At 42.7% G+C, this 57671-nt stretch carries 59 protein-coding genes and 1 tRNA gene (2 of these 60 running past the window's edge); 37 read left to right on the forward strand and 23 right to left on the reverse strand.

The features are described 5' to 3' along the window. The 8 genes from M1F03_RS04655 to M1F03_RS04690 form a co-directional block, all read left to right on the forward strand. Nucleotides 1-32, forward strand: partial view of a hypothetical protein gene (locus M1F03_RS04655; RefSeq protein WP_000542402.1) — the 3' portion only. It extends 481 nt beyond the left edge of the window; the window shows 32 of its 513 coding nt (coding positions 482-513); its start codon lies off the left edge, out of view; its stop codon occupies nt 30-32. After that, nucleotides 32-679 carry a hypothetical protein gene (locus M1F03_RS04660; RefSeq protein ID WP_004239680.1) on the forward strand — a complete coding sequence of 216 codons (648 nt, stop codon included), beginning with the start codon at nt 32-34 and terminating at the stop codon, nt 677-679. Before M1F03_RS04655 ends, M1F03_RS04660 begins: the two co-directional genes overlap by 1 nt. 152 nt (nt 680-831) lie before the next feature. Then, nucleotides 832-1806 carry an ArdC family protein gene (locus M1F03_RS04665; protein ID WP_012368428.1) on the forward strand — a complete coding sequence of 325 codons (975 nt, stop codon included), beginning with the start codon at nt 832-834 and terminating at the stop codon, nt 1804-1806. 9 nt (nt 1807-1815) lie between these two features. Beyond that, nucleotides 1816-2115, forward strand: a complete 300-nt coding sequence (locus M1F03_RS04670) for a TA system toxin CbtA family protein (protein ID WP_001038587.1) — start codon at nt 1816-1818, stop codon at nt 2113-2115. Nucleotides 2116-2199: 84 nt separating this feature from the next. Beyond that, entirely contained in the window at nt 2200-3201 is a 1002-nt protein-coding gene (locus M1F03_RS04675; protein ID WP_004245726.1) for a DUF1281 domain-containing protein, read from the forward strand. A 143-nt stretch (nt 3202-3344) separates the two neighbouring features. Beyond that, nucleotides 3345-3671, forward strand: a complete 327-nt coding sequence (locus tag M1F03_RS04680) for a hypothetical protein (RefSeq protein WP_012368427.1) — start codon at nt 3345-3347, stop codon at nt 3669-3671. 118 nt (nt 3672-3789) lie between these two features. Further along, nucleotides 3790-5439, forward strand: coding sequence for a TraI domain-containing protein (locus M1F03_RS04685; RefSeq protein ID WP_223302950.1), 1650 nt, complete (start codon nt 3790-3792; stop codon nt 5437-5439). A 15-nt stretch (nt 5440-5454) separates the two neighbouring features. After that, on the forward strand, nt 5455-6525 hold the full coding sequence (locus M1F03_RS04690) for a tyrosine-type recombinase/integrase (protein WP_000654298.1): 1071 nt from the start codon (nt 5455-5457) through the stop codon (nt 6523-6525). A gap of 233 nt (nt 6526-6758) precedes the next feature. Here M1F03_RS04690 and M1F03_RS04695 read toward each other — a convergent pair. The 4 genes from M1F03_RS04695 to mutY form a co-directional block, all read right to left on the reverse strand. After that, nucleotides 6759-6834 (reverse strand) — tRNA-Phe (locus M1F03_RS04695). A gap of 189 nt (nt 6835-7023) precedes the next feature. Beyond that, nucleotides 7024-8097 (reverse strand): membrane-bound lytic murein transglycosylase MltC, encoded by a 1074-nt coding sequence (gene mltC / locus M1F03_RS04700; protein ID WP_251465223.1) that lies wholly within the window; start codon nt 8095-8097, stop codon nt 7024-7026. Between the two features lie 54 nt (nt 8098-8151). Next, a complete protein-coding gene (locus M1F03_RS04705) occupies nt 8152-8421 on the reverse strand; it encodes an oxidative damage protection protein (protein ID WP_154624074.1) in 270 nt (89 codons plus the stop codon). Then, complete coding sequence (gene mutY, locus M1F03_RS04710; RefSeq protein ID WP_251465224.1) at nt 8421-9485, reverse strand: A/G-specific adenine glycosylase; 1065 nt, start codon at nt 9483-9485, stop codon at nt 8421-8423. Before mutY ends, M1F03_RS04705 begins: the two co-directional genes overlap by 1 nt. A 406-nt stretch (nt 9486-9891) precedes the next feature. Between mutY and trmB the strand changes: the two genes are divergently transcribed. The 5 genes from trmB to M1F03_RS04735 all read left to right on the forward strand — a co-directional run bounded on the left by trmB (nt 9892) and on the right by M1F03_RS04735 (nt 13901). Next, a complete protein-coding gene (gene trmB / locus M1F03_RS04715) occupies nt 9892-10611 on the forward strand; it encodes a tRNA (guanosine(46)-N7)-methyltransferase TrmB (protein WP_154624076.1) in 720 nt (239 codons plus the stop codon). Further along, entirely contained in the window at nt 10611-10940 is a 330-nt protein-coding gene (locus M1F03_RS04720; protein WP_163860759.1) for a YggL family protein, read from the forward strand. The genes trmB and M1F03_RS04720 overlap by 1 nt, the downstream gene beginning before the upstream one ends. 111 nt (nt 10941-11051) lie before the next feature. Next, nucleotides 11052-11978: a glutaminase B gene (glsB, locus tag M1F03_RS04725; RefSeq protein WP_196713847.1), complete on the forward strand. Its 927-nt coding sequence runs from the start codon at nt 11052-11054 to the stop codon at nt 11976-11978. Nucleotides 11979-12015: 37 nt separating this feature from the next. Further along, nucleotides 12016-12741 (forward strand): DUF2884 family protein, encoded by a 726-nt coding sequence (locus M1F03_RS04730; protein ID WP_154624078.1) that lies wholly within the window; start codon nt 12016-12018, stop codon nt 12739-12741. A 209-nt stretch (nt 12742-12950) separates the two neighbouring features. After that, complete coding sequence (locus tag M1F03_RS04735; protein ID WP_154624079.1) at nt 12951-13901, forward strand: siderophore ABC transporter substrate-binding protein; 951 nt, start codon at nt 12951-12953, stop codon at nt 13899-13901. A gap of 49 nt (nt 13902-13950) precedes the next feature. Here the strand turns inward: M1F03_RS04735 and hemW are convergent, their stop codons facing one another. The 9 genes from hemW to rsmE form a co-directional block, all read right to left on the reverse strand. Then, nucleotides 13951-15090 carry a radical SAM family heme chaperone HemW gene (gene hemW / locus M1F03_RS04740; protein WP_154624080.1) on the reverse strand — a complete coding sequence of 380 codons (1140 nt, stop codon included), beginning with the start codon at nt 15088-15090 and terminating at the stop codon, nt 13951-13953. After that, a complete protein-coding gene (locus tag M1F03_RS04745; RefSeq protein WP_154624081.1) occupies nt 15083-15676 on the reverse strand; it encodes an XTP/dITP diphosphatase in 594 nt (197 codons plus the stop codon). Before M1F03_RS04745 ends, hemW begins: the two co-directional genes overlap by 8 nt. 16 nt (nt 15677-15692) lie before the next feature. Then, nucleotides 15693-16277 carry a YggT family protein gene (locus M1F03_RS04750; protein ID WP_154624082.1) on the reverse strand — a complete coding sequence of 195 codons (585 nt, stop codon included), beginning with the start codon at nt 16275-16277 and terminating at the stop codon, nt 15693-15695. Between the two features lie 18 nt (nt 16278-16295). After that, nucleotides 16296-17117, reverse strand: coding sequence for a pyrroline-5-carboxylate reductase (gene proC, locus M1F03_RS04755; protein WP_154624083.1), 822 nt, complete (start codon nt 17115-17117; stop codon nt 16296-16298). Between the two features lie 10 nt (nt 17118-17127). Then, entirely contained in the window at nt 17128-17823 is a 696-nt protein-coding gene (locus M1F03_RS04760; RefSeq protein WP_154624084.1) for a YggS family pyridoxal phosphate-dependent enzyme, read from the reverse strand. 123 nt (nt 17824-17946) lie between these two features. Continuing rightward, nucleotides 17947-18366 carry a Holliday junction resolvase RuvX gene (ruvX, locus tag M1F03_RS04765; RefSeq protein ID WP_154624085.1) on the reverse strand — a complete coding sequence of 140 codons (420 nt, stop codon included), beginning with the start codon at nt 18364-18366 and terminating at the stop codon, nt 17947-17949. Next, nucleotides 18366-18929: a YqgE/AlgH family protein gene (locus tag M1F03_RS04770; protein ID WP_154624086.1), complete on the reverse strand. Its 564-nt coding sequence runs from the start codon at nt 18927-18929 to the stop codon at nt 18366-18368. The genes ruvX and M1F03_RS04770 overlap by 1 nt, the downstream gene beginning before the upstream one ends. A gap of 79 nt (nt 18930-19008) precedes the next feature. Next, the gene (gshB, locus tag M1F03_RS04775; protein WP_154624087.1) at nt 19009-19956 is read right to left on the reverse strand and encodes a glutathione synthase; all 948 of its coding nucleotides are present in this window, start codon (nt 19954-19956) and stop codon (nt 19009-19011) included. A 9-nt stretch (nt 19957-19965) separates the two neighbouring features. Next, nucleotides 19966-20697 (reverse strand): 16S rRNA (uracil(1498)-N(3))-methyltransferase, encoded by a 732-nt coding sequence (gene rsmE, locus M1F03_RS04780; protein WP_154624088.1) that lies wholly within the window; start codon nt 20695-20697, stop codon nt 19966-19968. Between the two features lie 280 nt (nt 20698-20977). Here rsmE and M1F03_RS04785 point away from each other — a divergent pair, with 280 nt between their 5' ends. Continuing rightward, entirely contained in the window at nt 20978-21793 is an 816-nt protein-coding gene (locus tag M1F03_RS04785) for an A24 family peptidase (RefSeq protein WP_318840089.1), read from the forward strand. A 28-nt stretch (nt 21794-21821) separates the two neighbouring features. Here M1F03_RS04785 and M1F03_RS04790 read toward each other — a convergent pair whose 3' ends face one another. Together M1F03_RS04790 and M1F03_RS04795 are read right to left on the reverse strand one after the other, a co-directional pair. Continuing rightward, the gene (locus M1F03_RS04790) at nt 21822-22466 is read right to left on the reverse strand and encodes a DsbA family protein (RefSeq protein ID WP_247046755.1); all 645 of its coding nucleotides are present in this window, start codon (nt 22464-22466) and stop codon (nt 21822-21824) included. A gap of 68 nt (nt 22467-22534) precedes the next feature. Continuing rightward, on the reverse strand, nt 22535-23407 hold the full coding sequence (locus M1F03_RS04795) for an MBL fold metallo-hydrolase (protein ID WP_251465226.1): 873 nt from the start codon (nt 23405-23407) through the stop codon (nt 22535-22537). 122 nt (nt 23408-23529) lie between these two features. Between M1F03_RS04795 and M1F03_RS04800 the strand changes: the two genes are divergently transcribed. Continuing rightward, nucleotides 23530-24450, forward strand: coding sequence for a LysR family transcriptional regulator (locus tag M1F03_RS04800; RefSeq protein WP_154623970.1), 921 nt, complete (start codon nt 23530-23532; stop codon nt 24448-24450). Here the strand turns inward: M1F03_RS04800 and M1F03_RS04805 are convergent. Further along, nucleotides 24424-25359: a LysR family transcriptional regulator gene (locus M1F03_RS04805; RefSeq protein WP_154623969.1), complete on the reverse strand. Its 936-nt coding sequence runs from the start codon at nt 25357-25359 to the stop codon at nt 24424-24426. The genes M1F03_RS04800 and M1F03_RS04805 overlap by 27 nt on opposite strands. A gap of 117 nt (nt 25360-25476) precedes the next feature. Between M1F03_RS04805 and lysA the strand changes: the two genes are divergently transcribed. Then, the gene (lysA, locus tag M1F03_RS04810) at nt 25477-26736 is read left to right on the forward strand and encodes a diaminopimelate decarboxylase (protein WP_251465227.1); all 1260 of its coding nucleotides are present in this window, start codon (nt 25477-25479) and stop codon (nt 26734-26736) included. A gap of 377 nt (nt 26737-27113) precedes the next feature. On the opposite strand, the gene M1F03_RS04815 is transcribed toward lysA, so the two are convergent. Both M1F03_RS04815 and fadE read right to left on the reverse strand, forming a co-directional pair. Further along, nucleotides 27114-27467, reverse strand: a complete 354-nt coding sequence (locus M1F03_RS04815) for a ribonuclease G (protein ID WP_154623967.1) — start codon at nt 27465-27467, stop codon at nt 27114-27116. Between the two features lie 251 nt (nt 27468-27718). Beyond that, the gene (fadE, locus tag M1F03_RS04820; RefSeq protein WP_154623966.1) at nt 27719-30184 is read right to left on the reverse strand and encodes an acyl-CoA dehydrogenase FadE; all 2466 of its coding nucleotides are present in this window, start codon (nt 30182-30184) and stop codon (nt 27719-27721) included. A gap of 347 nt (nt 30185-30531) precedes the next feature. On the opposite strand from fadE, the gene lpcA reads away from it, so the two are divergent. Next, nucleotides 30532-31110, forward strand: a complete 579-nt coding sequence (gene lpcA, locus M1F03_RS04825; RefSeq protein ID WP_154623965.1) for a D-sedoheptulose 7-phosphate isomerase — start codon at nt 30532-30534, stop codon at nt 31108-31110. A 25-nt stretch (nt 31111-31135) separates the two neighbouring features. Further along, nucleotides 31136-31903, forward strand: a complete 768-nt coding sequence (locus M1F03_RS04830; protein WP_154623964.1) for a class II glutamine amidotransferase — start codon at nt 31136-31138, stop codon at nt 31901-31903. Here the strand turns inward: M1F03_RS04830 and M1F03_RS04835 are convergent. Then, nucleotides 31874-32611 (reverse strand): L,D-transpeptidase family protein, encoded by a 738-nt coding sequence (locus M1F03_RS04835; RefSeq protein WP_163860763.1) that lies wholly within the window; start codon nt 32609-32611, stop codon nt 31874-31876. The genes M1F03_RS04830 and M1F03_RS04835 overlap by 30 nt on opposite strands. 417 nt (nt 32612-33028) lie before the next feature. Here M1F03_RS04835 and M1F03_RS04840 point away from each other — a divergent pair, with 417 nt between their 5' ends. The 8 genes from M1F03_RS04840 (at nt 33029) to nqrM (ending at nt 40330) form a co-directional block, all read left to right on the forward strand. Beyond that, the gene (locus tag M1F03_RS04840) at nt 33029-34372 is read left to right on the forward strand and encodes a Na(+)-translocating NADH-quinone reductase subunit A (RefSeq protein WP_251465228.1); all 1344 of its coding nucleotides are present in this window, start codon (nt 33029-33031) and stop codon (nt 34370-34372) included. 4 nt (nt 34373-34376) lie between these two features. Beyond that, entirely contained in the window at nt 34377-35615 is a 1239-nt protein-coding gene (locus M1F03_RS04845) for an NADH:ubiquinone reductase (Na(+)-transporting) subunit B (RefSeq protein ID WP_154623961.1), read from the forward strand. Continuing rightward, nucleotides 35608-36402 carry a Na(+)-translocating NADH-quinone reductase subunit C gene (locus M1F03_RS04850; RefSeq protein ID WP_163860764.1) on the forward strand — a complete coding sequence of 265 codons (795 nt, stop codon included), beginning with the start codon at nt 35608-35610 and terminating at the stop codon, nt 36400-36402. Before M1F03_RS04845 ends, M1F03_RS04850 begins: the two co-directional genes overlap by 8 nt. After that, on the forward strand, nt 36395-37024 hold the full coding sequence (locus M1F03_RS04855; protein ID WP_154623959.1) for an NADH:ubiquinone reductase (Na(+)-transporting) subunit D: 630 nt from the start codon (nt 36395-36397) through the stop codon (nt 37022-37024). The genes M1F03_RS04850 and M1F03_RS04855 overlap by 8 nt, the downstream gene beginning before the upstream one ends. Nucleotides 37025-37028: 4 nt before the next feature. After that, on the forward strand, nt 37029-37625 hold the full coding sequence (gene nqrE / locus M1F03_RS04860) for an NADH:ubiquinone reductase (Na(+)-transporting) subunit E (RefSeq protein ID WP_154623958.1): 597 nt from the start codon (nt 37029-37031) through the stop codon (nt 37623-37625). Nucleotides 37626-37640: 15 nt separating this feature from the next. Further along, complete coding sequence (gene nqrF, locus M1F03_RS04865) at nt 37641-38867, forward strand: NADH:ubiquinone reductase (Na(+)-transporting) subunit F (protein WP_154623957.1); 1227 nt, start codon at nt 37641-37643, stop codon at nt 38865-38867. Nucleotides 38868-39054: 187 nt separating this feature from the next. Beyond that, entirely contained in the window at nt 39055-40086 is a 1032-nt protein-coding gene (locus M1F03_RS04870) for an FAD:protein FMN transferase (protein ID WP_318840091.1), read from the forward strand. A gap of 16 nt (nt 40087-40102) precedes the next feature. Continuing rightward, the gene (nqrM, locus tag M1F03_RS04875) at nt 40103-40330 is read left to right on the forward strand and encodes a (Na+)-NQR maturation NqrM (protein WP_004923200.1); all 228 of its coding nucleotides are present in this window, start codon (nt 40103-40105) and stop codon (nt 40328-40330) included. A 127-nt stretch (nt 40331-40457) separates the two neighbouring features. On the opposite strand, the gene M1F03_RS04880 is transcribed toward nqrM, so the two are convergent. The 3 genes from M1F03_RS04880 to M1F03_RS04890 form a co-directional block, all read right to left on the reverse strand. Next, nucleotides 40458-41369, reverse strand: coding sequence for a glycerophosphodiester phosphodiesterase family protein (locus M1F03_RS04880; RefSeq protein ID WP_247046751.1), 912 nt, complete (start codon nt 41367-41369; stop codon nt 40458-40460). A gap of 23 nt (nt 41370-41392) precedes the next feature. After that, complete coding sequence (locus M1F03_RS04885; RefSeq protein ID WP_251465229.1) at nt 41393-41923, reverse strand: RNA polymerase sigma factor; 531 nt, start codon at nt 41921-41923, stop codon at nt 41393-41395. Nucleotides 41924-42001: 78 nt separating this feature from the next. Continuing rightward, nucleotides 42002-44308, reverse strand: coding sequence for a TonB-dependent hemoglobin/transferrin/lactoferrin family receptor (locus tag M1F03_RS04890; RefSeq protein ID WP_251465231.1), 2307 nt, complete (start codon nt 44306-44308; stop codon nt 42002-42004). A gap of 172 nt (nt 44309-44480) precedes the next feature. Between M1F03_RS04890 and dinB the strand changes: the two genes are divergently transcribed. Further along, nucleotides 44481-45536 carry a DNA polymerase IV gene (dinB, locus tag M1F03_RS04895; RefSeq protein WP_251465233.1) on the forward strand — a complete coding sequence of 352 codons (1056 nt, stop codon included), beginning with the start codon at nt 44481-44483 and terminating at the stop codon, nt 45534-45536. Between the two features lie 45 nt (nt 45537-45581). Here the strand turns inward: dinB and pepD are convergent, their stop codons facing one another. After that, nucleotides 45582-47042: a beta-Ala-His dipeptidase gene (gene pepD, locus M1F03_RS04900; protein ID WP_247046749.1), complete on the reverse strand. Its 1461-nt coding sequence runs from the start codon at nt 47040-47042 to the stop codon at nt 45582-45584. Nucleotides 47043-47304: 262 nt separating this feature from the next. On the opposite strand from pepD, the gene gpt reads away from it, so the two are divergent. From gpt to recA, 10 genes are all read left to right on the forward strand, one after another. Then, nucleotides 47305-47769: a xanthine phosphoribosyltransferase gene (gene gpt / locus M1F03_RS04905; RefSeq protein WP_154625101.1), complete on the forward strand. Its 465-nt coding sequence runs from the start codon at nt 47305-47307 to the stop codon at nt 47767-47769. A gap of 180 nt (nt 47770-47949) precedes the next feature. Then, nucleotides 47950-49200, forward strand: coding sequence for an esterase FrsA (frsA, locus tag M1F03_RS04910; RefSeq protein ID WP_154625102.1), 1251 nt, complete (start codon nt 47950-47952; stop codon nt 49198-49200). A 70-nt stretch (nt 49201-49270) separates the two neighbouring features. Further along, nucleotides 49271-49672 (forward strand): sigma factor-binding protein Crl, encoded by a 402-nt coding sequence (crl, locus tag M1F03_RS04915; protein WP_154625103.1) that lies wholly within the window; start codon nt 49271-49273, stop codon nt 49670-49672. Nucleotides 49673-49788: 116 nt separating this feature from the next. Then, complete coding sequence (proB, locus tag M1F03_RS04920; RefSeq protein WP_154625122.1) at nt 49789-50892, forward strand: glutamate 5-kinase; 1104 nt, start codon at nt 49789-49791, stop codon at nt 50890-50892. Nucleotides 50893-50894: 2 nt separating this feature from the next. Beyond that, entirely contained in the window at nt 50895-52148 is a 1254-nt protein-coding gene (proA, locus tag M1F03_RS04925) for a glutamate-5-semialdehyde dehydrogenase (protein WP_163860770.1), read from the forward strand. Between the two features lie 138 nt (nt 52149-52286). Next, nucleotides 52287-52787: a shikimate kinase AroL gene (gene aroL, locus M1F03_RS04930; protein WP_251463678.1), complete on the forward strand. Its 501-nt coding sequence runs from the start codon at nt 52287-52289 to the stop codon at nt 52785-52787. A 108-nt stretch (nt 52788-52895) separates the two neighbouring features. Beyond that, nucleotides 52896-55040 carry a bifunctional acyl-ACP--phospholipid O-acyltransferase/long-chain-fatty-acid--ACP ligase gene (gene aas / locus M1F03_RS04935; protein WP_154625106.1) on the forward strand — a complete coding sequence of 715 codons (2145 nt, stop codon included), beginning with the start codon at nt 52896-52898 and terminating at the stop codon, nt 55038-55040. A 4-nt stretch (nt 55041-55044) separates the two neighbouring features. Further along, a complete protein-coding gene (gene lplT / locus M1F03_RS04940; RefSeq protein WP_154625107.1) occupies nt 55045-56235 on the forward strand; it encodes a lysophospholipid transporter LplT in 1191 nt (396 codons plus the stop codon). 21 nt (nt 56236-56256) lie between these two features. After that, complete coding sequence (pncC, locus tag M1F03_RS04945) at nt 56257-56772, forward strand: nicotinamide-nucleotide amidase (protein ID WP_154625108.1); 516 nt, start codon at nt 56257-56259, stop codon at nt 56770-56772. A 94-nt stretch (nt 56773-56866) separates the two neighbouring features. Next, a protein-coding gene (gene recA, locus M1F03_RS04950) for a recombinase RecA (RefSeq protein WP_154625109.1) crosses the window boundary here: on the forward strand, nt 56867-57671 show its 5' portion. Its footprint extends 263 nt past the window's final position; only the first 805 of its 1068 coding nucleotides appear in the window; it begins with the start codon at nt 56867-56869; the stop codon falls past the right edge of the window.

Genomic DNA, 57671 nt, shown 5'->3' on the forward strand with positions numbered 1-57671 from the left:
CGGAAGGGATAGGTTTACCGGAGGCAGGATAATGGCCAGAGCCTGTACGATACGGGAACTGATAGCGGATTTATCCCGCTGCAATCCGGAGGCATTCGTCTTGTGTGAGATGTGGTTCCCCGATGATGTTACCTATGTTGATGAAACGGCTTGTCCGGCAGAGACACGGGCAACATTAACGCATGTTGCACATCATTTTGATGCGGAGCTGGGGATCAACTGGGACACGCTGGCGTGTGCGTTATCGTGTGTCAGAGATGCTGAGCAGAAGGGACTCGATATTTACTTTTATGCCAGTGAAAAGCGTGGTACAGACAAAAGCCGGATACCCGCCTCACGTTACGCAGAAGCGGACAGCGACGGCGATATTGAAGTCGGGTATTTCCGTAAGGTTAATGCGCTGTTTAAGTGGGTGCATGACCATATCGGGGCTTTTGAGAACTGTGAAAAGGTGCTGGTGACAGAGGCCCATCTGCGGGCTTTACAGCAGGACTTGCAGGCACTGACACCGGAAAACTGTCAGACACGGTTCCCGACCACTGAGGGCTTTTTCTTTGGTTCAACGGCTTATGATGAGGCGTACTGGGCTGATGTGGAAGGCGTCAGACGCTGGCTGTCAGAGATAACGGAGACGTTTGACTTTGACGCAGAGTCACTGTTTTTTGTGGCCTGGTGGTAATCAGGTAAGGTGTTTCCCCGGGAAGCACTGAACACATTTTAATCAGTGTTTCCACTGGAAACGCCGGTTGAAAATTAACCATATTGTTTTTTCACCTGATGGTGTATCTCACCGTCAGGACGGGATACACCTTTTTTATTGAGGGTATTCCGATGAAAAAATCTGACCGTAAACGCCGTCCGGCAGCGGATAAGCCGGTTCGCGATATTTATCAGGAAGTGACTGACCGTATTGTGGCCGCGCTGGAAAAAGGCACCCGTCCGTGGAAACGACCATGGCGGCCGTCGGAAGGGACAGGCACCGGTTTTCCGGTGAACGCCCTGACCGGTCATTCCTACCAGGGGATAAATGTGCTGCTGTTATGGTTGTCGGCGGCGGAGCAGGGCTTTGGTTACGATATCTGGCTGACTTACCGTCAGGCACAGCAACTGGGTGGCCATGTCCGTAAAGGCGAAATGGCGACGAATACTGTGATATTCAAACCGGTGAAGGTGCCGGCAAAAGACCGTCACGGTGAGCTGCTGCGGGATGAACACGGTGAGGTGGTGATGACGGAGGTGCCGATGATAAAGGCGAATCCGTTATTTAACATAGCCCAGTGTGATGACCTGCCGGCGCATTTTTACGAAAACCGGCGACTACCCGGAGAGGAGACAGCAGGGATAACCCTGCCGGCCACGCACCGGGTGCTGGATATCCTGAATGCCAGCGGCGTGAAGGTGACCAGTGCGGCGCAGAACCGGGCGTATTACAGTCCGTCACAGGACCGGATTGTGATGCCGCTGTCGTCACAGTTTGACCGGAATGCCGATTACCAGGCCACCTTACTGCATGAGTTGGTGCACAGTACCGGTCATCCGTCCAGGCTGGCCCGTGAAGGCATCACCTCATCGTCCCTGAAGTTTGGTGACCCGCTGTACAGTTTTGAGGAGCTGGTTGCGGAAATGGGCAGCGCTTTTCTTTGTGCGCAGTTAAGCGTCGAGGGAGAAGTGAACCATGAAAGCTATCTTGACAGCTGGCTGCGGGTACTGAAATCGGACAAAAAAGCGTTGTTCCGGGCCGCCGGGCAGGCCCGCCAGGCCTGTGAGTTTTTACTGAATGTGGCCGCATCCCGACAGGCCGCGTAGGAGACTGCGATGAACAAAATGACCATTATCCGCTTTCAGTTACTGGTACATCAGTTACTGCAAGTGCATTACGGCATTACGCTGAGTGATACCGGATTGTCCGATGATGCTGAGGTGTCCCGGATGATTGAACTCGGGATATCGCCGGTATCGGTGGTCAACCGTCTGGTGGATAAGTACCACCTGGATAAACTGAATGCATCCTGTTATCTGCCGGCATCCCCGTATGTCAGTGACAGCGATGCCTTACTTGCACAGGCTCAGCTGAGCGGTGCCATTAACCCGGATGTCATGCCGGATAATCCTTAACGATTAACGACTGACATCTTTCCCGTGAGGGCTTGTTCCTCACGGGATAAGCCCTCTTTTTTATTCTGAAAAGAGGACATCATCATGCCAAACTGGTGCTCGAACCGACTTGACATCACCTTACACAACGCGGCGGATATGCCGGCTCTTAAACACTGGATATATGCGGATGATGGGATACCCGCCTGGCAGACGGCGATAGCACAAAGTCTGCATTTGTTGCTGGCCGGCTGCGCGGGGATACTGAAACCGGTCAGACCGCTGTCTTTTCCGCCGTTACCGGAACTGACTTCATACGGTGCAACCGGGCCTGTTTCCCCGGGAAACACGGCTTTCACGCACTGGGTTGACCTGCTGATGACTGCACCGGATTTGACACCGTCATGTTGTCAGCAAATCCATCAGTGGTATCAGATGTGGTTATCTGAAGGCGGGGCGTACCATTCCTGGGACTCGCTGACGGCGACGCAGAAAGCGAGACTGTCCCCGTTGTTATCGGGAAGCAGTTTTGACTGGCTTAACCGGTTTACCGGAGAGGATGAGAGCCGGGTGGCGACAGCCTGGGAGGATATTCAGTACCTTCGCAGTACCGGAGAAGCCATACCGATGGATATGCGGACTCTGTTACCGACCAGCCTTGCGGCTGAATTACACGGTTTTAACGGCTGTTTATGGAAAACACCGGAGGTCATCTGGCGGCAGGCGCGCTGGCAGGCGTTTGCCCCCGGTAACAGTACATATCACCTTTATCAGTGCCGTTATGGTGTGAAATGGCCGAACGGCAGTGGTTTTCACTGTATTGATGGCGGGTATGCGACGGAGTTATCCGCAGAGTTTGATACTCCGTGGGGGCCGCCGTCAGCAGCGGTTTTGTGTGCTCTGTCTGCGCGTTTCCGCTGTCAGGTCCGTCATGTCTATGCCGAAGAAGGCTGTGGTTTCTGCGGATACAGCGAGTATGACCATGGCCGGTTAACCGACCATGAATCTGATGAGATTGAGTTCAGTGATGAAGAGAATGAGGACGGTTTCCAGGATGTGACGGGACCGGACTATATTCTTGATTCATTGCCACATTACGGAGGGTGAGGTTTCCGTACTGATTTAACTGACTGAAAACCCGGTAGTGATACCGGGTTTTTTTATTTTTTTCGGAAAACTAATTTCGGCTTTTGTTTTATTCCCGCATTGTTATCGTGATGCCGTCATTGAATGAGATGGGGGAGAGTGTGATGAGATGTGAATTTGGGCAGGGTGTGAGGGAGTGGGCTCAGGATTTTTGGAATGAAATTCTGTTTCCTTTTTTTGTCACAGCCGGACTTTTGTTGCCACTGATTCTGGTTGTGGGCGTTTTCCTGGTCTGGGATGAACAGCGCCAGGCTGAGTGGGGGCGTTATTACCTGACGGAATGTCAGTTGGTGGAAAGAAACAGAAATGCGGGCTTCTGGTCAGGTCGGGAAAATATTCTGCAATGCGGAATGACCCGGGAGCATGTGAATGCGGACGCGTATGAAAAGGCCATCCGTGCCTGGCAGCAGAAACAGACAGAGACAGAATAATAAAACATTATTCATGTAATCTTCTGTTTTGTTGCCGGAATTATTTTTGTGGATGAGTTAACGTAATGAAAATAAGGTGCATTTATTATTTATTCTTATCCTGATATTAAAATAATTTATGTTTTATTTAATGTTGCGTTGTTGTTTTTACCGAATTAAAGAGGCAGTAACACCGATGTTACCGTGGTTTCGTAAATCGCTTTCCCGGAAAGCGGAAGAGAAAACATTGCGTGTTTCCCCGGGAAACACGCAGGAAAGGCCATTATTTATCCGTGACAGTGACGGCTTTTATTTACCGCAGGCAGCTGACGTATTGCTGACCACACCGCAGCGGCAAAACTGGTTACAGCAAATCAGCCGGGTGGTAGCGTTACCGGATAACCAGTACCGGGCACTTTGCCTGTCTCCTTTGCAGACGCTGGCAGAACGACTTCAGTGTGTGCCGGCATCAAAAACCGGGAAATATGCCGGCGAAGGGGGATTGCTGGATTTAACGCTGAATACGACAGCCTGGTGTATGCGGATGTCCCAGAAAGAGATGCTGCCCCGCGGGCTTCCGTCGGAAGAGCAGAGCCGTCAGTTCAGCGCCTGGAATGTGTGTGTTTTTTATACCGGACTGTTTTACTGGTTACCGTTAACGGCACAGTTTGAGGGACAACTGAACAGCCTGTCGGCGTGGCAGCCGGGGATGAGTGCGCCCACCGTACCGTATCGTTTTCGCTTTCATGAGCCGGTGCCGGATATGACGCATTTTCGCCGGACGACGGGGGCCATGATGGCTTTCCGGCTATTACCGGAGAAGGTAATCCACTGGTTGTCGGGTACACCAAAGGCGCTTCAGGCGTTGTCTGACGTGGTGACCGAGCCGGTAAACGGTGATAATGATTTACAGCGTGTGCTGAATGAGGCTCTGGCTGCGTTCCCCGCCGGTGCATTGCCGGCATTTTCTTCCGTTGTTTCTATGTCAGCGCCTGATGCTTCGTCTTCAGTGCTATCAGGGCAGCCGGAGAATGATATCGCGTCATTGGCGCCTGCTGAATTGGCGCAAAAGCCACAACCTGAAACTCCGTCTGTAACATCTGTATTGCCTCCGGAGTCTGTTACTTCAGAAAAAACAGAGAACGGAATTCACTGCGATATACCGCTAATGGTAGTTGCAGAAGCAGAAGGTGCGGTTGTCCATGGGGCACTTGATTCTGCTGATGAAAAAACTGTCTCAGATATGTCTCCTCCGTTATCTGAGGATATGAAATATGCACTTGAATTATCAGGTTTAATGCCGGAAATCTTATCTGATACTCAGACGGGCAATCGTGATGAGAAGGATGAACAGCGCGAAAACTGTCTGAGTATAAAAAATGAAGGAGAGGCTTTCTGGGCGTGGTTTAAGTCCGGATTATTGGGCGGAAAACTGGCAATAAATACGCCGGATGCGAAGGTTCACTGTGTCATGGAGTATTTGTTTTGCCAGAGTCCGGCTGTTTTTTATCAGTACATACAGGAGGCGGGTAAAAATCCGGATGATATCGGCCATATTATTTCTTCTTTTGAATCCCTTAAATTGCACCGGATTATTCGTCATGATACCCGACAAACAGGGCATTTCAGGGCTCGAATTTATGGTGAAAAACTGAATCCGCTGAGTGATAACAAAACATTAATTACGTTATCCCATAAAAAAATCAATGGTTACATGATTAAAGGACGTCAGATTTTTGGCATGAATATGCCGGAGGAATCATTGTTTATTCGTATTGTCGGAAGTTAAAAGCAGGAGGTGTTTATGAAAGATAATCACAGTTCTGATGAACATCAGCAGAAAGTGGATGTATGGGAGCAAATGCTGAGTAATTACTTTTACAATAAAGTATTACGGCCGGATACGGAGAAAACATACCGTAAGATGGTACGTCTTTTTCTGCGTTATTGCGGAGTTTGTGAAAATGCGTTACCGCTACCGGATGAAGTGACACATGAGCATGTGCTGAGATGGCGAAGAAATGAGCTGAATATTCAGAAAGTCCGGGAACGGACATGGAACACAAAAACCAGGCATATGCAGTCTCTGTATAATTATTGGATCAAAAAAGGGATTGTTTCACTTAAAGAAAACCCGTTCTCAGAAACACAAATTGAACCGGGTGAAAAACAGAAAAAAGTCTATACACAATCACAACTGAGAACGATTTATCGTATTCTGGAACAATTTCAGCAACAGGAAAATATGCTGCCACCTGATCAGGCTCACTTTCAGGCATGTGCGGTTTATCCCACTCGATTCTGGTTTGCTGTGCTGGAAACGCTGAGGCTGACGGCTATTCGTTTTAACCAGCTGATTAACCTGCATATTGGCGATCTGGATTTTGAGGAGTGTACGATCACATTGCGCAGTGAAAGCAGTAAAAATCACCGGGAATATCAGATTGCTTTTGTTCAGCCACTACGTTGTTTACTGGCGCCCTTGGTTGAGGAAATGCGTTGTCACGGGGCGGATAAAAACGATATTTTGTTTGATGTTCATCGTCTTTATCATAAACGACTATCCCGCTCTGAAACTCCACTCAGTCAGACGATACGTTCTTTTTTCCGTCGTTTATCAAAGGAATGTGGATTTCATGTCAGTCCCCATCGTTTCAGACATACACTGGCGACGACATTAATGAAACATCCTGAACGTAATATGCAATTGACGAAACAGATGTTAGGACACCGTAGTCTCTCTTCAACTATGGAATATATTGCTCTGGATGCATACAGTACAGTCAGGATCTTGGAGAATGAGTTAGGTGAGTTTTTAACAATGGGATTAGGTGGTGAACTTACAAGGCTAGCATCAAAAAGACAGAGGATGTGATATAAATAAAAAACATTTACACAAAGTTGACTATTTTATCAACTTTGTGTATAAGCTGGATTTGATTGAGAAGGGTGTTCTAGGAAAACACCCTTACTTGATAAATCATTGTCAACCACGTGAGAAGTCATGAACGTGATTACAACTGAAATTCAAGTTTTAACCGAGCGTTGGAGATCTCACTTCCAGCGACCGTGCTAGGGAAACGGTTACACCATTTCCGAAAGGAAAGATGGTGCCCGGACTCGGAATCGAACCAAGGACACGGGGATTTTCAATCCCCTGCTCTACCGACTGAGCTATCCGGGCAACGAGGCGTATTAAACCTGATTTCACTGTGGGAGTCAAGGTGAATTCAAAAAACTTTCTATCAGATGCGCTTTTTTTCAACATGTTAGCCAACGATTGAACAATTAGCATAATAAAAAGACAATGAAATAAAAAACACTCGAAAGCGCTAGGCTTAAACGAGTGTTTTCTGTTCATACAATGACAAGGTTAGCGACGATAATTTTTTTGCGCTTTATTAACTTTGATTAAATAGTTACGCGATTCGGCTGCTGGGTGTTTTGTTGACAACGTTTCATAGACTTCACCAGGTTCCAATTGATTAATTTTTTGTGCAGCGGCCTTTTTATCGCTATGGAAGACTCTTAGTACGCTACCTGCACCGCCATTATAGGCCGTGATGACAGCATAACGGCGTGAGGTTGCATTTTGAATGTCGCCTAAATAACTGTTTTGTAAAATTGCCAAGTAAGCTGTACCGGTATCGATATTTTTTTCTGGATCGAAGAGGTAACTACGGCTTGGTACACCTGATTTACCTTGGGAACGGAAAACATCTTTTCCTGCCGTGTTTGGCATAATCTGCATTAGACCTAAGGCATCAGAACGGCTGACTGCATAGGGGTTAAAGCTCGATTCGATTTGCATAATGGCTAAAATAAGCGATTCATCGACACCATATTTAGCCGAAGCCTTTTTGATAAATGGCAGGTATTTATGGGCACGTTTATCAAGGTGGTTAGGGACGAGTTGCATCGTGACAGACCAGACAATATTCATTCCTGACTGCCGGCGCTGCATTTTATTATTAATTAGATAATCAGCGTATTTAGTTGCACGCCATTCCCAGCGAATGGGTTCGCCAGTATTATCTAATACCTGGCCAAATAAGAACGGCTCTTTACTGTGAGGAATATCGTTAATATCTGAGTATAGGTCAATGGAGTTTGGATCATCACCCATTAATAAGGTTGTGATGATGGCTTTTTTCAGATGTTCTGAAGGCTCTACGGCGGAAATGGTTTCAACTGTGATAGTCCCTTCATCAAAGTTTATGTGGCTCCGAGTACGATACTCATCTGTATATTTCACATAGTCTTTAGGACCGGCAATAAGAACTTCTTTGATCCCCCAAATATTTTCGATATTGTGGGCAAATTGCCCCATAAGAATATCGAACCCATTGGTGTCTTTCACATAGTTAGGATTAAAATCAGATTCTTTCTTGCTGGAGCAGGAGATGAGTAGAGGCACCAGCAGTGTTAGGGCTAACAGTTTTTTCATACATTCCACAGTATTCAAGCTAATGGTCTACCGAATAACAGGTAGACCGATTGATTATTTTTCAGGTGTATAGCCGTCGATATGGATATCGTGTCCTTCAAATAGGAACTTTATCATCTCTTGTTCCAGCATTTTACGATCATCAGGGTTCATCGTATTCAATTTTTTTTCGTTGATCAGCATGGTTTGTTTGGCCATCCATTGACCCCAAGCTTCTTTGGAAATTTCATTAAAAATACGTTTTCCTAGCTCACCCGGATATAGCTGAAAATCTTGTCCTTCAGCATCACGTTGTAAAAAAGTACAAAAAATTGTTCTACTCATTATTGTTTCCTCAGAATATCAGGCGGCACGGCAAGCTGTTGAAGTAAGCTTTCAACCGGCGCAGCTAGGCCGATTGTTGCACCGAGATTTAAGTTATACCAAAGTCCTTTGCCTTCATCCATGGCTGAAGTAAATGCCTGAATATTAACTTTAACAGGAATAATATCCAGATGAAAATGGCTGAAAGTGTGGCGAAACGCAATTAATTGTTCTGGAGTGTCATGTTTGATCCCCGTTTGCGCCAGCCATTCATGCATTTGTTGCTGTGTTTCGAATTGCGGGAAAGCAAATAAGCCTCCCCAGATACCTGACGGTGGACGTTGTTCCAACCAAACCTGTTCTCCGTGTTGCAGAATGAGGAACCAAGCCGTTTTTTCAGGAATTTTTTGTTTCGGTTTTTTACCCGGATAGTTTTGCCATGAATGGTTGGCGTATGCGACGCAGCCTAACTGTAGTGGGCATAATTCACATTTAGGCTTACTACGGGTACATACCATGGCGCCTAAATCCATCATGGCTTGGTTAAAGAATTGCACGCCTTCGTTGGGGGTGACTTTAGCGCTGATTTCCCATAGGCGATTTTCCACTTCTTTTTTTCCCGGCCATCCTGCAATAGCATAGCAACGAGCAAGCACTCGTTTAACATTACCATCAAGAATTGGGTAGTGCTGTTGTTGTGATAGCGACAAGATAGCGCCTGCTGTTGAACGGCCAACTCCGGGAAGAGCGACAACGTCATCAAATGAAGTTGGGAATTGACCATGAAAACGTTCAGCAATCACTTTTGCGGCTTTATGTAAATTTCGTGCACGAGCATAGTAACCAAGACCCGTCCAAAGGTGTAATACCTCATCGAGGGGGGCATTTGCGAGCGCGATGACATCAGGAAAACGGCTGATAAACTTTTCAAAATAGGGGATAACCGTACTTACTTGGGTTTGTTGCAGCATGACTTCGGAAAGCCAGACATGATAGGACGTCTTTTCTTTTTGCCATGGCAAAGTTTTACGTCCATATTTGTGATACCAGTTAAGCACGGCGAGCGAAAATTGTTGAGCTTCCATTGAGTATATTGTTTTTATCGGTAGTTCTATTAAAAGTCAGTGATGCTCAGGATTGCAACATAGACCGAACACACTGTAAACCGCTTATTGTGTGCTAGAGTGTAAAGTTATCCAATTTTCACCTGTAACTTTGGTGGAGTTTTGATAAACTCCCTGCTCTTTAATATATACTCGCTATGCTGCACGGATGTTGGACTTTGTTTGGCTACCTTGTTGAGCTAGCTTAGTGGTGTCGCTATCTGCGCACTTTGAGATATCGGTGTTAGCCTCTCAGTGGACTGAGGGAATTAGAGTATGCAATCTATTTTATTCGTTGTGCTACTGATACATGGAAGAGAGTAGACAGATACAGTCATGTTTCGCTTATTTACTTGATTAGGCAATTAATTCGTAGAATTTTTATATTATGATCAATAACGTCATCTCCCCAGAATATAATGAAGAAGGGCGGGTTATGCGCCGCGTTCGCAGCTTTGTTCGTCGCCAAGGGCGTTTGACGCAACGCCAAGAAGATGCGCTACAAAGTGAATGGGCGGCAATGGGTATCGATTTTGTCGCACAGCCTTTAGATCTTGCAGCGGTTTTTAATAATCAAAACCCTGTTGTGCTAGAGATAGGTTTTGGGATGGGAGCCTCTTTGGTCACTATGGCTTCACAAAACCCTGAAAAAAACTTTCTTGGAATTGAAGTTCATGCGCCGGGGGTTGGAGCATGTCTTGCTTCAGCAAAAGAAGAGAATGTGACTAATTTGCGTGTGATGTGCCATGACGCAATTGAAGTTTTGGACCGTATGATCCCAGATGAGAGTTTATCGATGGTTCAGTTATTTTTCCCAGATCCATGGCACAAGGCGAAACATAATAAACGTCGTATCGTTCAGGGGCCTTTTGCTGATAAGATCCGCACAAAACTTGCTGTAGGTGGGGTTTTTCATATGGCAACGGATTGGGAGCCTTATGCAGAGCATATGTTGGAAGTGATGACTCATGCGCAAGGGTATAAAAACTTATCAGCATCTGGTGATTATGTTCCTCGTCCAGCAACACGACCAGAAACAAAATTTGAAAAGCGTGGCCAGCGATTAGGGCACGGTGTATGGGATTTAATGTTTGAGAGGACAAAATAATGGCTAAGCAACAACGTAGTCGTCGTTTACGCAAAAAATTACGTATTGATGAATTCCAAGAGTTAGGGTTTATCGTAAAATGGAGTTTTGAAGAAGGCACTCCAATTGAAGAAGTAGATCGTGCTGTTGATGCACTGATTGCGGAAGCGATTGAACCGAATGGCTTAGCATTCGAAGCGAGTGGCTATATGAGCTGGGAAGGTATTGTTTGCTTGCAAAAAATTGGTAAGTGTACCGAAGAACACCGTGCAATCGTGGAAAATTGGCTGAAATCAAAAGGCATGAAAGACATCGTTGTGTCTGAATTATTTGATGTTTGGTGGGAATAAGTTCTTAACTAGGTAATCAATTTATTTGGTTTCCTCGTTTTACGAACTCTAACGGTTGTTACGACCAAAGGCATCCTTAATGGATGCCTTTGTTTTCTGGAGTAAAGCGCAGTGAGTCGTCTGTTTTCTAATCAACTATTGAATGATATTTTAGATCAAGTGCGACCATTGATTGGTCAAGGTGCAGTTGCCGATTACATTCCTGCATTAGCGAAAGTCTCTCCTCATCAATTGGGGATTGCGGTGCACACCGCAGAAGGTGAGACTTTTATGGCAGGAGATGCTCAAACTCGTTTTTCGATCCAATCGATTTCCAAAGTGCTTAGTTTGACTTTGGCGATGACGCGCTATGAAGAAGATGAAATTTGGAGTCGAGTTGGGAAAGAGCCCTCGGGTTTACCTTTCAATTCCTTGATCCAAATCGAAATGGAAAAAGGTATTCCGCGTAACCCGTTTATTAATGCAGGGGCCATCGTGATTACGGATATGTTGCAATCACGGCTAAGTGCACCGAAACAACGTATGCTGGAGTTTGTCAGAAAACTGGCTTGCGAACCAGATATTAGCTATGACCTTGAGGTTGCGCGTTCAGAACTTGAGCATGCAAGCCGAAATGCCGCAATTGCTTTTTTAATGAAATCCTTTGGTAATTTTGAGAATAATGTCCTTACAGTTCTCGAAACTTACTTTCATTATTGTTCTCTCAGTATGAACTGTGTAGAGCTAGCGCGCTGTTTCTCTTATTTGACTGCGCAAGGGGTTTCAGCTTGCTCGGTTGACCCGATTATTACGCCATTACAATCACGGCAAATTAATGCGTTAATGATGACTTGTGGTATGTATGATGGCTCTGGTGAGTTTGCTTTTCGCATTGGCATGCCAGGAAAATCCGGTGTTGGCGGTGGGATCGTCTGCATTGTACCGAATCAGTTCTCTGTAGCGGTATGGGCGCCCGAGCTAGATTCCGCAGGGAACTCGCTGGTGGGGTGTGCAGCGTTAGAATTATTATCAAAACGAATTGGTCGTTCAGTGTTCTAGTTATCACCAAAGATAAAACGATCGAATAGGAGTTACTATGTTACGCCGTACTTTAATTGCATTCTCATTATTGGCTTGTGCAACCAGTCAGGCCGCTGACTACAAATGTTCAGTGACACCTAAGGATGATATCTTTATGACTCCTGAAAATGTGCAAGTTATCGGACGCAGTGGTGATTTGAAAATCACTCCAAATGGTGATGTGACCCTTAATGGTCAAAGCATTACGTTGACTGAACAGCAAAGGCAGCAGGCTATTCGTTACCAAACGGCTGTTCGCAATGATCTTCCATGGATTAAACAGGAAACCCAACAGAAACTGTCCGTATCAAAAAATACGCTCGATAAAGTGGTCATACGCGTTATCGGAGAAGATAGTAATGTACGTAAGCGCCTCTCAAAATTAGAAAATGACCTTAATGGGCAGATCAACCAAGTGATCGAAACTCGCCCAAATGGCTATGCTTTTCACCATGACGCAATAAATAAAGTTGAAACTCAAGGGCGTCAATTAGTGAATGATAGCTTAGGGGGAATATTACAAGACAGTATTAATGAAATGGGGCGTAAACAGCTACTCTCAGGTGGAGATAGCAGCAAGGCCTTACAAGGACTGCTTGGAAATCTAGGTGGCTTGCAGCAAGACTTAGAAGCAGAATGGAAAAAGCAAGAGAATAGTTTCCAACAATTTGGCCAGCAAGTTTGCGGCAAAGTGACATCGTTGGAACAACAACGAATTGCCTTGATGAATGCGCTTAAGTAAAAACGGAATAGGCGTTTTTTAAGTCATATTAAATTGTTAGGTAGCCGTGTTTTTTATCGCATTGCTGCCTTCTATTATCTTTATTGCAAAAATGTGATGTTTTTATCAATAATAATAATCAAAATGAAATTGATTCTTATTTAATTGACTTATTAACAACTCACTCTAGAATGCGAGTTTGGTTTAGCGACTTAACTGGTATTGTTTATATGAAAAAATTCATTCCTGCTGTACTTGTTTCCTTACTTTCTTTTTCCGCGCCGTATGCACTGAGTGCAGAATCGACAGTCTTTACGCCAAATGCCGTCATTGCACAAGGCACTGAAAAAGTGAATATCAAACATGTGTCTGGAGAAACTGAAGTGAATAAAGCGCCACAGAAAGTGGTTTTATTCGATTTCGGTATCTATGATTCCATGCAAAAGCTAGGATTAGGCGATAAAGTGGTGGCTTTGCCGACAGGGAATGCACCTGAATATGTGAAAGGCAGTATTCCAACTACGATGCAAAATGCAGGTGGAATGAAGCAGCCAGACTTGGATAAAATTGCTGAATTGAAGCCTGATCTTATCGTGATTACAGGCCGTCAAGGCAAATCTTATGAAGCGTTATCGAAGATTGCACCAACAGTTAATTTAGGGACAGATAGCAAGCATTATATTGATTCAGTTAAAGCAAATATCAATCTAATTGGTGAGCTTTATGGCAATCAAAAAGCGGTAGAAGAACAGTTGGCACAACTGGATAAGTCGATTGCTGCTGCACAAGAAAAAGCGAAACAATCGAAATCTAACGTGTTAGTACTGCTACACAATGATGGCAAGCTAATCCCGAATAATCAAAGTGTTGTTTATGATGTTGTGAAAGCACAACGTGTTGAGCTTCCTGCTCCTGCTGAGGCTGATAAAGCTAAGCGCCGCGTTGTTGATACCAAAACGATAGCACAAGCAAATCCTGATGTGATTTTAATTGTGGATCGTAGCGAAGCAATTGGGGCGGGTAAGCTGGATAAAACGGTTTTTGAAGATCAAAACATTCAAGAAACGAAAGCATATAAAAATGGTAAGATCACCTACCTTAAATCGGATCTGTGGTATTTATCCGGTGGGGGCTTAGTGAGTTTGACCGAACAAGTCAACGAAGTTGCTAAGGCATTATAAGGATAGAAACCCACGACATGCGTGGGTTTTTTTATATTGGCTGAAGGGGCTATTCTTCACTAAGAAAAAGTTCTAATAATGAATTTAGAAATAATTTACCGTGTTCGGTCATCTGCCACTCATGCTCAGTTTCGGTGATATAACCTTTAGCAATCGCTTCATCAATTGAGCTTCTTACTACAGATTCAGCTAATCCAGTATACTCACTAAATTCACATCTAGGCATCGCTTCTAATAACCGAAAGCGGTTCATAAAGTATTCAAACGGTCTCTCTTGGTTAGCAACGTCATAGGATTTTTGTAAATAACGTCCTTCCATATAGCCGCGAGGGTGCTTGGTTTTGATCGTGCGCAAGATACGCCCATCTGAGAATGAAACCTTACCATGAGCACCACAGCCGATACCAAGGTAATCACCAAACCGCCAATAATTAAGGTTATGTTCACATTGAAAACCAGGCTTAGCATAAGCTGAAGTTTCATATTGTTCATAGCCGGCGGCGATTAATAATTTATGACCTTCTGAGTAAATATCCCACAAGGTATCATCATCCGGTAGCGTTGGGGGACGAGAACCAAACTGTGTATTAGGTTCGATAGTCAATTGATACCAAGATAGATGAGGTGGCGCTAATTCAATCGCTTGGCGTAAATCCGATAACCCTTCATCTCGGGTTTGTGAAGGTAACCCATGCATTAAATCTAAGTTAAAACTACGTAGATTGAGTTGGGTTGCGAGCTTAGCTGCCCGCTTAGCTTCTTCGGCACCATGGATCCGTCCTAGTGTGATTAGTTTATCGTTACCAAAGCTTTGTACGCCTATTGAGATTCGGTTGATACCGGCTTTTTGATAACCTGAAAAACGATCCGCCTCTACGGTTCCGGGATTGGCCTCCATCGTGACTTCAGCATCTGGAGAAAGGTTAACGCGTTGTCGTACACCGTCCATGAGTGATTGCATTGACTCGGCACTTAAGAGACTCGGGGTGCCACCACCAATAAAAATAGTTTTGATGGTGCGATCACCGATTAATTTGGCGTCATTTTCTAAATCATGTAATAGGTGCTCAACATACTCTTGTTGGGGGATCTCCCCCTTCAGAGTATGTGAGTTAAAATCACAATATGGGCACTTTTGTACACACCAAGGAATATGGATATACAGACTAAGAGGGGGGAGCTTAAGCATTTTTGAGTGCATCCAATAGCATTGCTAACGCTTTACCTCGGTGTGAAACAGCTTGTTTTTCAGCTTTAGTGAGTTCGGCTGAAGTACAATTCAGTTCGGGAACATAAAAAATAGGGTCATAGCCAAAACCCCCTTGTCCACAAGGCTTATGGGTAATCACTCCTTGCCAGCGACCATGAAACACCAGTGGCGTTGGGTCTTCTGCATGGCGTAGATACACTAACACACAATTAAATTGTGCCTGACGTTGGCCATCAGGCACTGATTTCATGGCATCCAGTAATTTATGCAGGTTTTGTTCATCACTGGCATCTTCTCCAGCATAGCGTGCGGAGTAGATGCCAGGTGCACCACCGAGGGCATCTACTGAGATACCTGAATCATCAGCAATCGCAGGAAGCCCTGTGTGTTTAGATGCATGACGAGCTTTTAAGAGCGCATTTTCAATGAATGTTAGCCCTGTTTCCTCAACAGACTCCACACCGAGTGAAGTTTGGGCAACAATATCCATACCAAAATCACGTAGTAGGTCTGCAAGTTCATTCACTTTTCCCGGATTGCCGGTTGCTAAAACAACTTTTTGCATTATTAATGACTCTTTATTACATCACACCGATAGAGTAGAGAATACCCGTCAATGTTGGGTCAATCATAAGTGACACATCTAAACGCAGATAATTTAGAGCAATCAAGATAAACATCACAATCATTGCAGAGAAATCTAACCCACCCATTGCAGGGATGATACGACGGATTGGCGCCATTAAAGGCTCTGTTAATTGGTACAGTAGGTAATCAACAGAGTTGCGGCCTTGGCTCACCCAGCTCATGATGGCTCTGATTAAAATCATCCAAAAGATCAGTTTACCTGCATAGGTTAATAACAAAATAATACCAATAGGAATGACGGTGATCCCGAGAATTGGCAATGTGTTTGTGAGTGATAAACTGACAACAATGCTCACTAGCGCTAAGATAAATGCAACCACAACAGATGCGGTATCGATAGGGCCAATAGCAGGAATAAGACGACGCAATGGTATAACAATAGGCTTAGTTATCTTTGCCACAAACTGTGAGAACGGGTTGTAATAATCGGCTCGTACCCACTGCATCCATACACGTAGCAGCAGAACAAAAATATAAAGTTGAATAAGAGTTGTTACGACAAAAAGTAAGGTCTGCATGTCTCGTCCCACTGTTAATTAAAAAAGTTTTTCCATTTCTTCTGCTCGTGAGATAGCACTCTGCATCGCTTTTGCTACCGTTTGCGGAAGACCTTGATCATAAAATTGAGCCAATGCCATTGCGGTTGTTCCCCCTTTCGAGGTGACTTGCTCACGCAAAGTGGCAAAGGCGGTATCATTCTGTGATTTGGCGAGTGCAATTGCACCTTCAGCGGCATCTAAGACTAATTGGCGTGCTTGTTCTGCACTATAACCGAGCTTTTCAGCCTCTTGCTGCATAGATTCCATAAACAGGAAAAAGTAGGCTGGTGAGCTACCTGTGATTGCAATAATACGGTTAATTTCTTGCTCTTGTTCACACCAAATCGTTGAGCCAACACTCTGCATCAACTGTTCTGCGAATTGCTTGTCTTCTGCGTTAATATGACTTTCAGTAAACAAACCACTCACACCTTTACCAACCAGTGACGGTGTATTTGGCATAATGCGCACCAATTGTAATGGCTGAGCTAAATAATCAGAGTAACGATGGGCAGGGATCCCCGCGGCAATGGTCAGTACCAGCTTCTGGCTAAAATCAACCTCTTTTTGTAACGGTTGGCAGACCTCTTCCATCATTTGTGGTTTGACTGCGAGTACCACCACATCGGCTTGTTGTACTGCTGACAAATTATCACTATGACTAATAACACCATATTGTTCGGCAATCTTATCGCGGCGAGTCGGTGTTGGTGAGCAGACGGTGATCATCGAGGCTGGATAGCCATGGTTAACCAGTCCCGCAATAATAGCGTGGGCCATGTTTCCGGCCCCAATAAAGGCAATTTTGCGATGTTGCATGCTGTTCTCCTTATACATTGTGATAGTCACGGGCACCAAAAATCGCTGTTCCGATTCGAACAAGGGTTGAACCACAATGGATAGCGGCGGTCATATCATCAGTCATTCCCATCGACAAAGTATCAACGCTAGGGTAGTGAATTTGTAATTGTTTATAGGCTTGCTCCATTTTGCGAAAGGCTTCGCATTGGCGTTGATAGTCGGTTTCGGGAGCTGGAATTGTCATCAAACCACGAAAAACTAAATTTGGCATTTGGCTAACTTGCTTCGCCAGATCAGCCAATTGTTCTAGTTTTATGCCTGATTTGCTATTTTCATCACTGATATTAATTTGGATTAATACATTTAATGGTGCTTTAGTGCTTGGTCGTTGATCATTAAGACGCTGGGCGATTTTCTGCCGATCTAAGGTATGGAACCAGTCAAAATGTTCAGCAACGAGGCGGCTCTTATTGGATTGTAATGGGCCGATAAAGTGCCACACAAGATCTTGCCTATCCGCAAAAAATTGTATTTTCTCAACACCTTCTTGAACATAATTTTCACCGAACTGACGCTGTCCAGCCTCAATTGCCGCCAAAATGGCGTCACAAGGCTTGGTTTTACTGACAGCAAGCAGTGTTATGTCTTGTGAAGAGCGATGGCATTCAGCAGCCGCTCGTTCAATGCGAGCTTTTACATCAGAGATATTACTTTGAATGGTCATTATTCTGTTCAATTACATTAGGTGGATAATCATAATCCCCATAGTGTAAAGCATATTGCTCGATAACGGCACCTTTGCGTGTATAGATTGAAAAAAATTACATTTCGAAAGAAAACGGTCATCTTAAAGGTGCTGTTCAAACCAACTTTCTAAGATAACAACTGCGGAAGCGGAATCCACTTTACCTTTACTCAGTGCTCGGTAACCACCGCGCTCAAAGAGTTCCGCTTTTGCCGCAACGGTAGAAAGGCGTTCGTCATGCAATTCGACTTTGACGCCAAAGCGGCCATGAATACGATTGGCAAAGTTACGTGCTTGGCTGGTGACCAGTTGCTCGGTACCATCCATATTTAAAGGCAGGCCAACAATCACCAATTGGGGTTGCCATTCTTGCAATAGTTTTTCTATTTGTTGCCAATCAGGGCGTCCATCATTGGCTTTTAGTGAGGCGAGCGAACGAGCTGTTCCTGTAATTTCTTGCCCTACGGCGACACCGATACTTTTAGTGCCAAAATCAAAGGCGATAAGTGTTCTGCTCGACATTATGCGTGTCCTGCTTGCATAGAAATAGTATGAATGTTAATCCCTAGCAGATTTGCCGCTGCCTGCCAGCGATCTTTGATAGGGGTATCAAACACTAATTCAGGGATAGCCTCAACCGTTAGCCAACTATTTTCCATGATTTCACTTTCCAGTTGGCCTGGCTCCCAACTGGCATAACCCAGCGCGACGAGTGATTGCATTGGATGCTGATCATTACCTAGCGTTTCTAAAATATCTTTGGACGTTGTCACCATCATATTGTCATTGAGGTGCAAACTTGAAGCAAAGCCTTTAATTGGTGTATGAAGAATAAAACCATGTTCTTCCGCGACAGGGCCACCAGCAATCACCGGTTTTGCTAGGTTGCTCGCATTAGTACTCGTTGAAATGGTGATTTCTAATTTTTCGAGCATAGCGCTGACGGAAAAATCATCAATTGGTTTATTAATGACAATTCCCATCGCACCCTTTTCGTTGTGCTCGCACACATAAACAACGGATTGCTCAAAATAAGGGTCGGTGAGTGTTGGCATTGCTATCAAAAAATGGTTCTGTAAGTTCATAACTATTTGGCTTATAACCTCTTTTAGTCGATATTTTGAAGAAAAGACCTATTGTAGGTCTTTTCTTATAAGTAGAGTGCTACTTTTTGATATCACGCTCAATTGCGTCCATCAACATACCTGTAATCGATATATTGTAAGCGGCTTCAATTTCGCGCGCACAGGTTGGGCTGGTGACGTTAATTTCAGTCAGTCTGTCACCAATAATATCCAAACCAACAAAGTATAAGCCTTTTGCTTTCAATGTTGGTGCAACAGCACGGGCGATTGCCCAATCACTTTCACTTAATGGGCGTGCTTCACCTCGGCCACCAGCCGCTAAGTTTCCTCGTGTTTCCCCTTGTGCGGGAATACGGGCGAGACAGTAAGGTACTGGTTCTCCATCAACGACGAGTACGCGTTTATCGCCATCTTTAATCGCGGGGAGATAGTTCTGAGCCATGCAATAACGTGTCGCATGTTCGGTGAGCGTTTCAATAATCACGCCAACGTTAGGATCATCTTGTTTCAAGCGGAAAATAGAAGCTCCACCCATACCATCAAGAGGCTTGAAGATGACATCGCCGTGTTTTTGATGGAATTCGCGTAATTGTTTAGCATTACGAGTCACAAGCGTGTCAGGCGTTAACTCTGGGAACCACGCAGTAAACAGCTTTTCATTACAGTCACGTAAGCTTTGTGGCTTATTGACGATCAGTGCACCAGCCTGTTCTGCTCTTTCAAGAATATAGGTGGCGTAGATGAACTCTGTGTCGAAAGGTGGATCCTTACGCATGAGAATGGCGTCTAGATCGCCAAGCGCAATATCTTGCTCAGATGTAAATTGATACCAATTATTTGGGTTCTCTTCGACCGTGACCGTTTTTGTTGTTGCGCGCGCTTCACCTTGATACAGATAGAGGTCGTTCATCTCCATATAATGGATTTCATAACCACGACGTTGAGCTTCCAGCATCATAGCAAAACTAGTATCTTTTTTGATTTTAATGGATGAAATTGGATCCATTACTATACCGAGCTTGATCATTTTTTCTCCTTAACCTAGATCACCTAGGCGCACTTGCAGTGCAGTGATTGCAGTGAGCGCAGTCGTTTCAGTTCTTAATACCCTTGGCCCAAGTAAAATATCAGTAAATTGATAATTTGCTGTCATGGCGATTTCGTCTTCACTCAGCCCACCTTCAGGGCCGATTAACAGTCGAACTTTATTTAATTCGGCCGGTAATGTATTGATGCTTTGTGTTGCTCTTGGGTGCAAATTCACTTTAAACGCCCCATCATTTTCAGCGCACCATGTCTCAAGTGACTGAATAGGCCGAATTTCTGGTATACGGTTGCGGCCACATTGCTCACAGGCGGCAATAGCAATTTTTTGCCATTGTTGTAATTTTTTTTCAAATCTTTCCGCATCAAGTCGAACACCGCAACGTTCAGATAATAAAGGCGTGATTGTATTAACACCCAGTTCTACTGATTTTTGAATCGTAAATTCCATTTTTTCTCCGCGAGAGATCACTTGCCCAAGGTGTAAATCCAATGGAGACTCTCTGTCATCAAGATGACCGCTGATGACATCGACGGAGACTTTCTTTTTTGTGGCTTCTACTATTTCAGCGCAAAATACCTGATTACTGCCATCAAACAGTTCCAGTTTTTGGCCAGCGGTCATACGAAGTACGCGCCCGACATGATTGGCTGCATCATCGCCAAGAGCGATTGTTGTGTTAATGTGTAGTGGCTCTGGGTGATAAATGCGTGGGATGCGCATAAGGTTTCCTTAAAAATACAAGGTTAAAATACCGATAACAAAGTGAAAATATGGGGGGGAAATCCCCAAAAACAAGGTTAGTGTCTTAGTTTATCGTGATCTCATAAATTTTTGTAGTCTGGTTTGAGTTGTATTTGTTGAGTGAATAGCCGTCAACTATGCAAAGCTATGTAGAATTATAATGGATAAAGCGAGCATTTTTGTCGGAATAATAGTGTAGGGGGAACCATAAAGTTACGGTATATTCATCTATGACTCCATAAGGGAATAAGGAGAACATGTGATATTACTTGTTGAAAGGCTCTACCAAAAAATTATCCATAATTTATCTATATTATCGTTTGGTTATATTGATAGTGTTATGGCACCTATTTTTTCATTTTTTACCGTATGTCGAAATTATTTTTGTCCCATAAGAACAGGTGTCGGTGTTGAAGGTTATTTTTTATTAAATACATGTGGTTATAAACTTTTGTTCTTGCTTTTTATCCTTGTTTTATCAGTAAAAATCACACGATGGATTCTAAAGAATATACCTGTTAAGTATTTTAATGAGAATGAAATTAATATTAGTAGTAAATGGTTGTATTTAGTCTATTTACATTTGGTTGTGAGTGTTTTTTTATTTAATCATGAAGTGATTTTAATTATTTTATTGAGTGTTTTTTATAATTTAATTGTTAGTTTGTTTATTATTGATATTAAAATAGGTTATTTACCGGATGTGTTAACTTATCCCTTACTATGGATAGGCTTGCTGTATCAAACATGTGCTTCTCAAGGCAATGTCGTTTCAGCAATTTATGCCGTGGTGGTCAGTTACCTCTCTATTATGTTGATAACCACTATGGTGGAAAAAATTCGGCAATCCCCACAAATGGGGAGAGGCGATTTTAAGCTTATAGCCGCTTGCGATGCATGGTTGGGCCTTATGGATTTACCTAAGTTTTTTGCTTTGGCAGCGGGCCTTGGTTGTGCTTATTATGGGGGTGTTTATCTCTTTTATCGGCATAAAACAATCACCCATATTCCATTTGGCCCTGCAATTATTATCAGCGCAAATTATTGGTTATTTTTTCTGTTGATAAACTCATGACTCATCGATGCTACAAATGAGTGACTTATCATTGATTTTCAGCCACTAAAGAATCTAAAAAATGCTGCCATTTTTTCGGCTCACCTAAGTAGTTCTGTAGTGGAATGCGTAGCCATTTATCCGATTGTTTTATGAGTAAAGTAGGGAACCCTGACGAGTTTGATTGTGTCAGTAATTGGCGGCTATGCTGAATGTGACAATGCAGCTTTTCACCTGTGAATTGTGCATAGTCTGAAAGATATTGTGTGGTATCTAACCCAATTTCCCGTGCGATTTCTGATAATATTTTAGGGTCGCTGATATGGCGCCCAGAAATATAATGCGCTTGCTGTATGGCTTGCAACATAGCAAGTGCTTGATGCTGTTTTTCGGCCGCCAGTATTGCTAACAACGGAGGGGCTGAGTCAAGTATGAGGTCAGGCTCATGCAACATGGCTAAATAACCCTCACCAAAAGTTTGCCCTGTCATGGCTGCAATACGTTTATCGGACTGGATGATATGTTCACGAAATTGGCTATCCATCTGTAGGCGTGAAGTGCCAGCGAGCATACCTCCACCATGTAGTGCTAAAGCAATATCAGGATGGGTATTGGCAATTTGGATAAGTGGTGAAGCACCATAGCACCAGCCACACAGGGGGTCATAAATATAATGTAGAGTGATTTTATTCATCGGTCATCCTTAGGTTTTGTTTGGTTTGATTGGTCTATTTTTATGGGAATAGACCAATCAAAATGAGCTTATTGTGGCCACTGCATCTCGCCTTTAATAACTTTAGCGCTTAGTTCTAAACTCGATTTGTCATCAAGATTTGGGTAAGCCTGTTCCATTTTACTCGTTAACATTTTGGCATCCTGACTTTGTTCAGCCATTGTTTCAAAAGTCTTTAAATAATTTTGGGTGAAGGTGACTGACGTTAGATCCCTTTTTGAATTTCCTGTAAAGTGCCCCGGTACAACAATCTTAGGGTTCAAAGCCTGAATATTTTCTAACGTTTGTTGCCAATGTTGGCGTGACTCTTTGGTTTGCGTATCTGCAACCCAAACGTGAATGTTGTCCGAGACAACGACACCACCGACAACAGCCTTCAGTGATGGGATCCAAACATAAGTACGTTCAGGGGCTGGGCCATCACTTCCTTTAATCAATAATGTTTTACCTTCGATAGTAAAACGGTCTCCTTGTATTACATCGGGAACAATGAGAGCTGTTGGCGCTTCATCTTTCAGTATTGTCCGCCAGTACGCGAGTTTACTCTCTTTTGACGCTTTGATAGCTTCGACAGTTTCTTGGGTTGCGACCACTTTTGCATCGGGAAACGCTTTAATAATGGTGTCTAACCCAAAGTAATAATCTGGGTCAGAATGGCTGATATAAATGGTTGTTAGCGTTTTATTGAGCGCTTTGATTTGGTTAACAAGCGCTTGAGCATCGTTTTTTTGGAATTGCGCGTCTATTAGTATCACTTCTTTATCGCCGCTGATGATTTCAGAAGAGACAGGGAAGATGCTGTTATTTCCGGGATTATACACATCCAGTTTTAGTGTTGCGGCTTGGGTAAATGCGGTCGTTAGTGTAACGAATGCCGTTAGAGCGACGGTGCGGAGTTTCATTCTTTATTCCTCATTATTATCTTTGTTTCGTGTTTGGTTCGATGAGATGTATATTAAATTGCAATAATGATGAGAAAAACGTCATAATTAGCAAATGTTTGTTGCATAAATCGGTCAAATAGATGGATAGACTCACAGCGGTTCAAGTGTTTATTAGTATTGTTGAGCAGGGCAGTATGAGTGGTGCTGCTGATAAATTGGATATGTCGAGGGCAATGGTAACTCGCTATTTGGCTGAAATGGAGCAGTGGGCGGGAGTACGCTTGTTAAATCGCACGACAAGAAGATTAAGTTTAACATCGGCTGGTGAGGGCGTTTATCAGCAAGCGTTAAAATTGAATGCACTTTCTCAGACGTTACCTGTTCAACAACAGCATGATGCGAATCAGCTATCAGGGTTAGTGCGTATTAGTTGCGCCCAATCTATTGCCAGTCAGGCCCTCTCGGTTGCGATAACGGAGTTTTTACACTCTTATCCGAATATGGCAATTGACCTCAGTGTGACGAATAAATCGGTGAACCTGATTGAAGAGCGCATTGATGTTGCGATACGAATTACTAACCAATTAGAACCCAGTCTGATCGCCAAGCCACTTTCAACTTGCCATTCTGTGGTGTGTGCTGCGCCATCTTACTTAAAAGATAAAAAACTCCCTACTAAACCAGAGGATCTAGCGCCCTTAGAGTGTCTAACTTACCATTTTTTTGGTCGTAGCCTTTGGCATTTTGAAAAAGCGAATGAGCCTTTTTCTGTATTGGTCGGGGGGCGTCTCAGTGCCGATGAATCTGTCTTTTTAGCGCAAGCGGCGCTAAATGGGGCGGGAATTACACTGCAACCTTATTTGTCCGTCAAAAAATATCTGGAGTCAGGCGAGTTAATTCAACTATTACCTGATTACCAACCTCAGCCGTTAGGTATTTATGCAGTATATGCTAGCCGTCAAAACATGCCGACAACATTAAGAGCCGTATTGGATTTTCTGGGTCATTGGTTTGCCACCTCTGAATATTGGTTGTCATTGATGCAGCAACGCGGCGCTTAAATCACGCTCAGTTTGAGCAAATGACGCTTTTAAATATTGAGTGAAGATATCAGAGAGTTGTGATGACGGGCGATGAACAGGCTTAATGAAACTCACAGTAAAAGGAATTGAAAAACTTAATGGGCGAATAATTAATTTACCTGCGGACTGCTGGTGGAAATCCAATGCTGTTATTGGATTCACGATAGAAATACCAATGCCTTTGAGAACCATTGCACAGATAGAGGATGCAGAATGAGTTTCCATCACCATTTTTCTTTCGATTTGATGTTGGGTAAAAATGGTATCGATCAGTTGCCGATAGCTATCTGTCAGCGAAAGACTAATAAAAGGTTGATGCAGAAAATCAGTAGGCGTTAGCATTCCTTTCTTTTCAAGAGGGTGTCCTGCTGGCAATACACACACTTCATTAAGTGACCCTAATGTGAGTTGTTCGGTACCTGGAGGGGGTTGTAAATGCTCAGTTAAACCAAAATCATAACGCTGTGCAGAGAGCCATTCTTCCAGAATCGGAGATTCTTGTGGGATCACGGTAAGACTGACGTCTGGGTAATCAGCCATGAAGGTTTGACATACATTTGGCAGTAAAGATTGAGCAAAAGCCGGTAAGCAAATAACCGAGAGCTGTGTATTATCAAAGCGCCGGATCGTTTGTGCTGAATTTTTTATTCGCTCTAAGCCATAATATGAACGTTCAACTTCTTCAAAAAAACGTAGCCCTTGTGCTGTAGGGCGTAATCGGCCTTTGATACGATCAAATAATTTAAATTGTAGTAGGTGTTCTAGGCGAGCCAACTCTCGACTAATCGTCGGCTGTGAAGTGTTCAGCAATAACGCGGCTTCCGTCAGATTTGGGGTGGTCATAACTGCACGAAAAATTTCAAGGTGTCGCCAAGAGAGAGTTTGCATAGTGTATTGACCATCCTATATCAGAAATGAATAGATTTTAGCAAAATAGATATTTTTTTTCCCTGCCTTTCTCTGAATAATGGAACGATAGAATAAAAATTTATCGGCGAGAAAAACATGACCTCATTTGCAAGCACCACAAGCTCATATTTAACACCTGAAAATTTAATCTCCTTACCTGAGCAGTTCGGTACACCTGTATGGGTATACGATAGTTCAGTGATTATTGAACGTATCAATCAATTGAAAATCTTTGATACCGTGCGTTTCGCTCAAAAGGCATGTTCAAACATCCATATTCTACGACTAATGCGTGAGCAGGGCGTTAAAGTTGATTCTGTTTCACTGGGTGAAATAGAGCGTGCGCTTGTGGCGGGTTTTCAAGCGGGTCGTGAAAATGCAGAAATTGTGTTTACGGCTGATGTGCTCGATAGAGCGACGTTGGCTCGAGTGATTGAGCTGGATATTCCGGTCAATGCTGGCTCTATTGATATGTTAAGCCAAATTGGTGAGAAAAAAGCGGGTCATCCAGTTTGGTTACGCATTAATCCAGGTTTCGGTCATGGTCACTCACAAAAAACCAATACAGGTGGTGAAAATAGTAAACATGGTATTTGGCATCAAGATCTGCCTGAAGCTCTTGCCCAAATTCGTCGTTATAACCTGTCATTAGTTGGTTTGCATATGCATATTGGCTCAGGGGTTGACTATCAACATTTAGCGAATGTCTGTGATGCAATGGTTGAGCAAGTCGTGTCATCGGGTGTGGATATTCAGGCTATTTCAGCGGGTGGTGGATTATCAACGCCATATCGGGAAGAAGATGAGTTGATCGATGTCCAGCATTATTTCAGCTTATGGAATCGTGCTCGCCAACGTATTGAGCAGCATTTAGGCCATACCGTTGAGTTGGAAATAGAACCGGGGCGTTATTTAGTGGCAGAGTCTGGTGTGTTACTCGCAGAGGTTAGGGCAGTTAAACACATGGGGAGCCGCTATTATGTGTTAGTGGATAGTGGTTTTAATGATTTAATGCGTCCAGCCATGTATGGAAGCTATCATCATATTTCAGTCCTGCCTGCGGATGGGCGTTCGCTGGATAATACACCACAAAAAGAAGCGATTATCGCTGGGCCTTTGTGTGAGTCAGGCGATGTATTTACTCAACAAGAAGGCGGCATGGTGGAAACGCGTTTATTACCAGAAGTGCAAGTTGGTGATTATTTAGTGTTTCATGACACCGGTGCATACGGTGCTTCAATGTCTTCTAACTACAACAGTCGCCCATTATTACCCGAAGTGCTACTCGTTAATGGTAAACCAAAACTTATTCGTCGCCGTCAAACCATCGAAGAGTTATTGGCGTTAGAGCTTTAATTCTTTTTGATTTGGATACTACCTTGATTGGTAGTATCCGCTGTACTTATTATGTATTCAGTGAGCATTTTATTGTGCTTAAGAAATCTGTTGAGCTGAATGGAAAATATAAAAATTAGGCAATTAAATTGTTGGTTAATGTTTCTTGACCGAGAAAAAACTCGTTGATAATAAAATAAAGGAAACTAAATTCTAGGTTGATATGGGTGTAAACGCGGGGATATATCCAGTATTTACGGGTATCAACAAGATTGGTTGGATATTGTTAATAGAATAGACTTTGACATAAACAAAAATAGTATGTCGCTAGCCATAGTGATTTTAAGTGATTTAGAATGATTAAAACCACTATGACAATGTAATACTAGTTTTAGCTATTAGTGTTGGCTTTGTGATGCAATGCTTGCTAACGTCGCCATCATTGTCGAGAAGAAGAATAAGAAAAATATCACAGAAAATACAACTGTAATAATAAAATAGATTAATCCAGCTCTATTCCAGGTTTCTTGTACTTTCATGAAGGTTTCTGCTGAATCATAATCACCATTTTTCCAAGCCCATTCATTACCTTTGAATCCACAAACAAACATCCATATTAGATTAAAGAATGGAATTAGCATTAATAACGGCAAGTACGATTTATTTCCAAACCCCCATATGATATTGAACATAAATGCACCCCAGTTCCAACGCTTAATTCCCTCTGGTACTTCTTTATTCGAATAAGACATTTTATATCTCCAGTTCTAAAAATGATAATAATTGATTTCACTAACCATAGTAAAAATAGTCTCGTATTCTAATATAAGAAATTCTTAAGTTAAATTTATTTGTGTAATAATAATGTTACTAAAGATGTAATTACGCTTTAGTGGAGATATTTATCGTTGGATAGTGACAGTGGCGAGGCGGTTTGATGAAAAATAATAAAAAACTAGCCCAATATTAAGGGCTAGTTTTTGTCTAATTTAAAATAACCTAATTAAGCAGCTTGTTTCTTTTTAGCTTGCTTGTCATTTTCACCTTCAGTATGAGGATTTTTTGTACTAGCTGTTCCCAATGCTTCAAAATCAAATTCATCAACATTGATGGTACGTAGACGGCTAGCCTCAGCCTTGCGCAGAATATCTGCTTCTTCTTGGGTGATAATATTTTCAGGCAACATTTGCTCAGCTAATTTATCTAAGCGAGTGAAGCTGAATTTACGTTCTTTCAAGCGACAAATTCGTTCAAAAATAGGTTCTGCCGCGATAATGTCATACAGTGCCTGATTCACTAAACCATGAGGGTTATGCTCTGTTGGTGTCAGATACTGCCCACGGCCAATTCGGTCACGGGTTTCAGACGGTTCCATTAGCAGTTGTGCTAATTTATGGTCAAGGCGATCCGATGGCGCTGACATAGCACGACCTGTAGGGAATAACGTAATACGCATCAAACCTGCAACCATTCTATTTGGGAAGTTTTTCAATAAATCGTCCATCGCTTTTTCAGACTGATACAGACAATCTTCCACGGCCCATTTGACTAATGGTAAATCCGCTTTTTGACGTCCTTCATCTTCATAGCGCTTCAGTGTCGCTGTCGCCAAATAGAGATGGCTCAGAATATCACCTAAACGGGCTGAGATTCGTTCACGACGTTTCAAGCTTCCTCCTAGCACCGCCATAGAAATGTCAGCGAGTAGAGCAAGGTTTGCACTTTGGCGATTTAACATCTGATAGTAGCGACGTGTCTCATCTTTTGTTGGGGCACTACTTCCACGACCATTGGTTAAACCTAACCAGAAGCTGCGGAATTGGTTACTAATAACGTGACCAATATGACCAAACACGGCTTTATCAAATTTATGTAGATTATTATCTTGAGCTGCGGCCATCTCTTCCAGTACATAAGGATGACAACGAATTGCGCCTTGGCCAAAGATGATCATGCTACGGGTTAAAATATTCGCACCCTCAACGGTAATGGCAATAGGAGCACCTTGATAAGCTCTACCGACAAAGTTAGATGGACCAAGACAGATACCTTTACCACCGGTAATATCCATTGCATCAATCACTGAGTGTTGTCCACGGTGAGTACAGTGATATTTAACGATAGCAGAGAGAACCGCAGGTTTTTCGCCTAACATAATACCAGAGGTAATTAATGTCGCCGCTGCATCCATTAGGTAGGAGTTACCCGCGATACGTGCGAGAGGTTCTTCAATACCTTCCATTTTACCGATAGGTAATTTAAATTGACGACGGATATAGGCATAAGCTCCCGTTGCCATTGCAATGCTTTTTAAGCTACCCGTTGAGTTGGATGGCAGAGTAATACCACGGCCAACAGATAGACATTCAACCAGCATGCGCCAGCCTTGCCCTGCCATTTTTGGACCACCAATGATGTAATCGATAGGAACAAAAATATCTTTTCCACGAGTAGGTCCATTCATAAACGGAATATTCAGTGGGAAGTGGCGATGACCAATTTCAACACCTGGGGTATTGGTTGGAATCAAGGCACAAGTGATCCCTAATTGTTTTTCACCCCCCAGTAAGCGATCAGGGTCTGACAATTTAAATGCAAGTCCAAGTACTGTTGCGATAGGCGCAAGCGTGATATAGCGCTTGTTCCAGCTTAGGCGCATACCTAAAACTTGTTCACCTTGCCATTCTCCCATACAAACCACGCCTGTATCAGGAATGGCGCCTGCATCGGAGCCAGCTTCAGGGCTTGTTAGTGCGAAACAAGGGATCTCTTCACCGGTCGCCAGACCCGGTAAGTAGCGCTGTTTCTGCTCTTCGGTACCGTAATGCTGTAGTAACTCACCGGGACCAAGGGAGTTAGGTACACCGACAGTAATAGCAAGAATACCTGAAACACCAGCCAGTTTTTGTAGGACTTGAGATTGCGCATAGGCGGAAAACTCAAGGCCACCGTATTCTTTTTTGATGATCATGGCAAAGAAGCGGTGATCACGTAAATATTGCCAAACTTCAGGAGGAAGATCAGACAATTCATGACTGACAGCAAAATCATTAACCATGCCACAAACGGTTTCAACGGGGCCGTCTATGAAGGCTTGCTCTTCAGCCGTTAGCTGAGGTTTAGGGTAATTATGTAATTTATTCCAATCAGGCGCACCGCGGAAAAGGTCGCCTTCCCACCAAGTGGTTCCAGCATCGATAGCTTCCTTTTCGGTACGAGACATCGGAGGCATCACTTTTTGGAACATTTTCAGGGCGCGAGCTGAAAATAGTGATTGGCGCACTGGCGTAAAGACAAATGGAAATAAGACTAGCGCAACTGGTAGCAGCATCCAGTAACTCCAGATATCGAGTACGCCCATCACTGCGGTATAGGCAAGTAACAGTACAGTGCTAAGCGCCAATGATGTTTTGTGGTAGCAGAGAATACCAATTAATACGAGAAATAGAATGATACTGAGTAGGGTCATAGGAAAACTCCTGTATACTTGTAAGAGGTCTGACCTGTTGTTTATCTAATCTATAACCTTTAATAAAGAATTAGCAACACATTTACATCTCAATTACAACTTGGCTCACAAAATCACCAAGTAACGCCCTGTAACAGTTTCAGAAAAGAAGAAATAACGTCGTAAAAAAGCGTCAAAGCGATAAAAAGGGATAAAAAGCACGGATTAGTGCTAAATGCTTAAATCAAACATAATCAGATGTAGAAAGAAAATGTACCCTGTGTAACAATCTGAGGAGTAAAGATTAATTACCTATCTTCAGGCCGTTTATCACGGCTCAGAAACCGTTAAATTTAAGGGGAAATCTCATGTATCAAGATCTGATCCGTGGTGAGCTATCAGAAGCAGCCGATACGTTGGCAAAATTCCTTAGTGATGATGCAAATATTCAGGCTATTCAACAGGCTGCTGTATTATTAGCAGACTCCTTTAAAGCGGGGGGGAAAGTCCTGTCATGCGGTAATGGCGGATCTCACTGTGATGCTATGCACTTTGCTGAGGAGCTAACAGGACGCTATCGTGAAAATCGTCCGGGCTATCCAGCTATCGCGATTTCTGACGTGAGCCATTTATCTTGTGTCAGTAATGATTTTGGTTATGAATATGTATTCTCTCGCTTTATTGAAGCTGTCGGTAAAGAAGGAGATGTTCTTCTTGGGATCTCAACCTCAGGCAATTCAGGCAACATCATTAAAGCAATTAGTGCTGCTCGTGAAAAAGGCATGAAAGTGATTACGTTAACTGGGAAAGATGGCGGCAAGATGGCGGGGAGCGCCGATATTGAGATTCGCGTGCCACATTTTGGTTATGCAGATCGTATTCAGGAAATTCATATTAAAGTGATTCATATCCTGATCCAATTGATTGAAAAAGAGATGGTTAAATAATTCTCTGGCAAGAGAGGGTCTTAAAATGTGCGAGTTACTTGGCATGAGCGCAAATGTGCCAACAGATATTAACTTTAGTCTCAGTGGACTGATATCCCGAGGGGGGCAAACAGGCCCACACAAAGATGGTTGGGGGATCACGTTTTATGAGGGGCTAGGGTGTCGTACGTTTAAAGATCCTCAGCCGAGTTTTATGTCTCCAGTCGCACGTTTTGTACAGGAATACCCGATTAAATCGGAAACGGTAGTCGCACATATTCGCCAAGCAAATCGTGGAGACGTTACATTAGCCAACACGCATCCTTTTACACGAGAGTTGTGGGGACGTAATTGGACTTACGCTCATAATGGGCAATTAAAAGGTTATCGCTCGCTGAATACAGGGAATTACCGGCCTATTGGTGAAACTGATAGTGAAAAAGCATTTTGTTGGCTGTTAAACCAACTCGCCATGAAATACCCGCGAACCCCCGCTAATTGGCCTGCTGTTTTTCGTTTTATTGCGATTTTAGCTGAACAATTACGCCGTAAAGGCGTATTTAACATGCTATTGTCTGATGGGCGTTATTTAATGGCTTTTTGCTCCACTAACCTTTACTGGATCACGCGTAAGGCACCGTTTGGTAAAGCGAAATTACTCGATCAGGATGTTGAGATTGATTTTGAAAGTTGCACAACACCCACGGATATTGTTTCGGTGATAGCTACCCAGCCACTTACTGGAAATGAAAGTTGGCATAAAATTGAGCCGGGTAGTTTTGTGCTATTTCACCTCGGCCAGCGTATATTGTGATCGAAGTCTCAATAACTTATCTTGTGTTTCTGGCAAGCTATTAACGGCATATTTTCCTGATGTAACAGAGATTTGTGCGGGCTTGCCTACATCATGAAAGTAATCATAAGCAGGTTTTAATTGCTGCCAGAAAGCGTAATGGCTTGAGTTTCGATGAAGTAACATATTTTCTTTTGTCATGCGAAAAGGATAGATGCTGACATCAATAGTGTTTTGACCATTTTTAAAAGCGGTCTCAACAGCTTGATAAATTTCACTCATATATTTATCGGTCATTGCATAGCATCCAACAGACACGCAGTCACCATGTATCATAAGGTAGTTACCTTCATAGCCTTGCGCTCGATCGAACTCGTTAGGGAATCCTAAATTGATAGATCGGTAATACCGACTGTTTGGATTAAGTTGAGAAGCGGTTATTTGATAGAATCCCTCGGGACTTTTTAAATCACCTTCTAGCTTTTTCGGACCTAGCCCGCCAGAAAACTTACAAATTGGGTAAGTTTTAGACAGATTATACTTCCCATTTGGCGCTTTTTTATAGAGTTCTAATATGCCTTCTTGCTTAAATATTTGAATAAAGAGGGTCGAATCTTGTTGGTTAATCGTTTTACTATTAAGTAAAAATGAATGATTATTCGCTTCAGCAACGAGAGCTTGTAGAGAAAATAGGATAAAACTAAAGCTAATAAAGGTATTTTTTTTCATGCTTAAGCCAAATAAGGTTGAGTTTTTTTGTTTAAAAAAAAATCATTTTAGCGATATTTTAAACGAGCAGATAGTGATTTGATATAGTCCATTAATAATTTAGTGATGAATCGATATTGTGTGAAAAACGGACAGCGTTCGATAAATGTGAGCTAAAACCTCGTTTATTACGAATGATTGCAAGAAAAATTGAAAATTTATTGTTATTTGCTTGAGCTAAGTCACTTGAATATCCGGACAGAAGTCGGGGGAACTGGTAAAATTACGAACGGCAGAATAAGAGAATAGTGTCAAAATATCGAGAGAATTATTTGCTTGAGTTATGGGAGTAACTTGAGCTGTTTTTATTTACTGAGTCGCTATGGTCCTTCACCGGATCATTAGCTTAGGGTTAACTTAGAAACTTGTGCAGATCTTATGATTAAAATTAAAAAAGGCCTCAACCTTCCTATTGCAGGTGAGCCAGCCCAAGTAATAGAAGACGGCCCGAAAATTCAACACGTAGCATTGCTAGGTGAAGAATATGTCGGAATGCGTCCTTCTATGCTGGTGAAAGAAGGTGAGCACGTAAAAAAAGGGCAGGTTCTTTTTGAAGATAAAAAGAATCCAGGAGTGTTATTCACTAGCCCAGCCTGCGGTAAAATTATTGCGATTCATCGTGGTGAGCGTCGTGTCCTCCAATCCGTTGTTATTGAAATTGATGGTGACGAACAAGAGACCTTTGCTTCTTACAATAGGGATGAATTGGCAAGTTTGACTCGTGAACAAGTCGAAGAAAACTTGGTTAAATCAGGCTTATGGACAGCATTAAGAACCCGTCCATTTAGCCGTTCACCTGAACTAGGCACCTCGCCTGCCGCTATTTTTGTGACAGCAATGGATACCAATCCACTGGCGGCTGATCCGCTGGTTGTCATCCGTGCTCAGCAAGAAGCCTTTAATGACGGGTTAACCGTTCTGTGTCATTTGACTGAAGGTAAAGTGCATGTATGTCATGGTGCAGGGGATTTACCTAAGTCTAGTAATCATCCGCAAGTCGCTTATAGCGAATTTGTGGGTCCTCACCCAGCAGGGTTAGTTGGTACTCACATTCATTTTCTGGAGCCTGTCAGCATTCAGAAAAAGGTATGGCATCTTAATTATCAGGACGTGATTGCATTTGGGAAGTTATTCACTACAGGTTATCTATATACTGATCGCGTAGTATCACTTGCCGGCCCTCAGGTTGAAAAACCCCGTTTGATTAAAACACGTCTTGGCGCTGATCTGTATGAATTAACCAAAGGTCAACTCAAAGCAGGCGAAAACCGCATTATCTCTGGCTCTGTGCTATGGGGCGTAACCTGTGATGAAGCGCATCATTATTTAGGGCGTTTTCATAATCAGATCACCGTGTTACGTGAAGGTCGTGAGAAAGAGTTGTTTGGTTGGATTTGGCCTGGTTTCAATAAATTCACTATCACCCGTACAACCGTTGGGCATTTCTTGAAAAATAAACGCTTTAATTTCACCACAACGATGAATGGTGGAGAGCGTTCAATGGTGCCAATTGGTAACTATGAGCGGGTAATGCCTCTCGATATTATGATAACCCACCTCCTACGTGACCTCCTTTCTGGAGATACGGATTCTTCTCAGGAATTGGGATGTCTAGAGTTGGATGAAGAAGATCTGGGGCTGTGTACTTATGTATGTCCGGCCAAGTATGAATATGGCCCAGTGCTTCGTGATGTACTCACCAAGATTGAGTTAGAAGGGTAATTCCATGGGGTTGAAAAATTTATTTGAAAAGAATGAGCATCATTTTGAGCCTGGTGGAAAGTTAGAAAAACTCTATCCATTATTTGAAGCTGTTTCGACAGTTTTCTATACACCAGGTACCGTCACCAAAGGTCGCTCTCACGTTCGTGACACGATAGACCTTAAACGTATGATGATCCTTGTTTGGTTAGCGGTGTTCCCTGCAATGTTTTGGGGAATGTATAATGTAGGAAACCAAGCTATTCCTGCTCTTTATCACTTATATAGTGGTGCTGAGTTACAGCAGGTATTGGCTGGAGACTGGCATTATCGTGTTGCTCAGTTTTTAGGTGCATCCATTACGCCTGATGCAGGTTGGGGAAGTAAAATGCTGCTTGGTGCAGTGTATTTCCTGCCTATCTATGCGGTTGTTTTTGCGGTTGGTGGTTTTTGGGAAATTCTGTTTTCTCTTATCCGTGGCCATGAAATCAACGAAGGTTTCTTTATATCCTCCATTCTGTTCGCATTAATTGTTCCGCCTACCATTCCATTATGGCAGGCAGCATTAGGGATTACATTTGGTGTGGTGATAGCGAAAGAAATTTTCGGTGGTACAGGGCGTAACTTCCTTAACCCTGCACTTGCTGGACGTGCTTTCTTATTCTTTGCTTACCCCGCTCAAATTTCTGGGGACTTAGTTTGGACGGCTGCTGATGGTTTCTCTGGTGCAACGCCACTTTCTCAGTGGGCGACTGGCGGTGAACATGCTCTAATGAATACAGTATCAGGTGAACCTATCACTTGGATGCAAGCATTCTTAGGCAATATGCCTGGTTCTATTGGTGAAGTTTCCACATTGATGATTTTTATCGGTGGTGCATTCATCATTTTCTTCCGTATTGCTTCATGGCGTATCGTTGCTGGTGTTATGGCTGGTATGATCGCGATGTCTTATCTCTTTAACTTTATCGGTTCGGATACAAACCCTCTCTTTGCAATGCCATGGTACTGGCATATGGTCTTAGGTGGTTTTGCGTTCGGGATGATCTTTATGGCGACAGACCCTGTTTCTGCCTCTTTCACAGATAAAGGTAAGTGGGCTTACGGTATTTTGATCGGTGTTATGTGTGTGCTTATCCGTGTTGCAAACCCTGCATATCCGGAAGGTATGATGCTAGCAATCCTGTTCGCCAACTTGTTTGCTCCTCTGTTTGACTATCTGGTCGTTCAAGCAAATATTAAACGGAGAAAAGCCCGTGGCTAATGAAAAAACAACCAATAAAGATAGCGTCGGCAGAACGTTCATAGTCGTTTTTATTCTATGTCTAGTGTGTTCTATCGTCGTAGCGGGTTCTGCTGTAGGTTTAAAGTCTAAACAGCAAGAACAAATTTTATTAGATACGCAACGGAATATTTTAAGTGTTGCTGGTCTCTTACAACCGAAGATGACAGCGGAAGAAGTGCAAAAAATTTATGGCGAACGTATTGAGCCTAAATTATTGAACTTCAAAACTAATGAACTTTCCGACAGCACCAGTCGCTATGATCTTAATAGCGAATTGCGCAGTGAAGAAACGAGCATTGCACTTTCTCCTGCTGAAGACATTGCGAAAATTCGTCGTCGTGCAAACAGTGCTGAGATTTATCTTGTCAAAGATGATCAAGGTAAAGTTTCACAAATTATTCTACCTGTTTATGGCTCAGGGCTGTGGTCTGTCATGTATGCCTTCGTTGCAGTCGACATTGATGGCGTAACTTCACGTGGTATTACTTATTACTCTCACGGTGAAACACCGGGTCTAGGGGGGGAAGTTGATAACCCACAATGGAAAGCTCAGTGGCCGGGTAAAAAACTCTTTAATGAGCAGGGTGTTCCTGCGATAAAAATTGTTCGTAGTGGCTCAACAGATAGCCCTTATGGTATCGATGGCCTTTCAGGTGCAACGCTAACTTCAAACGGTATCCAACACATGTTTGATTTTTGGTTAGGCGACAACGGCTTTGGTCCGTTCCTGAAAAAAGTTCGTGAAGGAGCGCTGAATAATGGCTGATTCTAAAGAAGTAAAACGCGTACTGCTTGGGCCTTTGTTTGATAACAACCCAATCGCACTACAGATTCTTGGTGTATGTTCTGCATTAGCAGTCACAACCAAGCTGGAAACGGCTGTAGTGATGACGATTGCGGTAACTTTGGTCACTGCATTTTCTAACTTTTTTATCTCATTAATTCGTAACTATATTCCAAATAGTGTGCGGATTATCGTTCAGATGGCAATTATTGCTTCTTTGGTTATTGTTGTTGACCAAATTTTGCGAGCCTATGCGTATGAGATCTCCAAACAGCTCTCTGTATTCGTTGGTCTTATCATTACAAACTGTATTGTTATGGGGCGTGCTGAAGCTTACGCAATGAAAGCGCCACCTGTAGAAAGCTTTATGGATGGTATTGGTAATGGCCTCGGTTATGGTGTTATTCTGATCCTCGTTGGTTTTTTACGTGAACTATTTGGTTCAGGCAAACTGTTTGGTATTACCGTTATGGAATCATTGCAAAATGGTGGTTGGTACATGCCTAACGGTCTGTTCCTATTAGCACCTAGTGCATTCTTTATCATTGGTATGCTGATTTGGGGACTACGTACCTTGAAACCGGCTCAGGTAGAGAAGGATTAAGTCTATGGAACATTATATTAGCCTGTTCGTAAAAGCGATATTTATTGAAAATATGGCGTTGGCATTCTTCCTCGGTATGTGTACGTTTTTGGCGGTATCGAAGAATGTTAAAACTGCATTCGGTTTAGGTATTGCAGTGACGGTTGTCTTGGGTATTTCAGTACCAGCAAACAACCTAGTGTATAACCTAGTTCTACGTGATGGGGCACTGGTTGAGGGAGTTGATTTATCTTTCCTTAACTTCATTACCTTTATCGGGGTTATTGCTGCACTCGTACAAATTCTGGAAATGATTCTAGATCGTTATTTCCCGTCACTTTATAACGCATTAGGTATCTTCCTGCCGTTGATTACCGTTAACTGTGCAATCTTTGGTGGCGTCTCTTTCATGGCTCAGCGTGATTATAACTTTAGCGAATCTATCGTATATGGATTTGGCTCAGGTATCGGCTGGATGTTAGCGATCGTGTTGTTAGCATCAATTCGTGAAAAGATGAAATATTCAGATGTTCCGGCGGGTCTGAAAGGCTTAGGTATTACCTTTGTCACCACCGGTTTGATGGCACTGGGCTTTATGTCCTTCTCCGGTGTGCAGCTATAAAGGCGAGAAGAATTCATGGATATTATTATTCTAGGCGTAGTGATGTTTACCCTGATTGTCTTGGCGCTAACAGGTTTAATCCTGTTTGCTAAGTCCAAGTTAGTCAATACAGGGAACATCAAAGTTGAAGTTAACGGCGATCCTGATAAGAGCTTTGAAGCTCCAGCGGGTGATAAGCTGTTAGGTATGTTATCTAACCAAGGGATCTTTGTTTCATCTGCTTGTGGTGGTGGTGGTTCATGTGGACAATGCCGCGTGCACATTAAAGAAGGTGGCGGTGATATTCTGCCGACCGAGCTTTCCCACATTAACAAACGTGAAGCAAAAGAAGGTTGCCGTTTAGCCTGTCAGGTGAACGTCAAACAAGATCTAAAAATTGAATTACCTGAAGAAATTTTTGGTGTTAAGAAATGGGAATGTGAAGTTATCTCTAATGATAATAAAGCAACTTTCATTAAAGAACTGAAATTGAAAATTCCTGATGGTGAAGTTGTACCATTCCGTGCAGGTGGATACATTCAGATTGAATGCCCGCCACACGTGGTGAAATATGAAGATTTTGATGTACCAGAGGAATACCGTGAAGATTGGGATAAATTCAATCTATTCCGTTATGTTTCTGAGGTAAAAGAGCCTACGGTTCGAGCTTATTCAATGGCGAACTACCCAGAAGAGCACGGTATTATTATGTTAAACGTGCGTATTGCAACACCTCCACCACGTAATCCAGATGTTCCACCAGGGATCATGTCTTCTTATATTTGGTCGTTGAAACCAGGTGATAAAGTGACTATTTCGGGTCCATTTGGTGAATTCTTCGCGAAAGAGACGGATGCAGAAATGGTCTTCATCGGTGGTGGTGCTGGTATGGCACCAATGCGTTCACATATCTTCGATCAATTAAAACGTTTAGATTCTAAGCGTAAGATCAGTTTCTGGTACGGTGCACGTTCTAAACGTGAAATGTTCTATACAGAAGATTTCGATCAATTAGCCGCTGAACACGAAAATTTCACTTGGAATGTTGCACTTTCCGATGCAATGCCGGAAGATAATTGGGATGGTTATACAGGATTTATTCATAATGTTCTGTATGAAAACTACTTGAAAGATCACCCCGCACCAGAAGATTGTGAATTCTATATGTGTGGACCTCCAATGATGAACGCAGCAGTTATCAAGATGCTCAAAGATCTTGGTGTGGAGGATGAAAACATCTTACTGGATGATTTCGGTGGTTAAGTAACCTTAGTTGTTTGTATATACTTACATAGTTGAGGTGCAGTTAGGTGACAAGAGAATGAGTGTCTAAGAACAGGGTAATTCCTGTGACTAGTGCGAATGAACGTAGTCAGCAACACGGCAATCAACAATATGATGAGTATAGCGCCCGCTTATGTGGGCGCTTATTATTGAAGCAGAGAAAATTATGCTGAACAGAAAAGTGATTACTCCAGTGCTGCTGTTTGCAGCAACACTATTATTGGCGGCTTGCGGCGGACCTGAACAAGCTAACCTTCAGGGGCAGACGATGGGAACTTACTATTCCATCAAATATGTGGCTGATTCTTCCTCTCCAAGTAGTGAATCAATCCAAGCAGAGATAGATAAACGTTTGGAAGAAGTGAATGACCAAATGTCAACTTATCGTCCTGACTCGGAATTAAGCCGTTTCAACCAGTTCAAAGAAGTTAATGTTCCTTTTCCTGTTTCAGCTGCAACAGCAAAAGTGGTGAAAGAAGCCATTCGTATTAATGAGTTAACTAATGGGGCGCTGGATGTCACGGTTGGTCCTTTAGTTAATTTGTGGGGATTTGGTCCTGAGGGGCGAGTCACCAAAGCACCAACAGACAGTGAATTAGAAAAACGTCGTGCATGGGTTGGCATAGAGAAATTATCTGTACAAGGTAATAATCTGATTAAAACGATCCCTGAGCTTTATGTCGATTTATCTTCTATCGCGAAAGGTTATGGTGTCGATGTCGTTTCTGAGTATTTAGAGTCAGTCAATATTAATAACTATATGGTTGATATTGGTGGTGAAGTCCGTACGAAAGGGAAAAATGGTAAAGATGCTCCTTGGCGTATTGCGATTGAAAAGCCGACGACTGATGGGGTGAATCAAACCGCTCAGGAAGTGATCGAACCGGGTGATATGTCTATAGCGACATCGGGCGATTACCGTAACTATTTTGAACAAGATGGTGTCCGTTTTTCCCATACTATCGATCCAAAAACAGGGATGCCAATTAAACATAATTTGGTATCAATAACGGTACTTGCTCCAACTTGCATGAGTGCGGACGGTTTATCGACAGGACTTAATGTGCTCGGACCCGTTGAGGGGTTTGCCTTAGCTGAAAAGCTGGATATTCCTGTGTTTATGATCATCAAGACAGAAAAAGGTTTCGAAGAGCGTTACACTAAGGCATTCGAGCCATTTTTACAGAAAAAGCAGTAATTAGGAGGGTGTAAGAATGCTAAATGTTTTTATTGCAGCTTTCGTCCTGTTCCTACTGGCATTTCTCGGTATGTCACTTGGGTACATTATTAAGCGCAAGAGCATTCAAGGTAGCTGTGGTGGATTAAGCAGCATTGGTGTTGAAAAAGTGTGTGATTGCCCAGAGCCTTGTGATGCACGTAAGAAGCGTATGGCGCGGGAAGAGGCTCGCCAAAAGGCACTTGAAAAACACCGTATTATTTAAAATCTGATAAGTATAATGATGGCCTTAGCTGTGAACTGTCACAGTTAAGGCTTATTTTTTATTTAGAGGCTATGCATTAGAGTTGATGCTCATAGCGTTAGGCTACTTTGATAAAGCAAGTTAAGAACTACTTGCTGATTGCGTCTTTAAAGCTTTTAGGGGAATCAACCATCACCGCATCTGCGCCAATGTCTTTGGCTAATTGATAATCTTCCATACTATTGACACCAAATAGAACAATATGGGCTTGGCCATTTTTTCTAAAACAATCAATAGCTTCTTTATCCCATGATAATGTGGCAGGTGAGCGAGCCTCGCCTAATGTGTATTTCTCCACGACCTCGACTTTACGGTGTAATTCAAAGCCATACCAACGTGATTTAGATTGTCTATCGGTAGGGGCTGAACAATGATGATTCATAGCGCTATTAGCTAAGATGGTGCGTGTTTCATCACGGCCTTCAAAGGTATTAATTTTATCGGAGCGTTTGGTTAAGGCTTTGATGAATGCATCATTAGTTGAATAAAAGCGCGTATTTTTAAAGGCATTATTTTTTTCAAGTAATGCATAAATAATATCGGCTTGCGTGGTTGGGTCTGCATCAGGGGATTTTAAATCAACATAAAATTGCGTGTTAGGGTATTTTTTTAATACGGATTCGAGTGTTGGGATCGTTGTTTGCAGTATGGGTAATTGACGATGATGTTTTTTGTTAAATTGCTCAGCGGCATTGAATGTGGCGAGTTGTTGTGCGGTGTACTGAGATATTAGCCCCTTTTGCGTGGTTAAGGCTTCTAAGTTACTCGGCCTATATAAAACAACGTGTTTATCTTTGGTTAGTTGGGCGGTTATCCAAATGATGTCAGCATTATTTTGTTTGGCGAGCTCAATTGCGTAAAGCGTATTCTCAGGCGCATCCGCAGTACCTGCCCGATGAGCAACAATTTGTAGTGAGTGGGCGAAACAACTTTGGCTGGAAAGAATTAACAAACCAGCGAATATCCCTTTTTTAATATATGGTGTTGTTATTTTTATCATATGTATTACCTGTAATAATTATCTCAATAAGTTAAATTGAATTCAGCGAACCCTTTTTGTAATACTTTTCTGGCTTCTTGTAAGTAGTACTTGATTGAATTAGGACTAACTTTTAATTGCGCCGCAATCTGTTGGTAGGTCATTCCTTCAAATTGGGCTAGCCGATAGGCTTGCTCAATGATTGTCGGTAGCTTAGCAAGTTGTTCAAACATGCGTTGCAACTGCTCCTCTAGTACCAATTGTGTTTCCAAGTGCCACTCAGGCTCAGGCTCCACCAGCAGATTGAGATATTTAGCTTCTATGTGTTGTCGACGATAAAAATTGGCAATATTGCGTTGTGCCAGCGTGTACATAAATGCTTTTGGAAAGTGTAGAGTTTGGCAGCGATTTGTTTCAATCGTATGAACAAAGACATCTTGTAAAATTTCACTTGCGATATCGTCGTTAGGGGTGCGAGCAATAATATACCTAAGGAGATCAGGGGCATATTGCTGAAAGAGACGCTGTTCTTCTATTCGTGAGGTACTATTAGTAGAGAAAATTGGTGTAGTCATAAATAAAAATAATAATTATTATCATTTTTATTTTAAAGTCAATTATGGACCCTCAAAAAAGAGAGTCCATCCGCGATATTAAAAATATTTGGTGATACTTAAACGTACATCTCGACCCACACCGGATACGGATTCGCCAAGATATGGATAATAATCTTGATCGAAAAGGTTAGTTGCAGTAACTCTGATCTCTGTATCAGGAATAAATTCAGGATTCCATTGCGCAAATGCGCCATACAGCGCATAGCCTTTGGATTTTGGGTATCCCCATGAGTCGGCTTTAGGGTCTCTATCTGCGGGTGAACGGACTTGATGTCCGACAAAGTCACCTGTTACACCAAAATGAGTATGCCATTGCGGTAATTTGTAACCTAACATGACATGTAAGGTATCGGGTGGAATTTCACCTATCCATGTTTTTTGTCCAAACCAGGGGTCACGAGGAGAGGCATCACGTTCACCTTTGATTGTGGAATAGGCCATTTTACCGAAAAGATTGGGACTATCATAAAATAGCTCAATCTCTAAGCCTTCAATGGTGTAGCCGGGTAAATTACGATAGTTCGAAAGGGGTCTCTCGCAATCGCCTATACCGTATTTTTTTGCCTCACAATATTCACCACGGCGACGAAATATCTCATCTTTTCCTCTATTACGAAATAGCGTGGTACGTATTTGTAACTGGTCATCCGCTTGTATGACTTGGTCGAAGTCGACGATTGCACCCAAACGAATTCCATGCATACGTTCTTTACCTAGATTGCGGCTGCTGCCGGTTAAACTGCTATTAGCGAATTGCACTTCATACTGTTCATCAATAACAGGTGCACGCCATGTACGGCTAATATCACCAAATAGCGTGAGGTTAGGTGTTGTTTTCCAAAGGAGCCCCAAATGAGGCGAGATACCACTATAAGTGACGGAACGATAATCATGGCCGATGAGAGGGTCTTGCTCCATATAGGTTGCAGCTAAATTACCTTTACCCTTGTTGGTAACATAATCGTAGCGTACGCCCGGAGTGATTGTTAGCCTATTCCAAGTTATTGCATCTTGGATATATGCGCTGGTGGTTTCCTGGACTCCAGCAGGCATAAATTGCGGTTGAAAATAACCATAATTATATTCAGGCTTATTGGCTTTTCCTGCATCGAACATCAAAATGCCACGATCATTTTTATGCCATCTTGCACCAATGATAACTTGGTGTTCTAACCTCCCCGTATCGAAGACACTTTCATTATGAATATCAAAGAGTTGATCTGTATAGTTAACCCAGCTTTTATTACCTAGGCTGGACGTTAAGAATTTAGACGCATTTTCTGGTCTAGTGTCATGCTGCTTGGTTTTTGACCATGCGTATGTGGCTGTTAGATTGATCAAATCACTATTTTCAGGGATAAAATTCCACTTCACGCTGTAGTTTTGATCTTGCTGATCTCGCTGTACCAATTTACGTTTGATCGCACCATCAAAGCCATATTGGTCGATCTCTCTTTGTGTTGGTGTGCTCAGTTCATCTCGTTTTGCAGCCCAAGGCACTAAGTTATCCGATTCTGAGCGCATTGCAGATAAACTGAGAGTGTGCTGGTCATTGAGGTAAATATTGCTTTTAATTAAATAAGATAATTGATCTGATTGAGAAAAACCGAATCGGCTCCCATCAGGACGACGTAAATCATCCCCTTTTCTTTTGCTGACATACAATAAGCCATCGGCAATCCCATTAAGCGTTTTGCCATATAAGGCTGAACTATAAATATTTTGACGGTCGTTGGTGTGATAGCTGTATTTAAACATCGCTCCGAAATGCTGTCCTGTCCGTAACAGGTCTTCAGGATCTTTGGTGGTGATTTTGACGGTTCCACCAAAGCCGCCATTGCCGTCCATAATGTTATGTGGACCTTTATCAACATCGATACGTTTGATGAGTTCAGGTTCGATAAACACTGAACCTTGGCGGTATTTTTCAAAGCCCTTGGGCGCATCATCAAGAGTGACTTTAACGTCTTCCATATCTCCCATCCCCCAAATATTGAGTGTTTGCCCTCCAGGGCGAGGGGAACCGGATGATGAGACTCCCGGTAACTGATCGACTAGCTCGGCCAGATTATTGGCTTGGGTACGTTCGATATCTTTTAATTTAAGCACTGAGCTGCCTGCGCCAACACTTGAATTTAAATGACCAACAACAGATAGGGCTGGAAATTGAATGGGTTGATCTTGTTCTTGTTTGTGCGATGCCTCAAGAACGGTTTCTGCTCCGTCGGCAGAGGCTGCTGTGGTAGCGATCAGTAAACTCGCAAAGGAGAGACGATTGAGCCTAGACAAAAAGGCACGTGTTGGTTTATCTATTTTTACTTGCTGAGTGGAATTTTTATTCATTATATTCTCGATAATTCACCATTCTTATCAATATCTACTATGAGTCGTTTGAGAACGTTTTTCCGGTAATGAAAATGATAATTATTTTTATATTGACGGTTTTTTTGAGGAATAATTGCACACCTAATAAATAAACTGTATATTTAAACAGTATCTATTCGGTGAGATTGTAATGCGTAAAATAATTCATATTGATATGGACTGCTTTTATGCCGCAATAGAAATGCGTGACGACCCTAGTCTACGTAATGTTCCTATTGCCGTGGGGGGGAGTGCTGAGCGTCGTGGTGTAATTAGTACAGCCAACTATGAGGCAAGGCGCTACGGTGTACATAGTGCCATGTCAACAGCGGTTGCATTAAGGTTATGTCCCCATCTAAAAGTTCTACCGGGTAGGATGGCTCTCTATAAAGAAACGTCTTTGCATATCCATAAAATTTTTTCTCGTTATACCGATTTAATTGAACCCCTGTCATGGGATGAAGCCTATCTAGATGTGACAGATAGCCAATACTGTCATGGCTCAGCAACACTGATTGCTCAAGCTATTCGTCAGCAAATTTTTGATGAGCTACAGCTGACTGCTTCAGCAGGGATCGCACCAATAAAATTTTTAGCCAAAATTGCTTCGGATTTAAATAAACCCAATGGGCAGTTTGTCATCACACCTCAACGTTTACCGGAGTTTGTGTTGTCATTACCGTTGAAAAAAATTCCGGGGGTTGGCAAAGTCACGGCGCAAAAGTTATCAGATATGGGATTGGAAACGTGTGCGGATGTGCAACATTATGATGCTGTCACTTTAATTAAAGCGATGGGGAAGTTTGGGCAGGTCTTATGGGAACGCTGCCATGGTATTGATGAACGGCCCGTTAATCCTGATAGATTGCGTAAATCTGTCGGGGTTGAACGGACTCTGGTGAAGGATATTTATCACTGGGAGGAGTGTTTGCCATTATTGGATAAGTTATATGAAGAGTTGGAAGTCAGGCTGACAAAAGTAAAACCTGACCGGCGTATTGCACGCCAAGGCGTAAAAATAAAATTTAATGATTTCCAGCAAACAACTCAGGAACATATTTATCCAATACTCGATAAGCAAGACCTTGTACTTTTGGCTAAACAGGTTTGGGAAAATCGTCGCGAAAATCGAGGGGTTAGGCTGGTTGGTTTGCATGTGACTTTGCAAAGCCCACAATTAGAAAGGCAATTATTGTTAGAACTTTAAAGTACCCGCCCCAGTAGAGCGGATACTTTGATTAGCCGTCGTTCATTAGCCTTTAACTGGGATTGCTTTTAGAACCGCAGTCAATAGTTTCCAGTATTCACCAACACTTGCGATATGGACACGCTCATCGGGTGAGTGCGCACCACGAATGGTTGGTCCAATAGAAACCATATCCATATCAGGGTAAGGTTTTTTGAATAGACCACATTCAAGGCCTGCATGGATCACCATAACATTCGGCACCTTACCAAACAGTTTTTGATAAGTTTCACTCACGAGATGCATAACGGGGGAATTTGCATCGGGTTGCCAACCTGGGTAGCTGCCTTCTGCACGGTATTTAGCTTGCGCCAGTTGACTCACAGAGGTGAGCATATTCACAACATAGTTTTTGCCACTATCGATTAAGGAGCGAACTAAGAAGATCACTTCTGCTTTCTCTTCTGTCATGGTAACAACGCCTTCATTGAGCGATGTCTCCACTACGCCTTTCGCCACATCACTCATGCGGATCACCCCATTTGGTGCGGCGTTTAAGAAGAATACAAAGCGTTTTTGACACTCTTCAGTGAGTGCCGTTAATGTTGTTTGAGTTTCTTCTAATAGCAGAACTAAGTTGGGTTCAACAACTGCGAGTTCATTTTGCAAGATAGCTTCATAACGCGCTCTGAGTGCGGTTAATTCAGCAACTTTATCTGCGGCTATCGCAATAACGACATGTCCTTCACGTGGAATGGCATTACGAACTGTGCCTCCTGTAAATTCTAGCAGTTTCAAGCCTAGCTCTTCTTGGTGCCCAGCAAGGAAACGCGCTAACAATTTATTGGCATTACCTAAACCTAAATGGACATCACCACCAGAGTGTCCGCCTTTTAGGCCTTTTAATGTCATGGTAAAGGTTTTGTAACCTTGTGGTATCGCTTCGCGAGTCAGATCAAAGGTAGCTGTAAAATCCACACCGCCAGCGCAACCCATATAGATTTCGCCCTCTTCTTCTGAGTCAGTATTGATCAAAATATCAGCTTGTAGCCATCCTGCTTGTAGACCAAAAGCGCCATCCATACCGGTTTCTTCAGTCATGGTTAATAGCACTTCAAGTGGCCCATGCTCAACGCTGTCATCAGCTAAGACGGCGAGGGCAGATGCCATGCCAATACCATTGTCGGCACCTAAGGTTGTCCCTTCAGCAGTAACCCATTCACCATTCACGTAAGGACGGATAGGGTCTTTGGTAAAGTCATGGACAGTGTCATTATTTTTCTGTGGAACCATATCAAGATGGGCTTGCAGAACAACAGGCTTACGATTTTCATAACCAGAGGTCGCGGGTTTGCGGATCAAAATATTACCCACTTGATCACGTTCTACATGAAACCCTTTTTGTTTTGACCATTCGATAATGTGTGTTGCTAGCGCTTCTTCATGGTGAGAAGGATGGGGAATTGAACAAATTTTGGCAAAAATATCCCATAATGGCTGTGGTGACAATTTGGCTAGTTCAGACACGTTGGATCTCCTTAAGCGACTTTGGTCTTATCTATTTTTAGCAACTTATTCTGCTTAAAAGGCGTAGCACAGATATTCAGGCCACACGATTAATTTTCTCAGCATACACCTAATTGTTATAAATAGTCAGTGCAAATAATATTAATTCATCACAATTATCCGTTTTTGCTGGTTTTTGCTGCGTCAAATCACTATAATCTCGCGCAACCTTTTTTCCGCAAGACACATTTCAGTATTACTCAGTAGTCGGGACCCGAATTTTATGAGCGAAAAATATGTCGTAACGTGGGATATGTTGCAAATACATGCCCGTAAACTCGCACAACGTTTATTACCTGTAGACCAATGGACCGGTATTATCGCGGTTAGCCGCGGTGGTCTTGTTCCAGGCGCACTTCTTGCACGCGAACTTGGTATCCGTCATGTTGATACTGTGTGCATCTCAAGCTATGACCATGATAACCAGCGTGAATTGAATGTGATTAAACGCGCTGAAGGTGATGGTGAAGGTTTCATTGTCATCGATGATCTTGTTGATACTGGTGGTACCGCAAAAGCTATTCGTGAGATGTACCCGAAAGCACACTTTGTCACGATTTTCGCTAAACCTGCGGGTCGTCCATTAGTGGATGATTACGTCGTCGATATCCCACAAAACACATGGATTGAACAGCCATGGGATATGGGGGTTGTATTTGTTAAGCCTCTGTGTGAACAAGAAAAATAAACTTTTATTGTTTTGAGTTAGATCTAAATGATAGGTAAAAATAACGCTAATATAGGGTGAGAATCCCTTTATACATTATGCTTAAAACATTATTACCTAATAAAATTCAATACAAAACGATAAGATAAGGGGATGCGATGGCATTCCCTTTTTATTTAGATCAACCAACAGGTTATTAGGATGACTCAACAAAATCTCTCCGAAAAACTGTTCAAACCAAAAGTTAGGCAGGTTGAAACATCGACACTCGTTTCTTATTCAGCCTATAGTGCGCCTATCATCAATAACCATTCTGTATTGAGTGGCTCGCAGCATGCCGGCTGGTATCGCATGATTAATCGTTTATTGTGGATTTGGCGAGGCATAGATGCGTTAGAAATTGAAGAGGTGTTGAGCCGTATTGCGGTAACTGACGCTGAACGAAGTGATGATAATTTGCTTGATACAGTCATTGGTAACCGCCGAGGAAACTGGTGTTTTGAATGGTCTCATCAAGCGATGCAATGGCAACAAAAAGCGTTGCAGTTTGAAGGTGGAGAAGCGGCAAGTAAAGCATGGTTACGCGCCGCGAATTTATACAGTATTGCCGCCTATCCTTTCATAAAAGGCGATGAATTAGCCGATCAAGCGGTCTTATTAGCCTGTAAAGCGTATGACAGCGCAGCACAATTTTCTCGTTATAAGTTGAAAAAAATCGCATTTAAGGTTGATGGTAATAAAGAAGTTTGTGGTTTTTTACACATACCTTCAACTGGGCAAGGTCCTTATCCAACGGTGATGGTATGTGGAACTCTCGATAGTTTACAAATCGACTATTGCCGTTTTTTCCGTGATTATCTTGAGCCGCTCGGCATTGCGATGCTGACATTGGATATGCCATCAATAGGTTATTCCATTAAATATAAGCTATCTCAAGAGACCAGTGCCTTGCATGAGCAAGTCGTGCGTCAATTAGATACCATTCCATGGATCGACCATACACGTTTTGGGCTGGTTGGATTACGCTTTGGGGCAAATATAGCCTTAAGGCTAGCTTATATGTGTCCTGAAAAAATTAAAGCGGTTGGGGTATTAGGTCCTATCGTGCATAGTTTATTGCATGAAGATAAATATCAGCGGGATATTCCGCGTATGGAATTGGACGTTTTTGCTAGCCGTTTAGGTATCTATCACGTTGACGGTGCAGCGTTACGTCATGAGCTAAGTTGCTATTCACTGAAAAACCAAGGATTGTTAGGGCGGCGCTGCCGAGTACCTATGATGTCAGTATATTGGAAAGGTGACATTTATAGCCCTAAAGCGGAATCGGATTTGATTATGCGCTCATCAATGGACGGTCATATGCTAACTTTACCCACAACACCGATTTTTGTGAATTATCAAAAAGCACTCAGCGAAACGGTTGATTGGTTAAAAAGTAAAATAGTTTAATTTTATTTAATGACTTGATTATTTTTTAACTTTTGCTAAAAAGGGATCTTCTCAAAAAGGAGATCCTTACATGGCGTTACCTAATGATTACTCTAATGGAAAGTATTTAAAAAAGTTTGCGGCTTTAGGACCTTATCTACGAGAAAAGCAATGTGTCGACGGTTGCTATTTTTTCGATAGTCTCACTGTTTGTGTTAATGTCAATATTGCGCCGGAAAAGCGTGAATTTTGGGGATGGTGGATGCTGCTATCGCCAAATGATAATGGATTTGAATATTCATACCATTTTGGTCTGTATAATAGCCAAGGTAATTGGCAAGCAAAGACCTTAAAAGACAATACAACCATTGATACTATTGAACAGAATCTCATCGCCTTTCACCAATCTCTTTCAAAACAGCTTGCGGAATTAGAGCTCTCTTTGTTTCCTTCTGCAAAAATGGCAGAATTTAAGCTGGAATTAAGCGTATAAAATTGTTTTAAACTAACTTTTGTTTAATTTAGCGTTATGCCTGTTGGCATAACGCGCTCCAGCTGATAAAAATAATAGCTAGTTTGTGTTTCTTTAATCTTAATGGCAGAAAAATGATGAAAAATAGCCAGACACTTGTTGTTAAATTAGGCACCAGTGTGTTGACAGGGGGTTCACGTCGATTGAATCAAGCGCATATCGTCGAGCTAGTCAGGCAATGCGCACAGCAATATGAAAAAGGGCACCGTATTATTATCGTGACATCGGGGGCAATAGCAGCGGGTCGCGAACATCTTAATTATCCCGAACTTCCCGCAACGATTGCATCGAAGCAGCTTCTGGCCGCAGTAGGGCAGAGCCGTCTTATTCAATTATGGGAAAGGTTATTCTCCATTTATGGCATCCATATTGGGCAAATGTTATTAACGCGTGCCGACCTCGAAGATAGAGAACGCTTTTTGAATGCGCGAGATACATTGCAAGCGCTGCTGGATAATGGCATTGTGCCCGTTATCAATGAAAATGATGCAGTCGCAACAGCAGAAATTAAAGTTGGGGATAATGATAATTTATCCGCCCTTGCTGCAATTCTTGGAGATGCAGATAAGTTACTACTATTAACGGATATTGAAGGATTATTTGATTCAGATCCTCGCAGTAATCCAAATGCTAAATTGATCCCCGAAGTGTATGGAATCAATGATGAGCTACGAGAAATGGCAGGCGGAAGTGTTACTGGCCTCGGTACAGGCGGTATGGCCACTAAGCTACAAGCCGCGGATGTGGCAGGAAGGGCCGGAATCGATGTCATCATTGCAGCGGGTAATAAACCTGATGTGATTAGTGCCGTTATTGAAAATATACCGGTAGGAACGCGCTTTTATGGGCAGAAAAACCCAATGGAAAACCGCAAACGCTGGATTTTCGGCGCACCTGCTGCTGGCGATATATATATCGATGACGGTGCACAACTAGCCATTTTAGAAAAAGGCAGTTCCCTGCTTCCAAAAGGGATCAAGAAAATCGAAGGTGACTTTTCTCGCGGTGCCGTCGTGCGAATACGCAACATGGCCGGCAAAGACCTTGCTCATGGAGTAAGTCATTATAATAGTGATGCATTAAGAATGATTGCGGGTCATCATTCACAAGAGATAGGCCGCATACTTGGGTATGAACACGGCTCTGTTGCTGTCCACCGCGATGATATGATAGTGGGTTAATTATGTTAGAACAAATGGGAAAAGCGGCTCGTGAAGCCTCATGGCAACTCGCTCAATTAAATACCACACAGAAAAATGCGGTGTTAGAGCAGATAGCTGATCTGCTGGAACAAGAAAGTCGTGTCATTCTTGAGGCGAATAAAAAAGATATTGAACAAGCACAGGCAACGGGTATGTCGCCTGCATTACAAGATCGCTTATTACTGACATCTGAACGTTTAAAAAATATAGCTTCTGATGTGAGAAAAGTTTGCCAATTAGCAGATCCTGTAGGGCAAATTATTGATGGAAACCAACTTGATAATGGCCTAAATCTTCAGCGTCGTCGTGTGCCATTAGGGGTGATTGGTGTTATCTATGAAGCGCGTCCAAATGTCACTGTTGATGTTGCGGCATTATGTTTAAAAACAGGTAATGCAGCGATCTTACGAGGTGGTAAAGAAACTCACAATACCAATTTGGCTATCACGGAAGTGATCCAAAAAGCACTGAAAAATTGTGGGATATCCGCAAATGCGATCCAAGCGATTAATAATCCTGATCGTGAACTAGTGACTCAATTACTTAAATTAGATCGTTATGTGGACATGTTAATACCTCGTGGTGGAGCAGGTCTGCATAAATTATGTCGTGAACAATCAACGATCCCTGTTATTACAGGGGGCATTGGTGTTTGCCATACTTTTGTTGATGAGTCAGTGAATTTTGATAAAGCCATTGATGTGCTGATTAACGCTAAAGTTCAGCGCCCAAGTGCTTGTAACTCACTGGAAACAGTACTTGTTCACGAAAAAATTGCGGGTGATTTTTTACCACTACTGAGCCAAAAAATGGCGGAGCAACAGGTGACTCTGCATGCCAGCCAACAAGCGATGCCGTATTTACAAAATGGCCCAGCGAAAGTGGTTGCTGTCACGCCTGAAAATTTAGTGGACGAGTGGTTATCTCTTGACCTTAACGTTGAGGTGGTTGCTGGAATTGATGCTGCAATTAATCATATTCGCACTTATGGTACCGCGCATTCAGATGCCATTTTAACAGAGTCGATTAATCAAGCAGATTACTTTGTACAGCGTGTTGATTCAGCCGCAGTATATGTGAATGCGAGCACAAGATTTACCGATGGTGGGCAGTTTGGGTTAGGGGCTGAGGTAGCGGTAAGTACACAAAAACTTCATTCTCGAGGGCCGATGGGATTGGATGCGTTGACCACCTATAAATGGATTGGTTACGGCGACTTCCTGAACCGAGCTTAATAATTCAATAACAATAATTAGGCCACACTTAGCGTGTGGCTTTGTTTTTATGATGATTTGCCATTTTTAGACTGAGCCATTAAATCTATAACAAGTGGCACATGTACCATAATAATGATGACGATGGGATGAATGCAGATGTTTTACCTTATAGGTCCAAGAGGTTCAGGAAAAACTACAATCGGAAAAAAATTGGCTGAACAGAAATCGTGCCAATTCGTTGATACTGATAAATTAATCGTTGAGCGAGCAGGAAGCAGTATTGCACAGATTGTAGAACAATATGGCTGGGAACACTTTCGTCATTTAGAAAGTGAAGTATTAAAATCAATCTCGCACTCAGATACCGTCGTTTCAACGGGAGGCGGTATTATTTTATTAAAAGAAAATCAACGTGTCATGCGTACGAATGGAACGGTTATCTATCTAAGTGCTACACCTGAGATTTTAGCCGCGAGACTTGCCGCAGAACCTCAAGCAGAGCAACGACCAAGTCTGACAGGGAAATCGATACTAGAAGAGATAGAAGAGGTCATGTCACAAAGAGAGTTTCTTTATCGGGAGACGGCACACTATGTGATTGATGCAGGGTTGCCGATTGAATCAATTATTCATCAATTAACTCAGTTTGATAAATAATATTGTTCTGAATGGTATTTTAGGAATAAAACACTTAGTTTTATACGGGTTTTTACGACATAATCATCCGCTTAAGTGATAAATGAAATCAAATAATAGGGATTTATTATGCTGGCAAACATGCTGAGGACAGTACTTCGGTTTTTATTTCGAGTCCGCTTAGTTGGGGATGAAAAAGCGCTCTACCAAGACAAATGCTTAATTACACCAAATCATGTTTCATTTCTTGATGGTGTGTTGGTCGCGCTATTTTTACCGATTAAGCCAGTATTTGCAGTTTATTCTACGTTCGCAACACCAAGAATGATCAAACTGCTAAAACCTTATGTTGATATTGTTCCTCTTGACCCTGCAAACCCTTTAGGCATACGTCAGTTAGTTAAAGAAGTTGAAAAAGGCCGTCCGATAGTGATATTTCCGGAAGGGCGTATTTCGGTGCATGGCTCTTTGATGAAAATATATGATGGTGCTGCGTTTGTCGCTGCCAAATCCGGTGCAAAAGTTGTGCCTATTCGTATTGAAGGGGCGGAACGTAGTCACTTTAGCCGTTTAAAAGGCATCATTCCCCTTAAATGGTTTCCTAAAATTACCCTGCATATTTTACCTGCTGAAATGATTCCGATGCCAGAAGCGCCTAAAGCGGTTGAGCGTCGTCATTTAGCGGGTGTTCACTTATATCACATCATGAAATCAGCACGTATGGCTTGTCGCCCTCAAGTCACACTGGTTGAAGAATTTATTGATAGCGTAAAACGTTTTGGACGCCGTGCACCTTGTATTGAAGACATTAATTTTAAAGAAGATAATTACCAAGGATTGTTAAAGAAATCATTAGGTGTAGGGAGAATCATTGAGCGCTATACCCATGAAAATGAGCGTATCGGTTTATTATTGCCAAATACAACAGTAACGGCAGCCGCTATTTTTGGGGCATTAATGCGTGGGCGAGTGCCTGCGATGCTCAATTACACGGCGGGTAGTCATGGTATCAGTAATGCACTCAAAGCTTCTCAAGCTAAAGTTGTCTTTACATCACGGCAGTTCCTTGAAAAAGGGAATTTGACCCATATTCCTGAGCAGGTCACCGAGGCGAATTGGATTTATCTTGAAGATTTAAAAGATACGGTCACGCTGCGGGATAAACTCTGGATCGTTAAACACTTATTGATGCCAGCGAAAGCGGTGATACCGCGTAAAGCCGATGATGAAGCTATCGTCCTGTTTACTTCAGGTTCAGAAGGAACACCTAAAGGGGTGGTACATAGCCATGCAAGTTTGATGGCGAATGTGGAACAAATCAAAACGATCGCTGACTTTACACCACGTGATCGTTTTATGTCATCATTACCCCTATTTCATGCTTTCGGCTTAACGGTTGGGCTGTTTATTCCACTGTTTTCTGGTAGCCGAGTCTTTCTTTACCCCAGCCCATTGCATTATCGAATCATTCCTGAATTGGTTTACGACAAAAATTGCACCGTTTTATTTGGGACATCAACGTTTTTAGCTAATTACGCACGTTTTGCTCATCAATATGATTTTGCAAGATTACGTTATGTCGTTGCTGGGGCTGAAAAATTGTCGGATAGCACTAAGAAAATTTGGTTCGACAAGTTTGGTATCCGTATTCTTGAAGGTTATGGTGTTACAGAATGCGCTCCGATTGTCTCTATCAATGTGCCAATGGCCTCTAAAGAAGGAACAGTAGGGCAAATATTGCCGCAAATGGAATCTCGCATTATCCCTATTTCAGGCATTGAAAATGGGGGGAAATTACAATTAAAAGGCCCTAATATCATGAAAGGGTATTTGCGTGTTGAGGCACCGGGCATTCTTGAAGCGCCATCAGCGGAAAACCAACATGGGGAACAAGAAAAAGGTTGGTATGACACGGGGGATATCGTTGTACTTGATGAGCTTAATTATTGCACTATTAAAGGCCGCGTAAAAAGATTTGCAAAACTCGCGGGAGAAATGGTATCCCTCGAAAGCATTGAACAGATGGTCCTGAGTTTGTCGCCTAATGCACATCATGCTGTTGTCACTAAACCTGATAGCAGTAAAGGTGAAGCTTTAGTTCTGTTTACGACGGATAAAGACCTCGATAGAAGCGCACTTTCTTCTGCCGCTAAAAGTAAAGGCTTAACGGAATTGGCCGTTCCCCGTGATATTCGTTTGGTGAAAGAGCTACCTGTACTCGGTTCCGGTAAAACAGACTTTGTGACACTGAAACAAATGGCGTTAGAGGATTGATGATATGCAAGAAATGAATGCGCCATTGATGAGTCGAGGAATGAAGGCTGTGCTAACGTCACAGTTTTTATCCGCTTTTGCCGATAACGCGTTGTTATTTGCCATTTTAGCGCAGTTAAAAGCTGAGTTTTACCCTGAATGGAGCCATCCAATACTACAAATGGTATTTGTATTTACTTATATCATTTTGGCCCCGTTTGTTGGTCAAGTTGCCGATCGCTTTTCTAAAGGGCGTGTCATGTTGTTCTCAAACCTATTTAAATTTTTAGGGGCTTTGGGGATCTGTTTAGGGCTTAACCCATTTCTTTGTTATGGGTTGGTTGGGATTGGTGCGGCTTCTTACTCACCAGCAAAATACGGTATTTTAGGTGAATTGACCGGTGGTGATAATTTAGTGAAGGCCAATGGCGTGATGGAAGCATCAACTATCGCGGCCATTTTGATTGGTTCTGTCGTCGGTGGTATTTTATCGGATATTAGCCTTATTTTAGCGTTGGGTACCTGTACGGTATTGTACGCATTAGCGGTGATTGCCAACTTCTATATTCCGCATTTAGTTGCTGCTCGCCCAGGTAAAGGCTGGCATTTTAAGAAGCTTTTCACCGATTTTGTCTCTGCTTGCCGTACACTTTGGGCAAACCAAGAAAGCCGTTTCTCACTGGTGGGAACCAGTATGTTTTGGGGCGCGGGCGTCACATTACGTTTTTTACTGGTGGCTTGGGTACCGTTTGCATTAGGTCTACAAGATAACGCAACGCCAACCTATCTTAATGCCGCTGTTGCCGTTGGGATTGTGGTTGGTGCTGGGGTGGCTGCTAAATTCATTACATTAAAAACGGTGTCACGCTGTATTCCTGCTGGGGTAGTCATTGGTATCATGGTGGTATTACTTGCGTTACAAACCAATCTCTTACCATCCTATGCTATCTTAGCGGTACTCGGTATTTTTGGCGGGCTATTTGTCGTTCCTCTTAATGCGTTATTGCAGGAAAAAGGCAAGGAAACCGTTGGGGCTGGTAACGCGATTGCAGTGCAAAACCTTGGTGAAAATAGTGCAATGCTAATTATGTTAGGATTATATTCCCTAGCCATGAAAGCAGGATTATCCGTTATTAGTGTTGGTGTCGGTTTTGGTAGCGTATTTGCTATAGCGATTGCGGGTTTATGGGTTTGGGATCGCGCACGCAAAAAGTAATTATCCGAAGGTAAAAATCACATGATAAATGAAAGTTATCTCGAAACATTGAGTATTCAGCTTGCTGAAATCCTCAAAAAACAAGGTAAAACGATTACTTGTGCAGAATCATGTACTGGCGGATGGATTGCTAAGGTATTGACGGATATTGCGGGTAGTTCGGATTACTTTCATAGAGGATTTGTGACTTACAGTAATGAAGCAAAGCATCAAATGATTGGTGTGACAAATGAGTCACTGCAAAAATTTGGGGCAGTGAGTGAGCAAGTGGTTTCTGAAATGGCACTCGGTGCTTTAACTGAAGCTGCTGCTGATTTGGCGATTTCAGTGAGTGGCATAGCAGGTCCAGGTGGCGGAAGTGACGCTAAACCGGTGGGAACGGTTTGGTTCGGTTTCGCCCAAAAAAACGCTACAGGCAGAGCTCATGTGACGGTTAAGCACTGTATATTCCAAGGTGATAGAAATTCTGTACGTTTACAATCAACAGCTTATGCACTTGAAACACTTTTACAAATCATAAGTGAAAAATCTTCTTGATACTGTATGATTATACAGTATACTTAGCATTAACAAACCGAATTCAATCGTTCTATTTGCAGTGGGTAACTTCACTGCATCAAAGGGAGTGAACATGGCTATCGATGAAAACAAACAAAAAGCATTAGCAGCAGCGCTAGGTCAAATTGAAAAGCAATTTGGTAAAGGCTCTATCATGCGTCTTGGCGAAGATCGCTCAATGGATGTTGAAACTATCTCAACGGGTTCTTTATCTCTTGATGTCGCTTTAGGTGCTGGTGGTCTGCCGCTGGGGCGTATTGTTGAAATCTATGGGCCTGAATCTTCTGGTAAAACAACACTGACACTGCAAGTTATTGCAGCCGCACAACGCAGTGGTAAAACATGTGCATTTATCGATGCTGAACATGCTCTCGACCCTATTTATGCAAAAAAATTAGGCGTTGATATTGATAACCTGCTGTGTTCTCAGCCTGATACCGGTGAGCAAGCACTGGAAATCTGTGATGCGTTGACGCGCTCAGGAGCTGTTGATGTCATCATTGTTGACTCCGTTGCAGCATTAACACCAAAAGCTGAAATTGAAGGTGAAATTGGTGACTCTCATATGGGCTTAGCTGCTCGTATGATGAGCCAAGCAATGCGTAAATTAGCGGGTAACTTGAAAAACTCAAATACGCTGTTGATCTTCATTAACCAAATTCGTATGAAGATTGGTGTTATGTTTGGTAACCCTGAAACGACAACGGGCGGTAATGCTCTCAAATTCTATGCTTCCGTACGTTTAGATATTCGCCGTATTGGTGCTGTGAAAAATGGTGAAGAGATTGTTGGTAGCGAAACGCGTGTTAAAGTCGTTAAAAACAAAGTCGCTGCACCATTTAAACAAGCTGAATTCCAAATCCTGTACGGTGAAGGGA

Source organism: Providencia sp. PROV080, assembly GCF_033688105.1.
Taxonomy (GTDB): domain Bacteria; phylum Pseudomonadota; class Gammaproteobacteria; order Enterobacterales; family Enterobacteriaceae; genus Providencia; species Providencia zhejiangensis.

What these genes read in the sequence shown, in the direction of transcription:
- M1F03_RS04660 (WP_004239680.1), top strand. Translation starts at nt 32, where the DNA reads ATGGCCAGAGCCTGTACGATACGGGAACTGATAGCGGATTTATCCCGC.
- M1F03_RS04665 (WP_012368428.1), top strand. Translation starts at nt 832, where the DNA reads ATGAAAAAATCTGACCGTAAACGCCGTCCGGCAGCGGATAAGCCGGTT.
- M1F03_RS04670 (WP_001038587.1), top strand. Translation starts at nt 1,816, where the DNA reads ATGAACAAAATGACCATTATCCGCTTTCAGTTACTGGTACATCAGTTA.
- M1F03_RS04675 (WP_004245726.1), top strand. Translation starts at nt 2,200, where the DNA reads ATGCCAAACTGGTGCTCGAACCGACTTGACATCACCTTACACAACGCG.
- M1F03_RS04680 (WP_012368427.1), top strand. Translation starts at nt 3,345, where the DNA reads ATGAGATGTGAATTTGGGCAGGGTGTGAGGGAGTGGGCTCAGGATTTT.
- M1F03_RS04685 (WP_223302950.1), top strand. Translation starts at nt 3,790, where the DNA reads ATGTTTTATTTAATGTTGCGTTGTTGTTTTTACCGAATTAAAGAGGCA.
- M1F03_RS04690 (WP_000654298.1), top strand. Translation starts at nt 5,455, where the DNA reads ATGAAAGATAATCACAGTTCTGATGAACATCAGCAGAAAGTGGATGTA.
- mltC (WP_251465223.1), bottom strand. Translation starts at nt 8,097, where the DNA reads ATGAAAAAACTGTTAGCCCTAACACTGCTGGTGCCTCTACTCATCTCC.
- M1F03_RS04705 (WP_154624074.1), bottom strand. Translation starts at nt 8,421, where the DNA reads ATGAGTAGAACAATTTTTTGTACTTTTTTACAACGTGATGCTGAAGGA.
- mutY (WP_251465224.1), bottom strand. Translation starts at nt 9,485, where the DNA reads ATGGAAGCTCAACAATTTTCGCTCGCCGTGCTTAACTGGTATCACAAA.
- trmB (WP_154624076.1), top strand. Translation starts at nt 9,892, where the DNA reads ATGATCAATAACGTCATCTCCCCAGAATATAATGAAGAAGGGCGGGTT.
- M1F03_RS04720 (WP_163860759.1), top strand. Translation starts at nt 10,611, where the DNA reads ATGGCTAAGCAACAACGTAGTCGTCGTTTACGCAAAAAATTACGTATT.
- M1F03_RS04730 (WP_154624078.1), top strand. Translation starts at nt 12,016, where the DNA reads ATGTTACGCCGTACTTTAATTGCATTCTCATTATTGGCTTGTGCAACC.
- M1F03_RS04735 (WP_154624079.1), top strand. Translation starts at nt 12,951, where the DNA reads ATGAAAAAATTCATTCCTGCTGTACTTGTTTCCTTACTTTCTTTTTCC.
- hemW (WP_154624080.1), bottom strand. Translation starts at nt 15,090, where the DNA reads ATGCTTAAGCTCCCCCCTCTTAGTCTGTATATCCATATTCCTTGGTGT.
- M1F03_RS04745 (WP_154624081.1), bottom strand. Translation starts at nt 15,676, where the DNA reads ATGCAAAAAGTTGTTTTAGCAACCGGCAATCCGGGAAAAGTGAATGAA.
- M1F03_RS04750 (WP_154624082.1), bottom strand. Translation starts at nt 16,277, where the DNA reads ATGCAGACCTTACTTTTTGTCGTAACAACTCTTATTCAACTTTATATT.
- proC (WP_154624083.1), bottom strand. Translation starts at nt 17,117, where the DNA reads ATGCAACATCGCAAAATTGCCTTTATTGGGGCCGGAAACATGGCCCAC.
- M1F03_RS04760 (WP_154624084.1), bottom strand. Translation starts at nt 17,823, where the DNA reads ATGACCATTCAAAGTAATATCTCTGATGTAAAAGCTCGCATTGAACGA.
- ruvX (WP_154624085.1), bottom strand. Translation starts at nt 18,366, where the DNA reads ATGTCGAGCAGAACACTTATCGCCTTTGATTTTGGCACTAAAAGTATC.
- M1F03_RS04770 (WP_154624086.1), bottom strand. Translation starts at nt 18,929, where the DNA reads ATGAACTTACAGAACCATTTTTTGATAGCAATGCCAACACTCACCGAC.
- gshB (WP_154624087.1), bottom strand. Translation starts at nt 19,956, where the DNA reads ATGATCAAGCTCGGTATAGTAATGGATCCAATTTCATCCATTAAAATC.
- rsmE (WP_154624088.1), bottom strand. Translation starts at nt 20,697, where the DNA reads ATGCGCATCCCACGCATTTATCACCCAGAGCCACTACACATTAACACA.
- M1F03_RS04790 (WP_247046755.1), bottom strand. Translation starts at nt 22,466, where the DNA reads ATGAATAAAATCACTCTACATTATATTTATGACCCCCTGTGTGGCTGG.
- M1F03_RS04795 (WP_251465226.1), bottom strand. Translation starts at nt 23,407, where the DNA reads ATGAAACTCCGCACCGTCGCTCTAACGGCATTCGTTACACTAACGACC.
- M1F03_RS04800 (WP_154623970.1), top strand. Translation starts at nt 23,530, where the DNA reads ATGGATAGACTCACAGCGGTTCAAGTGTTTATTAGTATTGTTGAGCAG.
- M1F03_RS04805 (WP_154623969.1), bottom strand. Translation starts at nt 25,359, where the DNA reads ATGCAAACTCTCTCTTGGCGACACCTTGAAATTTTTCGTGCAGTTATG.
- lysA (WP_251465227.1), top strand. Translation starts at nt 25,477, where the DNA reads ATGACCTCATTTGCAAGCACCACAAGCTCATATTTAACACCTGAAAAT.
- M1F03_RS04815 (WP_154623967.1), bottom strand. Translation starts at nt 27,467, where the DNA reads ATGTCTTATTCGAATAAAGAAGTACCAGAGGGAATTAAGCGTTGGAAC.
- fadE (WP_154623966.1), bottom strand. Translation starts at nt 30,184, where the DNA reads ATGACCCTACTCAGTATCATTCTATTTCTCGTATTAATTGGTATTCTC.
- lpcA (WP_154623965.1), top strand. Translation starts at nt 30,532, where the DNA reads ATGTATCAAGATCTGATCCGTGGTGAGCTATCAGAAGCAGCCGATACG.
- M1F03_RS04830 (WP_154623964.1), top strand. Translation starts at nt 31,136, where the DNA reads ATGTGCGAGTTACTTGGCATGAGCGCAAATGTGCCAACAGATATTAAC.
- M1F03_RS04835 (WP_163860763.1), bottom strand. Translation starts at nt 32,611, where the DNA reads ATGAAAAAAAATACCTTTATTAGCTTTAGTTTTATCCTATTTTCTCTA.
- M1F03_RS04840 (WP_251465228.1), top strand. Translation starts at nt 33,029, where the DNA reads ATGATTAAAATTAAAAAAGGCCTCAACCTTCCTATTGCAGGTGAGCCA.
- M1F03_RS04845 (WP_154623961.1), top strand. Translation starts at nt 34,377, where the DNA reads ATGGGGTTGAAAAATTTATTTGAAAAGAATGAGCATCATTTTGAGCCT.
- M1F03_RS04855 (WP_154623959.1), top strand. Translation starts at nt 36,395, where the DNA reads ATGGCTGATTCTAAAGAAGTAAAACGCGTACTGCTTGGGCCTTTGTTT.
- nqrE (WP_154623958.1), top strand. Translation starts at nt 37,029, where the DNA reads ATGGAACATTATATTAGCCTGTTCGTAAAAGCGATATTTATTGAAAAT.
- nqrF (WP_154623957.1), top strand. Translation starts at nt 37,641, where the DNA reads ATGGATATTATTATTCTAGGCGTAGTGATGTTTACCCTGATTGTCTTG.
- M1F03_RS04870 (WP_318840091.1), top strand. Translation starts at nt 39,055, where the DNA reads ATGCTGAACAGAAAAGTGATTACTCCAGTGCTGCTGTTTGCAGCAACA.
- nqrM (WP_004923200.1), top strand. Translation starts at nt 40,103, where the DNA reads ATGCTAAATGTTTTTATTGCAGCTTTCGTCCTGTTCCTACTGGCATTT.
- M1F03_RS04880 (WP_247046751.1), bottom strand. Translation starts at nt 41,369, where the DNA reads ATGATAAAAATAACAACACCATATATTAAAAAAGGGATATTCGCTGGT.
- M1F03_RS04885 (WP_251465229.1), bottom strand. Translation starts at nt 41,923, where the DNA reads ATGACTACACCAATTTTCTCTACTAATAGTACCTCACGAATAGAAGAA.
- M1F03_RS04890 (WP_251465231.1), bottom strand. Translation starts at nt 44,308, where the DNA reads ATGAATAAAAATTCCACTCAGCAAGTAAAAATAGATAAACCAACACGT.
- dinB (WP_251465233.1), top strand. Translation starts at nt 44,481, where the DNA reads ATGCGTAAAATAATTCATATTGATATGGACTGCTTTTATGCCGCAATA.
- gpt (WP_154625101.1), top strand. Translation starts at nt 47,305, where the DNA reads ATGAGCGAAAAATATGTCGTAACGTGGGATATGTTGCAAATACATGCC.
- frsA (WP_154625102.1), top strand. Translation starts at nt 47,950, where the DNA reads ATGACTCAACAAAATCTCTCCGAAAAACTGTTCAAACCAAAAGTTAGG.
- crl (WP_154625103.1), top strand. Translation starts at nt 49,271, where the DNA reads ATGGCGTTACCTAATGATTACTCTAATGGAAAGTATTTAAAAAAGTTT.
- proB (WP_154625122.1), top strand. Translation starts at nt 49,789, where the DNA reads ATGAAAAATAGCCAGACACTTGTTGTTAAATTAGGCACCAGTGTGTTG.
- proA (WP_163860770.1), top strand. Translation starts at nt 50,895, where the DNA reads ATGTTAGAACAAATGGGAAAAGCGGCTCGTGAAGCCTCATGGCAACTC.
- aroL (WP_251463678.1), top strand. Translation starts at nt 52,287, where the DNA reads ATGTTTTACCTTATAGGTCCAAGAGGTTCAGGAAAAACTACAATCGGA.
- aas (WP_154625106.1), top strand. Translation starts at nt 52,896, where the DNA reads ATGCTGGCAAACATGCTGAGGACAGTACTTCGGTTTTTATTTCGAGTC.
- lplT (WP_154625107.1), top strand. Translation starts at nt 55,045, where the DNA reads ATGCAAGAAATGAATGCGCCATTGATGAGTCGAGGAATGAAGGCTGTG.
- pncC (WP_154625108.1), top strand. Translation starts at nt 56,257, where the DNA reads ATGATAAATGAAAGTTATCTCGAAACATTGAGTATTCAGCTTGCTGAA.